Source organism: Agrococcus sp. AC640b, from assembly GCF_979255995.1.
This window is the reverse complement of record NZ_CEEDMM010000015.1, coordinates 1-56,606: the sequence shown is the minus strand read 5'-3', so window position 1 is coordinate 56,606 and position 56,606 is coordinate 1. Positions and strand designations below refer to the sequence as shown.

General features: G+C 73.2%; 44 protein-coding genes and 1 tRNA gene. 17 read left to right on the top strand and 28 right to left on the bottom strand.

The genetic code is table 11. The features are described from left to right. Positions 1-225: 225 nt before the first annotated feature. The 8 genes from ACZ6H8_RS07565 to ACZ6H8_RS07530 all read right to left on the bottom strand — a co-directional run bounded on the left by ACZ6H8_RS07565 (position 226) and on the right by ACZ6H8_RS07530 (position 12,744). Positions 226-1,713, bottom strand: coding sequence for a hypothetical protein (locus tag ACZ6H8_RS07565; protein WP_464146025.1), 1,488 nt, complete (start codon positions 1,711-1,713; stop codon positions 226-228). Positions 1,714-1,878: 165 nt separating this feature from the next. Next, positions 1,879-5,766: a DNA-directed RNA polymerase subunit beta' gene (locus ACZ6H8_RS07560; protein WP_464146023.1), complete on the bottom strand. Its 3,888-nt coding sequence runs from the start codon at positions 5,764-5,766 to the stop codon at positions 1,879-1,881. Between the two features lie 40 nt (positions 5,767-5,806). Further along, complete coding sequence (gene rpoB, locus ACZ6H8_RS07555) at positions 5,807-9,271, bottom strand: DNA-directed RNA polymerase subunit beta (protein ID WP_464146021.1); 3,465 nt, start codon at positions 9,269-9,271, stop codon at positions 5,807-5,809. A gap of 268 nt (positions 9,272-9,539) precedes the next feature. After that, entirely contained in the window at positions 9,540-10,091 is a 552-nt protein-coding gene (locus ACZ6H8_RS07550) for a hypothetical protein (RefSeq protein ID WP_464146019.1), read from the bottom strand. Then, positions 10,088-10,690: a hypothetical protein gene (locus tag ACZ6H8_RS07545; protein ID WP_464146017.1), complete on the bottom strand. Its 603-nt coding sequence runs from the start codon at positions 10,688-10,690 to the stop codon at positions 10,088-10,090. The genes ACZ6H8_RS07550 and ACZ6H8_RS07545 overlap by 4 nt, the downstream gene beginning before the upstream one ends. Then, on the bottom strand, positions 10,687-11,238 hold the full coding sequence (locus ACZ6H8_RS07540) for a hypothetical protein (RefSeq protein ID WP_464146016.1): 552 nt from the start codon (positions 11,236-11,238) through the stop codon (positions 10,687-10,689). The genes ACZ6H8_RS07545 and ACZ6H8_RS07540 overlap by 4 nt, the downstream gene beginning before the upstream one ends. A 64-nt stretch (positions 11,239-11,302) precedes the next feature. Further along, positions 11,303-12,448: a hypothetical protein gene (locus tag ACZ6H8_RS07535; RefSeq protein WP_464146014.1), complete on the bottom strand. Its 1,146-nt coding sequence runs from the start codon at positions 12,446-12,448 to the stop codon at positions 11,303-11,305. A gap of 2 nt (positions 12,449-12,450) precedes the next feature. Beyond that, the gene (locus ACZ6H8_RS07530) at positions 12,451-12,744 is read right to left on the bottom strand and encodes a hypothetical protein (RefSeq protein WP_464146012.1); all 294 of its coding nucleotides are present in this window, start codon (positions 12,742-12,744) and stop codon (positions 12,451-12,453) included. A gap of 65 nt (positions 12,745-12,809) precedes the next feature. On the opposite strand from ACZ6H8_RS07530, the gene ACZ6H8_RS07525 reads away from it, so the two are divergent. Together ACZ6H8_RS07525 and ACZ6H8_RS07520 are read left to right on the top strand one after the other, a co-directional pair. After that, entirely contained in the window at positions 12,810-13,682 is an 873-nt protein-coding gene (locus ACZ6H8_RS07525) for a spermidine synthase (protein WP_464146027.1), read from the top strand. 94 nt (positions 13,683-13,776) lie between these two features. Next, on the top strand, positions 13,777-14,379 hold the full coding sequence (locus ACZ6H8_RS07520) for a hypothetical protein (RefSeq protein WP_464146010.1): 603 nt from the start codon (positions 13,777-13,779) through the stop codon (positions 14,377-14,379). Between the two features lie 20 nt (positions 14,380-14,399). Here the strand turns inward: ACZ6H8_RS07520 and ACZ6H8_RS07515 are convergent, their stop codons facing one another. Next, entirely contained in the window at positions 14,400-15,152 is a 753-nt protein-coding gene (locus tag ACZ6H8_RS07515) for an SDR family NAD(P)-dependent oxidoreductase (protein ID WP_464146008.1), read from the bottom strand. A gap of 280 nt (positions 15,153-15,432) precedes the next feature. Here ACZ6H8_RS07515 and ACZ6H8_RS07510 point away from each other — a divergent pair, with 280 nt between their 5' ends. Continuing rightward, the gene (locus tag ACZ6H8_RS07510; RefSeq protein ID WP_464146006.1) at positions 15,433-15,882 is read left to right on the top strand and encodes a SprT-like domain-containing protein; all 450 of its coding nucleotides are present in this window, start codon (positions 15,433-15,435) and stop codon (positions 15,880-15,882) included. Beyond that, on the top strand, positions 15,879-16,805 hold the full coding sequence (locus ACZ6H8_RS07505; protein WP_464146004.1) for a spermidine synthase: 927 nt from the start codon (positions 15,879-15,881) through the stop codon (positions 16,803-16,805). Before ACZ6H8_RS07510 ends, ACZ6H8_RS07505 begins: the two co-directional genes overlap by 4 nt. Before the next feature lie 42 nt (positions 16,806-16,847). Here ACZ6H8_RS07505 and ACZ6H8_RS07500 read toward each other — a convergent pair whose 3' ends face one another. Beyond that, positions 16,848-17,294, bottom strand: coding sequence for a 2-phosphosulfolactate phosphatase (locus ACZ6H8_RS07500; protein WP_464146002.1), 447 nt, complete (start codon positions 17,292-17,294; stop codon positions 16,848-16,850). A gap of 95 nt (positions 17,295-17,389) precedes the next feature. Beyond that, complete coding sequence (locus ACZ6H8_RS07495; protein ID WP_464146000.1) at positions 17,390-17,929, bottom strand: NUDIX hydrolase family protein; 540 nt, start codon at positions 17,927-17,929, stop codon at positions 17,390-17,392. A gap of 239 nt (positions 17,930-18,168) precedes the next feature. Between ACZ6H8_RS07495 and ACZ6H8_RS07490 the strand changes: the two genes are divergently transcribed. Then, positions 18,169-18,600: a YdeI/OmpD-associated family protein gene (locus tag ACZ6H8_RS07490; RefSeq protein ID WP_464145998.1), complete on the top strand. Its 432-nt coding sequence runs from the start codon at positions 18,169-18,171 to the stop codon at positions 18,598-18,600. Then, complete coding sequence (locus ACZ6H8_RS07485) at positions 18,597-19,247, top strand: alpha/beta hydrolase (protein WP_464145996.1); 651 nt, start codon at positions 18,597-18,599, stop codon at positions 19,245-19,247. Before ACZ6H8_RS07490 ends, ACZ6H8_RS07485 begins: the two co-directional genes overlap by 4 nt. Before the next feature lie 8 nt (positions 19,248-19,255). Here the strand turns inward: ACZ6H8_RS07485 and ACZ6H8_RS07480 are convergent, their stop codons facing one another. The 3 genes from ACZ6H8_RS07480 to ACZ6H8_RS07470 are packed head-to-tail and all read right to left on the bottom strand — an operon-like array spanning position 19,256 to position 21,534. Then, entirely contained in the window at positions 19,256-19,930 is a 675-nt protein-coding gene (locus ACZ6H8_RS07480) for a LysR family transcriptional regulator substrate-binding protein (protein ID WP_464145994.1), read from the bottom strand. Beyond that, the gene (locus ACZ6H8_RS07475) at positions 19,924-20,940 is read right to left on the bottom strand and encodes a GNAT family N-acetyltransferase (RefSeq protein WP_464145991.1); all 1,017 of its coding nucleotides are present in this window, start codon (positions 20,938-20,940) and stop codon (positions 19,924-19,926) included. The genes ACZ6H8_RS07480 and ACZ6H8_RS07475 overlap by 7 nt, the downstream gene beginning before the upstream one ends. Positions 20,941-20,967: 27 nt before the next feature. Further along, entirely contained in the window at positions 20,968-21,534 is a 567-nt protein-coding gene (locus ACZ6H8_RS07470; RefSeq protein ID WP_464145989.1) for a TetR/AcrR family transcriptional regulator, read from the bottom strand. A gap of 22 nt (positions 21,535-21,556) precedes the next feature. On the opposite strand from ACZ6H8_RS07470, the gene ACZ6H8_RS07465 reads away from it, so the two are divergent. The 5 genes from ACZ6H8_RS07465 to ACZ6H8_RS07445 all read left to right on the top strand — a co-directional run bounded on the left by ACZ6H8_RS07465 (position 21,557) and on the right by ACZ6H8_RS07445 (position 24,877). Next, positions 21,557-22,939: an MFS transporter gene (locus ACZ6H8_RS07465; protein ID WP_464145987.1), complete on the top strand. Its 1,383-nt coding sequence runs from the start codon at positions 21,557-21,559 to the stop codon at positions 22,937-22,939. A 4-nt stretch (positions 22,940-22,943) separates the two neighbouring features. Next, the gene (locus tag ACZ6H8_RS07460) at positions 22,944-23,462 is read left to right on the top strand and encodes a metallophosphoesterase family protein (RefSeq protein ID WP_464145985.1); all 519 of its coding nucleotides are present in this window, start codon (positions 22,944-22,946) and stop codon (positions 23,460-23,462) included. 80 nt (positions 23,463-23,542) lie between these two features. Then, positions 23,543-23,965 carry a hypothetical protein gene (locus tag ACZ6H8_RS07455; protein ID WP_464145984.1) on the top strand — a complete coding sequence of 141 codons (423 nt, stop codon included), beginning with the start codon at positions 23,543-23,545 and terminating at the stop codon, positions 23,963-23,965. Between the two features lie 77 nt (positions 23,966-24,042). Further along, positions 24,043-24,426, top strand: coding sequence for a hypothetical protein (locus ACZ6H8_RS07450; RefSeq protein WP_464145982.1), 384 nt, complete (start codon positions 24,043-24,045; stop codon positions 24,424-24,426). Positions 24,427-24,535: 109 nt separating this feature from the next. Continuing rightward, positions 24,536-24,877 (top strand): hypothetical protein, encoded by a 342-nt coding sequence (locus ACZ6H8_RS07445; protein WP_464145980.1) that lies wholly within the window; start codon positions 24,536-24,538, stop codon positions 24,875-24,877. A gap of 137 nt (positions 24,878-25,014) precedes the next feature. On the opposite strand, the gene ACZ6H8_RS07440 is transcribed toward ACZ6H8_RS07445, so the two are convergent. From ACZ6H8_RS07440 to ACZ6H8_RS07425, 4 genes are all read right to left on the bottom strand, one after another. Continuing rightward, positions 25,015-25,105: transfer RNA gene (locus tag ACZ6H8_RS07440), tRNA-Ser, on the bottom strand. A 60-nt stretch (positions 25,106-25,165) separates the two neighbouring features. Continuing rightward, positions 25,166-25,720 carry an N-acetyltransferase family protein gene (locus ACZ6H8_RS07435; RefSeq protein ID WP_464145978.1) on the bottom strand — a complete coding sequence of 185 codons (555 nt, stop codon included), beginning with the start codon at positions 25,718-25,720 and terminating at the stop codon, positions 25,166-25,168. After that, complete coding sequence (locus ACZ6H8_RS07430) at positions 25,717-26,283, bottom strand: N-acetyltransferase family protein (protein ID WP_464145976.1); 567 nt, start codon at positions 26,281-26,283, stop codon at positions 25,717-25,719. The genes ACZ6H8_RS07435 and ACZ6H8_RS07430 overlap by 4 nt, the downstream gene beginning before the upstream one ends. Positions 26,284-26,341: 58 nt before the next feature. Then, a complete protein-coding gene (locus ACZ6H8_RS07425) occupies positions 26,342-26,743 on the bottom strand; it encodes a VOC family protein (RefSeq protein WP_464145974.1) in 402 nt (133 codons plus the stop codon). A gap of 55 nt (positions 26,744-26,798) precedes the next feature. Here ACZ6H8_RS07425 and radA point away from each other — a divergent pair, with 55 nt between their 5' ends. Further along, the gene (gene radA, locus ACZ6H8_RS07420) at positions 26,799-28,154 is read left to right on the top strand and encodes a DNA repair protein RadA (RefSeq protein ID WP_464145972.1); all 1,356 of its coding nucleotides are present in this window, start codon (positions 26,799-26,801) and stop codon (positions 28,152-28,154) included. Positions 28,155-28,235: 81 nt separating this feature from the next. Beyond that, positions 28,236-28,436 (top strand): hypothetical protein, encoded by a 201-nt coding sequence (locus ACZ6H8_RS07415; RefSeq protein WP_464145970.1) that lies wholly within the window; start codon positions 28,236-28,238, stop codon positions 28,434-28,436. A gap of 27 nt (positions 28,437-28,463) precedes the next feature. On the opposite strand, the gene ACZ6H8_RS07410 is transcribed toward ACZ6H8_RS07415, so the two are convergent. Next, complete coding sequence (locus ACZ6H8_RS07410) at positions 28,464-29,996, bottom strand: APC family permease (protein ID WP_464145968.1); 1,533 nt, start codon at positions 29,994-29,996, stop codon at positions 28,464-28,466. Between the two features lie 2 nt (positions 29,997-29,998). Continuing rightward, positions 29,999-31,375, bottom strand: coding sequence for a flavin monoamine oxidase family protein (locus ACZ6H8_RS07405; protein ID WP_464145966.1), 1,377 nt, complete (start codon positions 31,373-31,375; stop codon positions 29,999-30,001). A 154-nt stretch (positions 31,376-31,529) separates the two neighbouring features. Here ACZ6H8_RS07405 and ACZ6H8_RS07400 point away from each other — a divergent pair, with 154 nt between their 5' ends. Then, positions 31,530-31,847, top strand: coding sequence for a hypothetical protein (locus ACZ6H8_RS07400; RefSeq protein WP_464145964.1), 318 nt, complete (start codon positions 31,530-31,532; stop codon positions 31,845-31,847). On the opposite strand, the gene ACZ6H8_RS07395 is transcribed toward ACZ6H8_RS07400, so the two are convergent. Continuing rightward, a complete protein-coding gene (locus ACZ6H8_RS07395) occupies positions 31,834-32,499 on the bottom strand; it encodes a hypothetical protein (protein ID WP_464145962.1) in 666 nt (221 codons plus the stop codon). The genes ACZ6H8_RS07400 and ACZ6H8_RS07395 overlap by 14 nt on opposite strands. Before the next feature lie 27 nt (positions 32,500-32,526). Next, positions 32,527-33,027, bottom strand: a complete 501-nt coding sequence (locus ACZ6H8_RS07390) for an amino-acid N-acetyltransferase (RefSeq protein WP_464145960.1) — start codon at positions 33,025-33,027, stop codon at positions 32,527-32,529. A 211-nt stretch (positions 33,028-33,238) separates the two neighbouring features. Here ACZ6H8_RS07390 and ACZ6H8_RS07385 point away from each other — a divergent pair, with 211 nt between their 5' ends. After that, positions 33,239-34,186, top strand: coding sequence for a sensor histidine kinase (locus ACZ6H8_RS07385; protein ID WP_464145958.1), 948 nt, complete (start codon positions 33,239-33,241; stop codon positions 34,184-34,186). Positions 34,187-34,199: 13 nt separating this feature from the next. On the opposite strand, the gene ACZ6H8_RS07380 is transcribed toward ACZ6H8_RS07385, so the two are convergent. After that, positions 34,200-35,954: a sensor histidine kinase gene (locus ACZ6H8_RS07380; protein WP_464145956.1), complete on the bottom strand. Its 1,755-nt coding sequence runs from the start codon at positions 35,952-35,954 to the stop codon at positions 34,200-34,202. After that, a complete protein-coding gene (locus tag ACZ6H8_RS07375; RefSeq protein WP_464145954.1) occupies positions 35,951-36,622 on the bottom strand; it encodes a response regulator transcription factor in 672 nt (223 codons plus the stop codon). Before ACZ6H8_RS07375 ends, ACZ6H8_RS07380 begins: the two co-directional genes overlap by 4 nt. Positions 36,623-36,797: 175 nt before the next feature. Between ACZ6H8_RS07375 and ACZ6H8_RS07370 the strand changes: the two genes are divergently transcribed. Both ACZ6H8_RS07370 and ACZ6H8_RS07365 read left to right on the top strand, forming a co-directional pair. Then, the gene (locus tag ACZ6H8_RS07370; RefSeq protein ID WP_464145952.1) at positions 36,798-38,735 is read left to right on the top strand and encodes an Hsp70 family protein; all 1,938 of its coding nucleotides are present in this window, start codon (positions 36,798-36,800) and stop codon (positions 38,733-38,735) included. A 128-nt stretch (positions 38,736-38,863) separates the two neighbouring features. Beyond that, positions 38,864-39,400: a sigma-70 family RNA polymerase sigma factor gene (locus ACZ6H8_RS07365; protein WP_464145950.1), complete on the top strand. Its 537-nt coding sequence runs from the start codon at positions 38,864-38,866 to the stop codon at positions 39,398-39,400. A gap of 68 nt (positions 39,401-39,468) precedes the next feature. Here the strand turns inward: ACZ6H8_RS07365 and ACZ6H8_RS07360 are convergent, their stop codons facing one another. The 4 genes from ACZ6H8_RS07360 to ACZ6H8_RS07345 form a co-directional block, all read right to left on the bottom strand. After that, positions 39,469-42,474: an AAA family ATPase gene (locus ACZ6H8_RS07360; protein WP_464145948.1), complete on the bottom strand. Its 3,006-nt coding sequence runs from the start codon at positions 42,472-42,474 to the stop codon at positions 39,469-39,471. After that, positions 42,459-42,953: a hypothetical protein gene (locus ACZ6H8_RS07355; protein WP_464145946.1), complete on the bottom strand. Its 495-nt coding sequence runs from the start codon at positions 42,951-42,953 to the stop codon at positions 42,459-42,461. Before ACZ6H8_RS07355 ends, ACZ6H8_RS07360 begins: the two co-directional genes overlap by 16 nt. A gap of 10 nt (positions 42,954-42,963) precedes the next feature. Then, positions 42,964-45,792: a hypothetical protein gene (locus ACZ6H8_RS07350; protein WP_464145944.1), complete on the bottom strand. Its 2,829-nt coding sequence runs from the start codon at positions 45,790-45,792 to the stop codon at positions 42,964-42,966. A gap of 95 nt (positions 45,793-45,887) precedes the next feature. Next, positions 45,888-56,243, bottom strand: coding sequence for a hypothetical protein (locus ACZ6H8_RS07345; RefSeq protein WP_464145942.1), 10,356 nt, complete (start codon positions 56,241-56,243; stop codon positions 45,888-45,890). Positions 56,244-56,606 lie beyond the last annotated feature (363 nt).

Below are 56,606 nucleotides of genomic sequence, written 5' to 3'. Positions count from 1 at the left end.
CCGTCATGCAGCTCGACGTCGGTCTGCGTGAACCCCTCGTACGTGAACGCCAGCACACCCAACGAGATCGCCGCCGCGGCGACGACGGCGACCGAGGCGGTCGTCTTCCGACGCCGCTTCACCCACCGCAGCACGCCCACGTGACCCCCCGATGCCCGGACGCCCCGATCATGCCCTACCGGGGGCACCGGGCGCTGGACGCCGGCTGTGGCTCCTGCTGCGGAGTCAGGCGCGCGAGGTCTCGTACTCCTCGATGCGGCGCGCCTGCTCGGCCTCGTACTCCTCGAGCGCGACGCGGTTGCGCTCCTTCACGCGGCGACCGCGTCGCGAGACGATGCCACCGAACCAGATCGGCACCTCGCGAGCGATGAGGAACGTGACGATCGAGGCGGGTGCGAGCAGCAGCTGCGCGAGGTCCGAGGCGCCGATGCTCGTGAGCGCCCCGACGTTCCAGACGTTCGACTGCGTCTCGAGGAACGCGCCAGCGATGTGGGCTGCGTACGCCAGCGCCGCCACGATGAACCCGCCGAGCACGTGGGCCCACCAGCCTGCGCGGTTCACGATGAGCGTCGTCAGCCAGTACGCGACGAAGAACACCGCGACGGGCAGCAGCCACGCGGGCCGCAGCCACACGGTCTGCAGCTGCTCCTGCAGGTCGAACGTGCTCGTGAACAGGTACTCGACGCCGATGAGCGCCGCAGCGAGCAGCGCGCCGAAGATCACGGTCGACAGCAGCACGACGAGGAACCCGACGCCGCGGGCGCCCTTCCTCCGCGGCGGCGTGGGCGTCTCGACGAGCACGATGGGCGTGCCCGTCGCGGCGGCGCGGGCAGTCTCGTCGTCGACGGAGATCGACCCCAGTCGCTCGGTGCGCTGCTCGGCGGCGACGTCGCCGTCCGCGCGATCGGTGCGGCCGGTCGCGGGCTCGTCGACCTCGAACTGCGGCTCGCCCTGACGCTGCTCGGGCAGGAGCGCCGTCTGCGCGGGCATCGCCTCGGTCTGCGCAGGCTCGTCGGTGCGCGTCGGCGGCGCGGCCTCGGGCTCGTCGGTGGCGCCGAGGCCCGCGAACGGCGCGGTGTCGGCCAGGTCGGGGCGCTGCTCGCCGCGGAGGCTCAGGTTGGGGCGGCGGGGCTCGACGAGCTCCGGCGGCGTCGATGCCACGGACGCGCCGCCTGCGGCGATGCCCGCGCCCGCTGCCGCCGCACCCGCACCGGCGCCCGCGTCCGACGTCGGCTCGGTGCGCGCATCGTCGCGAGCCTCCGTCGCACGGGTCGAGGCGATCGCGTCGGCCGTCGCGGCGTCGCCCGGCGTCACCTCCGAGGAGTGCTCGACGGGCTCGTCCGGAGCCTGCTCGAGCGTGGAGCCCTCGGGCTCGGCATCGTGCGAGGGACCGCGCAGCGTCGACGGTGCGATGACGGTCGGCTCGATCGTGCCGCCGCCGGCGTCGTCCCACGTGCGCTGCCAGTCGTCGGCCTCGTCGACGGGTGGCTCGGCCGCGTTCGCGGGCGCGTCGCCCTGCGTCGGCATCTGCTGGGTCGGCGTCTCGCCTGCGGCATCCTGCTGCTCGGGCAGCTGCTGCGTGGGTGCGTCCTCGACGAGCGGCTGGTGCGCGTCGTGGTCGGCGACCGACGTCGACGCGTCCTCCGCCGACTCCCAGGGCTGCACGCCCTCGCCGTCGTCTGCACGGCCGTCGCGGTTCGTGGGGTCGCTCATCGTACGCTCCTTGCTCCATCGCGCAGCGGACTGCGCTGGGGCCCGAGTCTAGGCAGCGTGCACTGCCAGCACCGGGAGGCACGCCACGCTCGCCCGAGTCCCCTCGCGGAACGCCGAAGGGCCGCACCTGGCGGTGCGGCCCTCCTGCGTGGAACGGTCAGACGATCAGCGGTACACGCCCGGCTCGTCGCCGAACGAGTCGCCCGACGTGAACGAGTCGAAGTCGACGAAGTCCAGGTCGCCGTCGCCGAACGACGACGAGTCGCCGAACAGACGGTTCGGGTAGCGCTCCGCCTTCGCCTCCTCGGTCGCCTCCACCTCGACGTCGCGGTACCGGTGCAGACCGGTACCCGCCGGGATGAGCTTGCCGATGATGACGTTCTCCTTGAGGCCGACGAGGGAGTCGGTGCGGCCGTTGAGCGCCGCCTCCGTGAGCACCTTCGTCGTCTCCTGGAACGAGGCGGCCGACAGCCACGACTCCGTCGCGAGCGACGCCTTCGTGATGCCCATGACCTCCTGGCGGGCCGACGCGGTCTTCTTGCCAGACGTCAGCGCCGCGCGGTTGAGGTCGTTGTACCGCGCACGGTCGACGAGCTCACCCGGCAGCAGGTCGGTCTCGCCGTGGTCGACGACGGTGACCTTGCGGAGCATCTGACGGACGATGACCTCGATGTGCTTGTCGTGGATCGGCACGCCCTGCGACCGGTACACGTCCTGCACGCCCTGCACGAGGTGCTTCTGCACCTCGCGGATGCCGCGCACGCGCAGCACCTCCTTGGGGTCGACCGTGCCGATCTGCAGCTGCTCGCCCTGCTCCACGTGGTCGCCGTCGGCGACCATGAGGGTCGCACGACGCAGCACCGGGTACGCGATCTCCTCGCTGCCATCGTCGGGGACGATGACGATGCGCTTCGACTTCTCGTCCTCGTCGATGCGCACGCGGCCGGCGGCCTCGGCGATCGGCGAGGCGCCCTTGGGCGTCCGAGCCTCGAAGAGCTCCGTCACGCGGGGAAGACCCTGCGTGATGTCGCTCGCACCCACCGAGCCACCGGTGTGGAAGGTACGCATCGTGAGCTGCGTGCCGGGCTCGCCGATCGACTGCGCCGCGATGATGCCGACGGCCTCGCCGATGTCGACGAGCTTGCCCGTCGCGAGCGACCGGCCGTAGCAGGCAGCGCAGACGCCGGTGGCGGACTCGCAGGTCAGGACCGAACGGACCTTGACCTCCTCGACGCCGGCCGCGACGACCGCGTTGATCTGCACGTCGCCGAAGTCGGCGCCTGCAGCCGCGAGCACCGTGCCGTCGGGGGCGACGACGTCGGCAGCGAGCGTACGGGCGTAGACCGACGACTCGACGTTCTCGCCACGGACCAGCACGCCGTCGACGAGGTCGCCGATCGGCATGTCGAGACCCTTCTCGGTGCCGCAGTCCTCCTCGCGGATGATGACGTCCTGCGACACGTCGACGAGTCGACGCGTGAGGTAGCCCGAGTCGGCCGTACGCAGCGCCGTGTCCGCCGAGCCCTTGCGAGCACCGTGCGTCGCGATGAAGTACTCCGCGACGCTCAGCCCCTCGCGGTACGAGGAGATGATCGGACGGACGATGACCTCGCCCTTCGGGTTCGTCACCAGGCCGCGCATGCCGGTGATGTTGCGGACCTGGATCCAGTTGCCGTTCGCGCCTGCGGTGACCATGCGGTAGATGGAGTTGTTCTCGTCGAACGCCTCCTGCGTGGCCTTCTGCACGTCGTTCGTGGCGTTGGTCCACAGCTCGGTCAGGTCCTGACGACGCTCGGCATCGGAGATGAAGCCGTTGTCGTACTGGTCCTGGATCTTCTGCGCACCGACCTCGGCCTTGCCGACGATCGCCTTCTTCTCCTTCGGCGTGATGACGTCGGAGAGCGCGACGGAGATGCCCGAGCGCGTCGCCCAGTGGAAGCCGGCGTCCTTGATCTTGTCGAGCGTCTCCGCCACGACGACCTTCGGGTACCGCTCCGCGAGCGCGTTCACGATGAGCGAGATGACCGGCTTGGTGGTCGCCTCCTGCACGAACGGGAAGTCGTCGGGCAGCGTCTCGCTGAACAGCGCACGACCCAGCGACGTCTCGAGCAGGAACGGCTGTCCCTCCACGAAGCCCTCCGGCCGATCCTCGTCGCGGAAGTGGAGACCGTCCATGCGGATCTTCACGAGCGCGCCCAGGTCGAGCGAGTGCTGGTCCATCGCCATGATCGCCTCGGCGACCGACGAGAACGCACGGCCCTCGCCGATCGCGCCCGGCTTCACCGTCGTGAGGTGGTGCAGACCCGACACGATCTCGTGGGTCGGCAGCGTCACGGGGCGGCCGTCGGACGGCTTCAGGATGTTGTTCGACGCCAGCATGAGGATGCGGGCCTCGGCCTGCGCCTCCACCGAGAGGGGAAGGTGCACGGCCATCTGGTCGCCGTCGAAGTCGGCGTTGAACGCCGAGCACACGAGCGGGTGCAGCTGGATGGCCTTGCCCTCGACGAGCAGCGGCTCGAACGCCTGGATGCCGAGACGGTGCAGCGTGGGCGCACGGTTCAGCAGCACGGGGCGCTCGGAGATGATCTCCTCGAGCACGTCCCACACCTGCGGCTTCGCCCGCTCCACCATGCGCTTCGCGTGCTTGATGTTCTGCGAGTGCTGCAGGTCGATGAGGCGCTTGATGACGAACGGCTTGAACAGCTCGAGCGCCATCTGCTTCGGCAGGCCGCACTGGTGCAGCTTGAGCTGCGGGCCGACGACGATGACCGAACGGCCCGAGTAGTCGACGCGCTTGCCGAGCAGGTTCTGACGGAACCGGCCCTGCTTGCCCTTCAGCATGTCCGACAGCGACTTCAGCGCGCGGTTGCCGGTGCCCGTGACGGGACGGCCACGACGACCGTTGTCGAAGAGGGCGTCGACAGCCTCCTGCAGCATGCGCTTCTCGTTGTTCACGATGATCTCGGGAGCACCGAGGTCGAGCAGGCGACGCAGGCGGTTGTTGCGGTTGATGACGCGGCGGTACAGGTCGTTCAGGTCGGAGGTCGCGAAGCGACCACCGTCGAGCTGCACCATGGGGCGCAGCTCCGGCGGGATCACCGGCACGACGTCGAGCACCATCGCAGCCGGGCTCGTGCCCGTCTGCAGGAACGAGTTGACGACCTTGAGGCGCTTGATCGCACGGATCTTGCGCTGGCCCTTGCCCTCTGCGATCTCCCTGTGCAGGTTCTCGCCCTCGGTGACGAGGTCGAACGAGAGCAGGCGACGCTTGATCGCCTCGGCTCCCATGTAGCCCTCGAAGTAGTCGCCGAAGCGGTCGACGAGCTCGTGGAAGACGGCGTCCTCGGGCTTGAGGTCGCCGACCTTCAGCGAGCGGAAGTCGTCGAACACGCGCTCGAGGTGCGCGATCTGCTCGTCGGTGCCCTTGCGGATCTGCGCCATCTCGCGCTCGCCCGCGTCGCGGACCTTGCGCTTCTGGTCGGCCTTCGCGCCCTCCTCCTCGAGCTGGGCGACGTCGGTCTCCAGCTGCTGGAGGCGCTCCGCGATGCCAGCGTCGCGGCGCTTCTCGAGCTCGGCCATCTCGAGCCGGATCTCCTGCTCGATGCCGGGCAGGTCCTCGTGGCGACCGTCCTCGTCGATCTCGATGATCATGTACGCCGCGAAGTAGATGACCTTCTCGAGGTCCTTCGGCGCCATGTCGAGCAGGTAGCCGAGGCGGCTGGGCACACCCTTGAAGTACCAGATGTGCGTCACGGGGGCGGCGAGCTCGATGTGGCCCATGCGCTCACGGCGCACCGACGACTTCGTGACCTCGACCCCGCAGCGCTCGCAGACGATGCCCTTGAAGCGCACGCGCTTGTACTTGCCGCACGAGCACTCCCAGTCCCTGGAGGGACCGAAGATCTGCTCGCCGAACAGCCCATCCTTCTCGGGCTTGAGCGTGCGGTAGTTGATGGTCTCGGGCTTCTTCACCTCGCCGTGGGACCACTTGCGGATGTCATCCGCGGTCGCCAGGTTGATCCGGAGCTCATCGAACGTGGTTGCGTCGATCAATGCTTGCTTCCTGTCAGTTCTGAATCTTGGTGGCGGCCGGTCAGATCTCGTCGATCGACGAGAGCTCCGGACGCGAGATGTTGATGCCGAGCTCCTCGGCCGTGCGGAGTGCCTCGTCCTCGTCGTCACGCAGGGTGACGACCTCGCCGGCGGCGTTGAGCACCTCGACGTTCAGGCAGAGCGACTGCATCTCCTTCATGAGCACCTTGAAGGACTCGGGGATGCCGGGGTCGTGGATGTTCTCGCCCTTGACGATCGCCTCGTACACCTTCACGCGACCGACGATGTCGTCGGACTTGACGGTGAGGAGCTCCTGGAGCGTGTAGGCCGCACCGTATGCCTCGAGCGCCCACACCTCCATCTCGCCGAATCGCTGGCCACCGAACTGCGCCTTGCCGCCCAGCGGCTGCTGGGTGATCATCGAGTACGGGCCCGTCGAACGCGCGTGGATCTTGTCGTCGACGAGGTGGTGGAGCTTCAGGATGTACATGTAGCCGACCGAGATCGGGTACGGGTACGGCTCGCCAGAGCGACCATCGAACAGTCGAGCCTTGCCCGAGCCGTCGATGAGGCGGTCGCCGTCGCGCGTCGGGAGCGTCGAGTCGAGGAGACCGATGATCTCCTCCTCCGTCGCACCGTCGAACACGGGCGTGGCGACCTTCGTGCCGGGCTCCGCCTTCAGGATCTCCTTCGGCAGGTTCTTCGCCCAGTCCGCCTTCGTGTCGGCATCCCAACCCGTCGCCGCGATCCACCCGAGGTGGGTCTCGAGCACCTGACCGAAGTTCATGCGCTTCGGGATGCCCAGCGGGTTCAGGACGATGTCGACCGGCGTGCCGTCGGGGAGGAACGGCATGTCCTCCTCGGGCAGGATCTTCGCGATGACGCCCTTGTTGCCGTGACGGCCGGCGAGCTTGTCGCCCTCGGTGATCTTGCGCTTCTGCGCGATGTAGACCACGACCTTCTCGTGGACGCCCGAGCCGAGCTCGTCGTCGCCGTCCTCCGCGTTGAAGTGCTTCACCGCGATGACGGTGCCCTGCTCGCCGTGGGGCACCTTGAGCGACGTGTCGCGGACCTCGCGGCTCTTCTCGTTGAAGATCGCGCGCAGCAGGCGCTCCTCCGCGCTCAGCTCGGTCTCGCCCTTCGGCGTGACCTTGCCGACGAGGATGTCGCCGGGACGCACCTCGGCGCCGATGCGGATGATGCCGCGCTCGTCGAGGTCTGCCATGAGGTCGAGGCTCACGTTGGGGAGGTCACGGGTGATCTCCTCCTTGCCGAGCTTCGTGTCGCGCGCGTCGACCTCGTACTCCTCGATGTGGATGGACGAGAGGACGTCCTCCTTCACGAGGTTCTGGCTGAGGATCATCGCGTCCTCGTAGTTGTGGCCCTCCCACGGCATGAACGCCACGAGGAGGTTCTTGCCGAGCGCGAGCTCGCCGTTCTCGGTCGCGGGACCGTCGGCGATGACCTGGCCGACCTCGACGCGGTCGCCTGCGGAGACGATCACGCGGGTGTTGTACGACGTGCCCTGGTTCGAGCGGTCGAACTTGCGCAGGTAGTAGTCCTGCGTGCCACCCTCGTCGAGCTGCACGGTGACGACGTCGGCCGAGACCTCGGCGACCACGCCTGCCTGCAGCGCCGTGACGACGTCGCCGGCGTCGATGGCTGCGAAGCCCTCCATGCCGGTGCCCACGAGCGGCGAGTGGCTGCGCAGCAGCGGCACGGCCTGACGCTGCATGTTGGCGCCCATGAGGGCGCGGTTCGCATCGTCGTGCTCGAGGAACGGGATGAGGCTCGTCGCGACCGACGCCATCTGGCGGGGCGAGACGTCCATGTAGTCGACGTCCTCGGGGGCGATGAGCTCGACCTCGCCGCCCTTCTTGCGGATGAGCACGCGCTCGGAGGTGAGCTTGCCCTTCGCGTCGAACGGCGAGTTCGCCTGCGCGATGACGTGCTCGTCCTCCTCGGAGGCGGTGAGGTAGTCGATCGTCTCGGTGACGACGCCGTTCACGACGCGACGGTACGGCGTCTCGATGAAGCCGAACGCGTTGATGCGGCCGAACGTCGCGAGACGACCGATGAGGCCGATGTTCGGGCCTTCCGGGGTCTCGATCGGGCACATGCGGCCGTAGTGCGAGGGGTGCACGTCTCGCACCTCGACGCCTGCGCGCTCGCGGCTGAGGCCACCGGGGCCGAGCGCCGAGAGGGTGCGCTTGTGGGTCAGGCCCGCGAGCGGGTTGTTCTGATCCATGAACTGCGACAGCTGCGACGTGCCGAAGAACTCCTTGATCGCGGCCGACACGGGTCGGACGTTGATCAGGGTCTGCGGCGTGATCGCCTCGATGTCCTGCGTGGACATGCGCTCGCGCACGACGCGCTCCATGCGAGCCAGGCCCGTGCGGACCTGGTTCTGGATGAGCTCGCCGACCGCGCGGATGCGACGGTTGCCGAAGTGGTCGATGTCGTCGGTGTCGAGGCGGATGTCGACGACCTCGCCCTTGCGGGTGCCCGGCAGCGTCGTCTCCTCTGCGTGGAGGGCGACGAGGTACTTGATCGTCGCGACGATGTCGGCGACGGACAGCACGGAGTCGCTCATGGGCACGTCGATGCCGAGCTTCCGGTTCACCTTGTAGCGGCCGACCTTCGCGAGGTCGTAGCGCTTCGGGTTGAAGTAGAAGTTGTCGAGCAGCGCACGCGCAGCCTCGGCGGCGACCTGCTCGCCCGGACGGAGCTTGCGGTAGATGTCGCGGAGGGCGTCCTCCTTCGACATCACCGGGTCCTTCTCGAGGGTGGCGAGGATCGACTCGTAGCCTGCGAACTCGCGGGCGATGTCCTCGGTCTCGAGACCGAGGGCCTTGAGGAAGATCGTGACCGACTGCTTGCGCTTGCGATCGATGCGCACGCCGACGGCGTCGCGCTTGTCGACCTCGAACTCGAGCCACGCACCGCGGCTCGGGATGACGCGAGCCGAGTAGACGTCCTTGTCGGAGGTCTTGTCGGCGGTGCGCTCGAAGTAGACGCCCGGCGAGCGGACGAGCTGGGACACGACGACACGCTCGGTGCCGTTGATGATGAACGTGCCCTTCTCCGTCATCAGCGGGAAGTCGCCCATGAAGACCGTCTGCGACTTGATCTCGCCGGTCTCGTGGTTCATGAACTCGGCGGCCACGTAGAGGGGCGCCGCATACGTCTTCGAGCGCTCCTTGCACTCGTCGATCGTGTACTTCGGCTCCTCGAGGCTCGGCTCGGAGAAGGAGAGTTGCATCTTCTCGCCGAGGTCCTCGATGGGCGAGATCTCCTCGAAGATCTCCTCGAGACCCGACTGGCGGGAGACGTCGTCGCGTCCCTCCGCGTCGGCGAGGGCGAGCCGATCCTGCCAGCCCTTCGATCCGATGAGCCACTCGAAGCTCTCGGTCTGGAGAGCGAGAAGGTCGGGGACCGTCAGGGTCTCGGGGATCTTCGCGAAGCTCAGACGGGCGGCGCTGCGCCCGGTGATGGCATCTGCCAAGGTGACTACCTCCGTGCCGCATGCGGGTTGCAGCCGCTGCGGGTCGACGTCGTAAGGTGAGGTGCTCGCTGTCTCCGACTGCGCTGTGGGCGCACGCCGACCGCAATATGAGGGCATGGGGAGTCCAGGAGCAAAGTCCTACGATACGCCCGGGCGATTCGCCTGTCCACTCCCCGGCGTGTCTCGCGATCCGCATCGTGTGCGCTGCGGGCGAACGCACGACGCATCGGGCACCGGCTCCCGGCCGGCGACGGCGTCGGCTGCCGCGTCAGGCAGCGACGTCGAGCGCCGAGAAGAGCGTCGCGAGATCGTCGTCGACGATCGCGAGCCACGTCGGTTCCGTCACGACGACCTCGAGCAGCACCCGCTGCCCGTCGCGCACGCCCCATCGCCGATCGACGACGACGGGCGCCCCCGACGCCAGCGTGCCGACGGCGAGCGCATGCCGCGCCTCGTCGAGCCGCGGATGCTCCACGGCGTCGAGTCGCTGCAGCCCGCCGGACGCGAGCCCGGACATCGCGACGTCGCCCTCCTGCTCGTCCGCGACCGGCGAGGCGAGCAGGTGCGCCACGACGAGCGACGCGCCCTGCTGCGAGACGTGCAGCACGCGACCGACGACGTCGGGGCTCGGCGGCGCCATCCGCGCCGCCTGCGCCATGAGCGACGTCCACTGCTCGCGCGTCTCGGCCGTCGCATCCGCGCCCGCGAGCGCCGAGCCGAGCTCGGAGCTCCACGCCTCCACGGCATCCCACCGCTCGACGGGGAACGCGAGCGGCACCCACAGCCACATCCCGAGCTCGACGCCCGGGTCGACGCTCACGGCCGCCATCGGAACGTCTCCGCGATCGCGTGGACGAGGCCGGTGAGCGCGACGAGCGCAGGCCCGCCCTGCTCGACGCCGGGGTGCACGATGGCGCCGCGCAGCATCGCGCCGCGCCGCGTGCCCGCCGTCGGGAACGGGTAGACGTACGTCACGTGGCGCGTCTGCACGTCGCCGACGCCCGGGCCGCCCTGCACCTCCGACTGCCACCGGAACACCGGCCCCATGATCGTGTCGAGGCGCTCGACCTCGTCGTCGACCCGATCGCGCAGATCCGCCTCGAGGTCGTCGCCGCGCGCCGCCCACGGCGTCACGACGATCGTCGCAGGCGTGCCGCCCTCGATCGTGGGCTGCACGGGCATGTAGATGGCGAGCGCCCGCTGCTCCCGCAGCCGCTCCCACTGCTGACGCACCATCGACCGCAGCTGGCCGTCGAGATCGGGCCTGCCGACCTCCCGCATCCGCGAGCGCAGCACCTCCTCGAGCTCGGCGCGCCCCTCGTCGGTCGGCGCGAAGCGCCCCCACGACGGTGGCGTGACGACCGTGAAGCCGCTCGGCTCCCGCCCCTCCTGCTGCAGCAGCTCGTCTCGCAGGCTCATCCGATCCTCCCCTGCCGCGCCCGCAGCGCGGACCTCCTCAGCTGCTCGTGCCGCACGAGCAGTGCGACGAACGCGGCGAACGCGAGCGGCGCACCCAGCCAGTGCCAGCCGAGCACGATCCCGGAGTCGTTCCACGTCACCGCGACGCCCGTCGGGTCGACGTGCCACGCTGCGAACGCGAACGGCACGATCGCGAACGCGCCGCCGCCGACCGCCGCGAGCCACGCGACGTCGCCAGCGGCGCGCTCGTCGGCCGTGACGAGGCAGATCGTCGCGAGCACCACCGAGACGAGCGTCGCCGCCACCATCGCCCACGCGGGCACGACGAAGATGGGCCAGTCGAGCACCGCCCAGTCGGCTGCCTCGTCCGTCGCACCGAGCCGAAGCCCCGCGAGCGTCGCGTGCAGCACGAGGTGCGCGACGAGCAGGGCATACGACGCGATCGCGAGCGCGACGTACGCGATCCGCGCACGACCGTACGCGCGCCCGTACCGCTCGGCCGAGCCCGCGAGCGGCGTCGAGCCTGGCACCATGCGCGCCGCTGCCACGGATCCCCCTCGTGTCGGAACGTCCCGTCGAGCGTACGTGGCCGCCCGGGGTGCTCGCTGGACGCTACGGACGCCCGAACGACGGCGTCAGGCCGACCGTGCTGCCGACGCCGACGCCGAAGCTCGTGAACCAGTTCACGATGCCCGGCGCCAGGCTGCCGAAGGTGCCCGCGTGCTGCGTGATGATCGAGCTCAGCGTGCCCAGCATGGGATTGCCCATCCTCGCGATGTCGTCGCCGTACTGCACGAGCTGCGCCGCCCTCGAGCCGTGGCCCATGTTCGTGAACAGCGCCAACGGGGTGCGCGCGATGCTCGGGATGCTCCCCGCAGCGCCGGGAGCGCCAGGCACGAGCCTGCCGATCGTCGCGAAGTCGTCGATCGAGCCGACGGCCTGCGCGCCCTTGCTGAGGTAGGCGCCGAACCCGAGCGTCGCGACGCCGACGGCGCTCCACACGATGTCCGACACCGACGCCTTGCCGTTCGCGTACAGGTAGACCGTGCCCGCGAGGTGCGCGGTGGCGAGCACCGCCGACGTCGCGAGGATGATGGTCGACCACGGCGACGACACGACGAACAGCGCGACGACGGCGAGCACGATGAGCGCGACGCTGATGGCGGTCAGCACGCCTGCGACGGCATCCCACCAGCCGTCGTCGTTGTCGGCGAGGTCCATCGCCTCCGCGACGCCGTCGGCCGCGAGGTCGTACGCCGTGCGCCAGTCGTCGACGACGGTCTCGTACTGCGACCACAGCGCGTCGCGATCCTCCTGCGTCGCCGTCACCGCCTGCGCCGCGTCCTGCACGTCCTGCTGGTGCTGCTCGACGTCGCCGACCGGCATCCCCGTGCTCAGGGCGCTCTGCTCGCTGACGGCCGACTGGTACGCGATCTCGGCATCGCGCACCGACTGCTCGTGCTGCACCATCCACAGGCGCGCGTCGCGCAGGGCAGACGCGTACGGCAGCAGCGCGTCGCCGGTGCCCTCGTAGCGCACGCCTGCGGCGAGCAGATCGGCGTGCACGCCCTCGGCATCCTCTGCGAGGGCGTCGGTGCCCATGCTCTTGTGCACGGCCGAGCTGCCGATCTCGTCGAGCGCCGCAGCGGTCGTGCGCATCTGCTCGCCGAGGGCGCTGAGGTGCGTCGCGGTGCGCTCGATGACGCCCGGCGAGCCCGCGAACTGCTCGAGCGGGTAGGACTTCGTGGGAGAGAGCATCCTCAGCCGACCTCGAGCGCGGCCGAGGCCTCCGCCTCCCACTCGTCCCAGCCGTCGATGATGCCGACGAGGTGCTCGTGGATGCCCTCGAGCCGACCCATGAGGTCCTCGCGGTTCGACGCCCAGTTCGCCTCGAACCAGCCGACGCGGTCGCGGAGCCTGCCCTCGCCGTGCGGGTTCGACACCGCCTCCTCGAGGTCGTCGTTCGACGAGGATGCGTCCTCGAACGCCTCGACGGAGGCGGCGAGTCCGTCGCGCGCGTCACGCAGTCGGGCGAGATCGATCATGATGTCCACGGCGTGGGCTCCAGGGTCGTCGGGCGGGGATGCTCCGACCGTACGTGCCCTGGCTGGACGTCGCCATGGGGAGGACTGCCCACGGCGCCTGGGATGCTGGAGCCGTGACGGCACTCCCCTCGACGACGCTCTCGAACGGCATGCACGCCGAGGTGCGCTTCGCAGGCGAGGGCGGCTACCAGCTCGTCGTCGACGGCACGCCCCAGTCGCACGTCGACCCCGAGCGCCCCGAGCTGCTCGTCTACGAGTACGTGCAGCGCATCGGCCACGTGCTCGACGCCATGGCTCCCGGCCCCCTCACGGCCGTGCATCTGGGTGCCGGGGCGCTCACGCTCCCGCGCTACGTCGCCGCGACGCGGCCGGGCTCGCGGCAGCAGGTCATCGAGCTCGAGCCCGGCATCGTCGAGATCGTGCGCGAGGTCGCTCCGCTGCCTCGCGGCGAGAGCATCCGCATCCGCTACGGCGATGCGCGAGCCGTGCTCGAGCGTCTGCCTGCAGGGCTGCTGGGCGTGTGCGACCTCGTCGTCGTCGACGTCTTCGCGGGCTCGCAGACGCCGGCGCACGTCACGTCGATGGAGTTCCACGAGCGCGTGCGCGCGCTGCTGGCGCCAGAGGGCGTGCTGTGCGTGAACCTCGCCGACGGCAAGGAGCTGCGATTCGTGCGCTCGCAGCTCGCGACGCTCTCGGCGGTGCATCCGCACGTCGCCGCCATCGCCGACACGGGCTTCCTCAAGGGCCGTCGCTACGGCAACCTCGTCGCGGTCGCATCGCCAGCGCCGCTGCGGCTCGACGGCGTGCCCGCTGCGCTGCAGCGCGACCCGTGGCCTGCGAAGGTCGTCGTGGGCGACGAGCTGCGCAGGTTCGCGGCGAGCGGCGCGATCGTGACGGATGCGACGGCGCTGCCCTCGCCACCCCCGAGCCGCTCGGTCTTCGGATAGCGGGCGCACAGCCTCGAGGACGCGGATCGGCGTGTCTTCGACGCGCCAGGCGATGCGTCCCGCAGACGTCGGAGGTCGGGTGCAGGATGTGCGCATGCATGCGGTGCTCGGCTTCGACGTGACGACGTTGCGCCCCACGGTCGACGTCGCCGCCGCGACGGCCCGCATCGACGCCATCGGCGTCTCGCGGGCGATGGCCGACCTCGCCGAGCGGGCGTGGCTGCTGCTCGCCGTCGGCCGTGTCGACGAGGCGGCCGGCAGCGCCGCGCGGGCGCTCATGGTCGCTCGCGCGACGGGCGACCGCCGCGAGAGCGCGCGCATGCGGCTGCTGCGCTCGGCGATCGCCGTCGGCGGCGGGCGCATCGCCGCCGCGCTGCGCGACTGCGACTCGGTCGTCGACGAGGCCCGCGCCTCCGGGTGGGCTGCCGTGCTCGCCGAGGCCCTGCACGAGCGCGGCGTGGCACGCTTCGCCGCGCAGCGCTGGCGCGAGGCCGCCGACGACCTCGGCGAGTCCCTCGCGCTGCTGCGATCCGCGGCGCGCGGCGACGAGGCGAGCGGATGGGACGAAGCGGTGCCGACGCCCGAGGCGATCGACGCCGCCGAGGTGTCGGTGCTCGTCGCCCTCGACCGTGCGGATCGCGCGGAGGGCGCGAGCGGACGCGCTCGGCCCACGCATCCGCTCTTCGGCGCACGCTGACGGCCGAGCGCGCCGCCGCGTCAGTGCGCCGAGTAGCCGCCGTCGACGAGGTGGTAGCTGCCGGTGATGAACGACGCGTCGTCGCTCAGCAGGAACAGCGTGAGCGCCGCGACCTCCGCGTCGGTGCCGAGTCGCTTCGAGGCGTGCTCGGCCTCGAGCGCCTCGATCGCCTCGGCCGAGAGCGACGAGCGCAGCAGCGGCGTGTCGATGAAGCCTGGCCCGACGGCGTTCGTGCGCACGCCGTCGGCCGAGTACTCGAGCGCCGCGACCTTCGTGAGCCCCGCGAGGGCGTGCTTCGTCGTGACGTACGCGGCGTTCTCGGCGATGCCGACGGTGCCGAGCACCGACGCCATGTTCACGATCGCGCCGCCGCCGGCTGCGACGATCGCGGGCAGCTGGGCATGCAGGCCGTAGAAGACGCCGTCGAGGTTGATGGCGCGCACCCGATCCCACGCGTCGACGTCGTAGTCGCCGATGCGCTGCGGCGCAGCACCGATGCCCGCGTTGTTCACGGCGAGGTGCAGGCCGCCGAACGTCTCCTGCGCGAACGCGACCGCCGCCTGCGCCTCGTCGGCCTTCGCGGTGTCCTGCGCGAACGCGGCGGCCGAGCCGCCCGCGGCGACGATCTCGTCGGCGATGCCCTGCGCCGCCTCCAGGCGGATGTCGGTCACGACGACCGCCGCCCCCTCCGCTGCGAGCCTGCGCGAGATCTCCGCGCCGATGCCGCTGCCACCGCCGGTGACGATCGCGACCTTGCCTGCGAACCTGACCATGCCGGTCCCTCTTCCCTGCCTCGTGCGCTCGGACGCCGGTCGGCGCCCGGGGAGGGTCGCGGCGCGGGACCGGTGCTGCGCGTGCGGCGTCGAGCGGTGCCGGCGGCGCGTCGACGAGACCTCCACCTCGATGCAACCGGCGCGCGACGATCGTGTTCCCGCGGCGGGCTCGCCGCACCCGCGGGCGCGCACGTGGGCGGTCGGTGCGACGATGGACGGGTGAGGATGCACGAGCCGCCCGTGGCGGGTGCGCGCAGCATGCGCGGCACGGCTGGCGACCGTGGCTGACCTCGCTCGCGTGCGCGTGTGGGCCGAGTCGCTCATCCGCATCCACCTCGACGACTCGTGGTCGTTCAGGTTCGACCACGCGCGTCGCCGCGCAGGGCTCACCGACCACGGTGCCAAGCGCATCTCGGTCTCCAGGCACCTCGCGGCCCGCTACGACGACGACGAGGTGCACCAGGTGCTGCTGCACGAGGTCGCGCACGCGCTGGCAGGCTTCGACGCCGCCCACGGGCCGCGGTGGAAGCGCGTCGCGCGCGAGATCGGCTACGAGGGCGGCCGCCTGCACCACGGTGAGATCGCGACCGAGCTCGCGCCGTGGGTGGGCAGGTGCCCTGCCGGCCACGAGCACCACCGGTTCCGCCGCCCGACGCGCGCCGCGAGCTGCGCGCGATGCTCGAAGCGGTTCGACGCCGCGCATCGCATCGCATGGGAGCGGGTGCGATGAGCGACCTCGACGACCGCCAACCGGCCGACCGCGCAGGCGCTCGCGGCGCGCGCATCGATCTGCAGCCCGGACATCCCGCGGCGGCGCACGGCACCCTCGCGACGACGGCTGGATCCGCGCGGCTGTCGAGCGGGCAGGAGGCGAGCGTCGTGCCTCTCGACGACGGCTGGGCGCTCGAGGTCGACGGCCTCAGGCAGTCGCACGTCGGCCGCGACGACCTGCCATCGCCGCATGCGACGGTGCGGTGGATGCTCGCGGGGCTCGCCGCACCGCTCGCAGCCGACGCCGCGCCGCGCGTCGCGCATCTGGGCGGCGCGGCCATGAGCCTCCCGCGGCAGGTGGCGTCTGCGAGGCCCGACGCGCGACAGGTGGTCGTCGAGCTCGAGCGGGCGATCGCCGAGCTCGTCGTCGAGCACGCCCCACCACCCGCCGGCGTCGACGTCGTCGTCGACGACGGCCGCGCGTGGCTCGAGGCGGCGACGCCCGCGTCGTTCGACGCGATCACGATCGACGTCTACGCGGGCGGTCGCATCCCGCCGGCGTTCACGTCCCTCGAGTGCGCACGCGCTGCCAGTGCTGCGCTCGCCGAGCACGGCGTGCTCGTGGTGAACGGCGTCGCAGGGCCCGAGCTGGGCTTCACCGCCGCGCACCTCGCGAGCCTCGAGGCGGCGTTCGGCCACGTCGCCCTCATCGTGCAGGGCTCGGTGCTCGCCGGTGCCCGGTTCGGCAACGCCGTGCTGCTCGCGAGCGGCCGCCCGCTCGCCGTCGACGCGATCCGCGCTGCGCTGTCTGGCGACGCGTCGCGCGGAGCGCTCGTGGCCGACGTGTCCGCGATCGTCGCGGATGCCGCGCCGCTGCGCGACGCCGACGATCGCTGGTCGCCCGAGCCCATCCGCTCGGCGTTCATCCCGCCGCGGGGCTGATCCGCTGCACCCGCTCGCAGCGGTCGCCCGGGCGTCGGCGCGTCAGGCGCGCGCGCTCACCTCGCGAGTCGCGGCCTCGGCGCGCACGAGGTGCGCGGTGGCTCCGCGGAGGGCGACCGCTGCGGCGCAGGCCACGGCCGCCTGCGGGGAGTGGAAGTCGATGCCGCGCTCGGCGAGCGCGTCGACGACGCGACCGGCCACGAGCGTGTCGGCGACGCTGACGCGCACCGAGCCGTCCGGCCAGACGTCGCCAGCGGCGGCGATCGTCACGGATGCCCGACGACCCAGTCGCGCCTGCTCGGCGAGCACGGCGTCGGCGATCTCGTCGGCGGTGTCGATCGCCGCCGCGAGCACGAGGCCCGCGGGCGCTGCACGCAGCGCGTCGCCCGTCGCGCCGGCATCGGCGTCGGCGACGATCACGACGTCGGCGGGGTGGGCGCGCAGCGCCTGCGCGCCCCACTCGAGCTGCACCTGGTAGTCGGCGGACATGGCGCGAGCGTACGCACGGTCACGCGGACGCGGCACGTCCGGCCGTCATGGAGCGTCATGCGGGCCGCGGGAGCGGCTCGGCGACGCCGAGGGCGTCAGCGCAGGGCGCCGAGGTGGGCGAGGGCCGTGCGCACGAGCGCGCCGCGGCCGCCCTCCATCTCGGAGGTCACCGTCTCGGACGCTGCCTGGTCGGGCGTGAGCCACGTCATCTCGAGCGCGTCCTGCCTGGGCTCGCACGTGCCGGTCACGGGCACGATGAACACGAGCGACACCGCGTGCTGGCGATCGTCGTGGAACATGCCGTCGGCCGGCAGCGGCATGTACTCGGCGACGTGGAACGGCGTCGGGCACGGCGGCAGCTGCGGGAAGGCCATGGGCCCGAGATCCTTCTCCAGGTGCCGGTCGAGGGCGTCGCGCAGCGTCTCGCCGTGCATGACGCGGCCGGAGACGATCGTGCGCGCGATGGTGCCGGAGGCGCCGACGCGCAGCAGCAGACCCACGTCGGTGACGCGGCCCTGCCCGTCGAGGCGCACGGGCACGGCCTCGACGTAGAGCATGGGCAGGCGGCGCCTCGCCTCGACGAGGTCGTCGTCGCTCAGCCATCCGGGATTGCGGTCGGGAGTGCGCACGGCCATGCCCCCATCGTGGCATCCCCGGGCCCATCCGCGTGCCACGCCGCGGTCGAGCCATCGCCGACTGGGCCTGCGTCGACCGGTCACTCCATGCGGTGATCGGTCGCTCGTCGCGACCACCCGTGACCAGTCCCCGACCACGAGCGACCAGTCGAGGCCACGAGCGCCCAGTCGATCGCGCGCACGTCGCGGGCTCGGCCTATGCTGACGCCGAGCGCCGCAGGCGCCCGAGAGGAGCGGCCATGGCCACCTTCACCACCACCCTCGTGCAGCAGGGCGACAACGTCGGCATCGACGTGCCAGAGGCGATCGTCCTCGGCTTCGGCACCGGCAGGCGCGTGCCCGTGCTTGTGACGCTGCACGGGCACGTCTACCCCTCGACGATCGCCGTCATGGGCGGCAGGTACCTCATCCCCGTCTCGGCGCAGATCCGCGCGGCTGCGGGCGTCGCGGGCGGCGAGACGCACGACGTGACCCTCGAGCTCGACGCCTCGAGCCGCGACACCCCCGTGCCCGACGACCTCGCCGCAGCGCTCGACGCCGCGGGCGTGCGCGCCGCGTTCGACGCGCAGTCGCCCTCGCGGCGCAAGGAGCACGTGCGCCAGGTCGAGTCGGCGAAGGCCGACGACACCCGAGCGCGTCGGGTCGCGAAGGTCGTGGAGTCGGTCGCATGAGCGACGCGCAGACGCACGCGATCGACGCCGACGTCGTGCTGTGGCGCGACGGCGTCGACGGCCGCGCCAGCAGCGACCTGCTCGTGGTCATGCACGGGCTCGGCAGCCACGAGGGCGACCTGTTCGCGCTCGCCCCGTTCCTGCCGGACCGGCTCACGATCGCCGCGCTGCGAGCACCCCTGCCGTACGGCGACGGCTTCGCCTGGTACGCCGCAGGCAGCCAGACGTCGACCGACTCGGCGCTCATCGACGCATCGAGCCGCGGCGTGCTCGCCTGGCTCGACGGCCTCGAGGACGAGTTCCGCTCCGTGAGCCTCCTGGGCTTCTCGCAGGGCGGCGCGATGACGCTGCAGCTGCTGCGGCACGCGCCGAGCCGCTTCGCAGCCGCGGTGCAGCTGTCGGGGTTCGTCTTCGCGGGAGATGCCGTCGGCGATGCGGCGCTCGCCGCCGCCGACCCGCGCGTGCCCGCGTTCCAGGCGTGGGGCTCGGCCGACGACGTCATCGAGCCCGAGGCGACGACGCGCACCATCGCATGGATGCGCGACCACACCGACGTCGAGCAGCACGAGTACACGATGCCGCACTCGATCGTCGCCGACGAGCTGCGCGACGTCGTCGCGTTCCTCGACCGGGTGCTGCCGGGCTGAGCCGGCGGTCAGCGCGACGAGCGCGGCGACCTGCCGCGCACGATGCCGACGAGCGCCTGCACGTCGTCGCCGTCGCGATCCTGCAGCCACGCGAGCGCCACGGTCGTGGCGGGGAGGTCGTCGACGGGCAGCGAGGCGACGTCGCGGCGATGGTGCAGCCTCGCGATCGACTGCGGCATCGTCGCGATCCCCGCACCCGAGGCGACGACCTCGACGAGCTCCGACCACGTCATCGCGCCGCGGTCGACGACCGACTCGCCCTCGAGGTCGGCACGCGCGACCGACGCGAGATCGGCCGCGACGTGGTCGCCCGGCACGACGACGAAGGCGCGCTCGTCGTACAGCCGCACGAGGTGCAGGCCCTGCTCGTCGACCGGCAGGCGCACGATGGCGGCGTCCGCCTCCCCTGCGCGCAGCGCGTCGAGCTGCGCAGCCTCGTCGACCATCTCGTGCTCAAGCCGCTGCGGCATCCGCTCGATCCAGGCGCGGATCCACTTCGCAGGCGTCGCGCCCTCGACGTAGGTGAGCCTGAAGGGCTCGGCCGGTGCCGCCGGCGCCTCCGGCTGGGCGGGCTGCGTCGCACGCGCCGCGCGCTGCGGCCGCTTCGGCGCGGCCGCGCGTCGCTGCGACGCGGGCCTGGCGGGCCTCCCCGGCCGCGGCGAACGTCCGCCGCCCTTCACCATGCGCGCTCCAGCACGACCGACTGCTTCGCGAGCGTGAACCCGAGCCGCTCGTACAGGCCGACGGCGCCGGTGGGCGACTCGGAGTCGACGTCGAGCACCGCTCGCTCGAGCCCCGCATCCCGTGCGGCCTCGAGCGTGCGGGTGAGCACGCGCGGTGCGATGCCGAGGCCGCGACGATCGCGGACGACGCCCACGAGCGCGACGTACACCGATGAGTAGCCGGCGACGGCGGTGTCGTCCGGGTCGTGCTCGGCGAGGCTGAAGCCCACGATGCGCTCGCCCTCGACGGCGACGGCCGAGAGGTCGGGTCGCAGCACGGGGCTGCCTGCGAAGCGTCCCCACCGCTCGGGCGTCGTCGGCTGCGAGCCCCAGTGGTCGCGGAAGGCGTCGTTGCGGGCGATGCGTCCCGCCTCGAACAGGTCGGGCGTGAACGGCACGATCGTGAGGCCGCCATCGTCGAGCGGCACGATCGGCTGCGACAGGTCGCGATGCAGGTCGGTGAAGTAGCGCGCGACGCGGTACCCCGCACCCGTGAGGAACGGCACTGCCGACGTCTCGGATCCCGCCCACGAGTGGATCTGCGCGGGCAGCGCGTCGTCGCCGTGCTCTCGCAGCCGCTCGACCGCGCGCCGCTCCTGCCACGCGAGCAGCGAGGCGCCGATGCCCTCGCGACGCGCGCTCGGCACGACGGTGCCGCCCGCGAACACCCGCCGCACGTCGACCTGCCCGTCTGGCATGACCGTCGACCCGAAGGCCACGACGGCTCCGTCGCGCTCGCCCACGACGAGGTCGCGGTCGACGTCGACGTGGCTCGCCTCGAAGTCGTCGACGACCTCTTGGAGCGGGATCTGGAACTCGGGGTGGTCGACGCGGCCGGCGAGGTTCAGCGCGGCGTGGATCGCGGGTGCGTCCGCGACGGTCGGTCGCCGCCACGCGACGCCCGCGACGGCGTCGGGCAGGCCGGGCTCGCCGAGGTCGGGGACGCGCGCGGAGATGGGGGCGATGCTCATGCCTGAGAGCCTACGGTCGCCGCGCCCTCACGTTCGAGCAGCCTCCACCAGCAGCGTGGCGACGCCACGGGCCGCGTCGGTCGTGTGGCGCGCATCGCGCAGCCGCATGGCGAGATCGCCCGTCACGACGAGCAGCAGGCGCTCGGCGAGCGCATCGGCATCTGCGACGCCCGCCTCGACCGCGAGCGCGCGCAGCCGGTCGCGCAGCGCGTCGCCGTCGAGCCGCACGGCCTCGGCGACCTCCGCGGGGGCGTCGGCGTACTCCGCGGCGGCACCGAGGAACGCGCACCACCGCGAGCCCAGCGGCCGCTCGCGGAAGTCGTCGAGCGCGTCGAAGACGGCGAGGATGCGCGCGGTGGCGTCGGGCGCCGCCTCGACGGCGTCGTCCCAGCAGGCGATCCAGGCGGCGTGCCTCCTGCGGAGCACGTCGGCGACGAGCGCCTCCTTGCTCGCGTAGCCCCGGTACAGGGTCGCGCTCGACACGCGAGCCCTCGCGAGCACCGCGTCGACGGGCGTCGCGACGATGCCGTGCGCCGCGAAGAGCTCGTCGGCAGCGTCGAGCAGCCGTGCTCGCGTGGAGGTGCGCATCGCCATGCCGCCACCCTAGACTCCAAACATGAAACGCACGTTTTTGTTTTGGCGCGGCGCATCGCCCGTGCCGCTCGTCGCCAGCAGCCTCGCGCTCATCGCCGCGACGTACGGGCTCGTGCGACTCGCGTTCGGGCTGCTGCTGCCCGACGTGCAGCGCGAGCTCGGACTCGACGTCGTCGCAGCCGGCGCCGTGTCGGCAGGGGCATCGGCGACGTACTGCGCCTGCGCGGTCGTCGGCTTCCTCCTCGCCGCACGACGCCCTCGCACCCTCGTGGTCGCGGCCACCATCGGCGGCGCCGTCGGCGCGATCGGCATGGCGAGCGCCCAGGATGCCGGCGTCTTCGCGGTCGCGGCGATCCTCGCGTCGTCGGGCGCGGGCCTCGCCTCGCCCGCGCTCGTCGCGCTGCTCACCCGCGACGCCTCGACGCGGTCGCACCCGCAGCTGCAGGGCGTCGTCAACGCCGGCACGGGCCCGGGCCTCGCGGTCGCCGCGATGCTCGCGATCGCGCTCGCCGACTGGCGGGCCGTGTGGATCGTCGCCGCCATCGCGACGACGGCCGCGGGCGTCGCGACGCTCGCAGCGTTCCGCGACGCCGAACCCGACGACGACGCCCCTCGGGCCCTGCGAGGACGCAGCACGCCCCAGGACCGCTCCAAGCCCCTGCTCCGGCGCAGCACGCCCCAGGACCGCTCCAAGCCCCTGCTCCGTCGCAGCACGCCGCCGGACCGCTCCGTGAGGTGCGAGCGGAGCGAGCCTCGAAGGGAGCACGCACACGATCGCGGAGCCGACGACGTCGGCGAGGCCCGCGGACCCGACAGCAGACCGGCCGCGCGCGCGTGGCTCGCAGCGCACGCGACGCCCACCGTCGCCGCGCTCCTCATGGGTGCGGGCTCGGCCGCCGTGTGGAGCTTCGGCCGCTCGATCCTCGTCGACTCGGGCGCGACCTCGACCCTCTCGATCGTCGCGTGGATCGGCATCGGCGTCGGCGGCGGCCTGGCCGTCGCGACGGCAGGGCGCCTCGAACGCCTCGGCGCGCGGAGGGCGTGGACGCTCACGAGCGCGGCGATCGCCGCGTCGACGGCGGCGATCGCGGCCGCGGCGACCGTCGCGCCCGCCGCCATCGCCGCCTGCATCGTCTTCGGCTGGGCGTACACGGCCGGCACGAGCGCGCTCATCGCGTGGACGGCATCCATCGACCGTGCCCGCGCGGCATCCGGCACCGCGATGCTCTTCGTCGTGCTCGTGCTGGGGCAGGCCGTCGGTGCGGCAGCGCTCGGTGCGGCAGCACCGCACGTGGGCCTCGCGGGCGCCTTCGCCATCGCCGCCGTCGTCGCCCTCGCGGCGGTCGCGGTGCCCGCCGCGCCGTTCGCTCGCCGGCGCGTGCCTACGAGGACGACGGCAGACTGATGTCATGCCGACCCGCATCCTGCTGCTGTCCGACACGCACCTGCCCGTGCGCGCGAAGGCGATGCAGCAGCAGGTGTGGGCGCTCGTCGACGACGCCGACCTCGTGATCCACGCGGGCGACTGGGTGCACGCCGACCTGCTCGACGCGCTCGAGGCGCGGGCGGCGCGCATCGTGGGCGTCGCCGGCAACAACGACGGCGACGAGCTGTGGTCGCGGCTCGGCGAGATCGCACGCGTCGAGGTCGAGGGCGTGCGGTTCGCCGTCATCCACGAGACGGGCGCCGCAGCCGGCCGCGAGCGCCGCTGCGACGCGCGCTTCGGCCCCACCTCGCCCGAGCCTGCCGACGTGCTCGTGTTCGGCCACTCCCACATCCCGTGGGACTCGACGACGCCAGGCGGGCTGCGGCTGCTGAACCCCGGCTCCCCCACCGACCGCAGGCGACAGCCCGTCGGCACCGTCATGACGCTGCTGGTCGACGGTGGCGAGCTGCGCGACGTCACGCTCGTCGAGACGCCGAGGTAGCCGGGGGGCCGCGACGTCGGATGCGTGTGCATCCGCTGGGAATCGACGCCTCGCTGGGCGACCCCGCCTAGCGTGGACGGATGGATCCCGCCTTCCCCAGCCCGACGCCTCCCGACCCGTCGCCGCTGGGCGGACTCGCCGACGTCTTCCCCATCGTCTTCGGCATCGCCGCGATCATCGTGCTCGCGGTCGCGGTGCTCGTCGTGGTGGGCATCGTGCGACGCAACGCTCGCCTGCGGTCGCTGGGCCACGACCCCATGACCATCGAGGCCGACATCGCCGATCGCATGGCGACCGGCAGGCTCACGACGCCCGATGAGGGCGGTGCGGCGGCGGCCGCTGGAGACGCCGAGCCGGCCGAGCCCGCCGAGCCCGCCGAGCCTGCCGAGCCGGCCAGGAGCGTCGCGGAGCGGCTCGCCGAGGTCGAGGAGCTGCACGCGCGAGGTGCGATCGACGACGCCGAGCGCGCCGCTGCGCGCGCTCGCATCCTCGGCGACGCCTGACCCGCCGGCCCGCGGCCGCCTCGTGCCATCGCGAGCGCCACGTCCCCGCCGCAGGAGCGAGCGCGTAGCGTGGGGGCATGGTCGCCGTCGCGCTCCTCCCCGCCATGCCCATCCCGATGTCGGGCATGCCGGAGTGGCTGCGCATCGCCGTCGGCGTCGTCGTGGTCGCTGCCACGCTCGTGGGCATCGCCGCGATGATCATGGCGATGCGTCGCAGCCGCGACCTGCAGGACGACGCACCTCCCCTGCCCCGCAGGCCGTGGTCGCAGCCGGACGAGCCGAGCGCCGGCTCCTGGTCGGAGCCCGGCCCGCCATCGCCCGTCGCGCCCGACGACGCGACGCTCGAGCGACGGCTCACCGAGCTCGACGACGCCCGCGCAGCCGGCCGCATCGACGCGAGCGAGCACGAGCGCGCTCGTCGGGCGCTGCTGGGCGACGACCCCGACGACACCCGGTCGTAGGCCGCCGCACGTGCCGCGAGGTGATGCCCAGCGGCGCACCGGGTGCGCTGGACACGCGCCGACCCGCCACGCATCGCCTCACGCGCCACGCGACCGGCAGACTGGTGGCATGACGGATCTGGATGAGGCATTCGTGGAGGCGGTCGCACAGACCGCCCTCCAGCTCGAGCACAACGGCACGCACGTGCTGCTGCGCGCCCCGGAGCAGGACGACGCCGCGATGCGTCCCGCCGCCTCCGGCGACGACGACGAGCCCGAGGACACGGGCGCCGTCGTGCTCGACGGCGGACGCTCGGACGCGGTGCTCGAGGTCGTCGTCGGCGGCGAGGTCGTCGGCGCGATCGTGCCGGTGGACGACGGCTTCGGCGTGCTCGTGCTGCCGGAGGACGGCGAGGACCCCTCCGGCGAGCAGGAGACGCTCGAGGACGCGCTCGACGAGCTCGGCGTCTGACCGCAGGATTCGCGTTTCGCAGGCGATCACGGGGGGCCGAGGGAAGATACCCCTCTGACCCCCGTGATCGCCTGCGAAACGCAACCCGCCCGGGGATGACGAAAGCCCCGACTCTTCGCAGAGTCGGGGCTTCTCGCTGGCGGTGACGGTGGGATTTGAACCCACGGTGGAGGGTTACTCCACACAACTTTTCGAGAGTTGCACCTTCGGCCGCTCGGACACGTCACCGTGGACGAGGATACACACCGAGCAGCCCCCGGCCCAAAACGGGGCGCGGGCGCATGGACGTCACGCCCCGCGCGGCAGCGCGCGCACACGGGCGCGGTCGACGAGCACCCGCGTCGGATCCGTGTCGCGGTCGTCGAGCGTCGCGCCGTCCTCGACCCAGCCGTAGCGCTCGTAGGCGGCCTCGGCGGGCGCGTTGCCCTCGAGCACCCACAGGTACGCGTGCGCGAAGCCGCCGGCGGCCAGTCGGCGCTCGACCTCGGCCACGAGCGCTCGCCCCACGCCTGCGCGCGCTGCCGAGGGGGCGACGTACACGCCTGCGAGCTCGCCCCATCCCTCGCGCTCCGGCAGCCGGGCGGGGCCGAACGTCGCCCATCCGACCACCTCGCCGTCGCGGTCGGCGACGACCATGTCGTGCCGCACGTCGCCGTCGGTACCCTCACCCGCGAGCGACCGGGTGAGCCACCGCGTCCAGCTCGCCGTGCGGTCAGCGACGTCGAGCGCGTCGAGCACCGCGTCGTCGATGAGGCCGCGATAGGCGTGCTGCCACGCCTCGACGTGGATGCGAGCGACGCCGGCCGCGTCGGCGACCGTGCCGTCGCGCACGACCAGGGTCACGCCTCGACCCGCTCGGCGAGGTCGCGCACCCGGCGATGCTCGAGCAGCGGCACGCGCACCCCGCCGTAGCCGAAGCGCTCGTCGATCCACGTGTGCCCGTCCGCGCGCCAGCCGTGCCGCTCGTAGAAGGTGGCCGCGCGGTCGTTGCCGTCGAGGACGAGGAGGCACGCGCGCGCGAACCCCGCGTCGCGCAGTCGCTCCTCGGCGGCGACGATGAGGGCGTGACCCACGCCCGAGGCCCACGTGGCGGCGAGCGCGTAGAGGGCGAAGAGCTGCCCGTGGCCAGGCAGGTCGTCCTGGTCGGTGGGGCCCGTGCTGGCCCAGCCCACGACGTGGCCGTCCCGCTCGGCGACGAGGTCGGCCGTGCGCGGGTCGACGTGGCGTCGATCCCAGTGCTCGGCACGGCGCTCGGCGTTGCCATCGACGTCCATGCGGCGCAGCAGCGCCTCCGGCATGAGGTGCTCGTATGCCGCGCGCCACGTCTCGACCTGCACCGTCGCGATCGCGCGGGCGTCGGCGACGGTCGCGGTGCGCACGGTCACGGGCGGAGGCTGCTCGGACATGCCTCGACGGTAGCCGGGTCGTGGGTGGGCTCCCTTCGAGGCTCGCTGCGCTCGCACCTCACGGAGCGGCTGGCGCGGCCGTGCGGTGGCGCTCGAAGCCGGCCCAGCCGGCGGCGTCGACGACGCAGAAGCGGTTGCCCTCCGGGTCCTGCATGATCACGTAGTCGGCGTCGTCCGGACGCCCATCCCACGGCACGACGACGGCGCCGAGCCCCTCGAGCCGGGCGACCTCCGCCGCCTGGTCGTCGGCGTACAGGTCGAGGTGGATGCGCGGCGGCAGCACCCGCTCGCTCGGGGCCGCGTCGAGCGAGACGTTCGGGCCCTCGCCCGATCGCGGGCGCAGCAGGGCGAAGTCGTCGTCGATCGGCTCGCGGGGCACGGAGTCCAGCGCAGCCGACCAGAATGCAAGCTGCGCGCGCAAGTCTCGCACGCGGATGACCACCGACCCGACGACGAGCATGGCGTCACCCTACGCGCGCGAGGCGGTGTGGGTGGCGGCGGGTAGCGTCGAGCGCATGGCCAAGACCGATGCACGCTTCCGCTGCTCCGAGTGCGGATGGCAGGCGGCCAAGTGGGTGGGTCGCTGCGGCGAGTGCCAGCAGTGGGGAACGGTCGAGGAGGTCGGCGCGGCCGCCGCCGACCGCGTGAAGGCCGCGAGCATCCCGGCGAGCAGGCGCGCACGACCCATCACCGAGATCGACGTCTCCGACGCCCCGCGCTGGGCGAGCGGCATCGGCGAGTTCGACCGCGTGCTCGGCGGCGGCATCGTGCCCGGCGCCGCCATCCTGTGCTCCGGCGAGCCCGGCGTCGGCAAGTCGACGCTGCTGCTCGAGGTCGCCAGCCGCGCCGCGCAGTCGGGCAAGCGCGTGCTGTACGCGAGCGCCGAGGAGTCGGTGGCGCAGGTGCGCATGCGCGCCGAGCGCACGGGCGCCATGCACGAGCGCCTCTACCTCATCGCCGAGACCGACCTGTCGCAGATCCTCGGGCAGATCCAGGCCGTCGAGCCCGAGCTCGTCATCATCGACTCCGTGCAGACCGTCGCGAACGCCGACAACGACTCGATCGCGGGCGGCCCCAGCCAGGTGCGCGACGTCGCCAACGCGCTCACGCGCCTCGCGAAGACGACGGGCATCCCCGTGCTGCTCGTCGGCCACGTGACGAAGGAGGGCACGATCGCCGGCCCGCGCGTGCTCGAGCACCTCGTCGACGTCGTCACGCACTTCGACGGCGACCGGCAGTCGGCGCTGCGCTTCGTGCGCGCGACGAAGAACCGCTTCGGCCCCACCGACGAGATCGGCTGCTTCGAGATGACGGGCGAGGGCATCGCCGAGGTGCCCGACCCCTCAGGGCTGTTCCTGTCGCGGCAGACGGCGCCCGACTCCGGCTCCTGCGTCACCGTCGCGCTCGAGGGGCGCCGCGCGATCCCCGTCGAGATCCAAGCGCTCGCCGTCACGTCGTCGACCCCCAACCCGCGTCGCGTCGTCAACGGCGTCGACTCGTCGCGCGTCGCGATGCTGCTCGCCGTGCTCGAGAAGCGGGTGGGGCTGCGGCTCGCCGACCGCGACGTGTACGTGTCGACCGTCGGCGGCATGCGCCTGCACGAGCCGGGCGCCGACCTCGCCATCGCCCTCGCGATCGTGTCGTCGGTGCGCGACGTGCCGCTGCCCGCGCGCCTGGTCGCGGTGGGCGAGCTGTCGCTCGCCGGCGAGATCCGCCCGGCGACCGCGGCGCGCAAGCGCGTCGCAGAGGCCCGCAGGCTCGGATACGAGCACGTGCTCGACGACAGCGCCGTGCACCTGCGCGGCGCCGTCGAGACCATCACGCTGCTCTCCGACGCGCTGCGGCAGCCCGCGGGCGTCGCCGAGTTCTAGCGGCGGGGGCGCGCCGCTGCCAGGCCCAGCGCATCCATGGGCGCACGTGACAGGGTGGGCGCGCACGCAGAGAGGAGCACGATGCACGAGTCCCGCAGGTTCCCGTGGCACGTCGTCGTCGCCGCGGTCGTCGCAGCCGTCGTCGCGGTGACGGTGCGCGCGCTGCTGTCGCCGCTGCAGCTCTTCACCGTCGTCGAGTGGGGCGTGTCGATCCTCATCGCCCTCGTCGTCGGCCTCGTCGCCGCCAACGTCGTGCTCGCACGCACGCGCAGCCGCCGCTGACGCATCCGGCGGCGGCCGCGCACGCCGTCAGTCCTGCACGCCCTTCGCCACCACCTCGGTGTCGATCATGCCCGTCGCGACGCTCGCATCGAGGGTCTCGCCGCGGAAGAAGCCCGGCTCGCGCACACGCTGCACGATCATGACGACGGCGCCCAGCACGAGCACCACGACGCCGAGCACGAACACGAGTCCGAGCCCACCGATCGAGGATCCAGACCCGTAGTCGGGATCCATCGAGTCGACGAGCGTCGTCACGAACAGCACGCCCAGCACGACGCCACCGACGAGCGGGAACACGAGCTGGAAGCACGCGTTGCGGAACGACTGGAACCAGGTGGTGCGGAAGTACCAGACGGTCGCGAACGCCGTGAGGCCGTAGTAGAAGCAGATCATCATGCCGAGGGCCGTGATCGTGTCCCACAGCACGTTCTCGCTCACGAAGCGCATGACGGCGTAGAACGCCGATGCGACGAGCGTCGCGTACCCGGGCGTCTTGAACCTCGTCACCGCCGCGAACCGCCTCGGCAGCGCCCGGTAGTGGCCCATGGCGAGCAGCGTGCGCGCCGGGGAGACGAACGTCGACTGCAGCGACGCCGCCGACGACGACAGCACCGCGAGCGACACGAACGCGGCGAGCGGCCCGAGGATGGGGCCGGCGAGCGCGAAGAACACGTTGTCCTGGATGTCGGGGTTGCCGAGGCCGAACTCGCCGTCGCCCGTGCCCGCGAACGCCAGCAGCGCCATGGTGAGCAGCAGGTACAGCGCGACGATGATGACCACGGTGATCGTCGCCGCCCGGCCCGGCGTCCGCTCGGGATCCTTCGTCTCCTCGTTCATCGTGAGGGTGACGTCCCACCCCCAGAAGATGAAGATCGACAACGACAGCCCTGCGACGAGCGCCGACACCGAGTCGACGGCGAACGGGTCGAACCACGACAGCGACACGGGCGTCGCATCGAACCCGGTGCCGTTCGCGACGTGCACGAACGCGGCGATCGCGAACACGACGAGCACGAGCACCTGGAAGCCGACGAGCACGTACTGCACCCGCTGCGTCGTCTGCATGTCGCGGTACGCGATGAACGTGGCACCCGCCATGAACGCGAGGCACGTGACCACGTTGATGAGCGGGTTCGTCGCGAGCTCGGCGATCGACGACTGCCCGGTGAGCTGCGCGATGAGCAGATAGAGGAAGTCGACCGCGATGCCCGCGAGGTTCGACAGCACGAGGATCGTCGCAGCGATGAGACCCCAGCCGGCCATCCACCCCACGTAGGGGCCGAACGCGCGCGTCGCCCACGTGAACGACGTGCCGGAGTCGGGGATGACGCTGTTGAGCTCGCGGTAGCCGAACGCGACGAGCAGCATCGGGATGAAGCCGAGCACGATGATCGCCGGCGCCTGCGAGCCGACGGCGCTGACCGTCGGACCGAGCGCTGCCGTGAGGGTGTAGGCGGGGGCGATGCAGGAGATGCCGATGACGACGGCGCCGATCAGCCCGACCGACCCCTTCGCGAGGCCCTTCTGCGCCACCTTGGCGACGGCGTGCTCGGTCGTCATGGTCACTCCTCGAGGGTCGTCGCGACGTCGGCCGCAGCCGCCCAGCCGGAGCGGATGCCCCCGTCGACGTGCTGGAATCCGAGGCCGGCGAAGTCGCTGCACGCCCAGTGGATGGGGCCGACGGGCGTGCGCTGGTCGGCGCCGTACCTGCTGAGCCCACCGAGGTCGTAGGAGGCGCCGTACGCGCCGCGCGTCCACTCCTCGGTGCCCCAGTCGCTCTCGTAGTAGACGACGGGGTTCGCAGCCTCGGGGCCGAAGTACTCGGCGAGGTCGGCGAGGATGCGCGCCTTGCGCTCCTCGGGCGACAGCGAGAAGGCGCCGTCGGCGTGCTCGTCGGAGACGAAGCCGACGAGGGTGCCCCGGGCGTCGTCGTGGTTCGTGTTGTCGTACGCCTCGTGCACGAGCCGGTAGGGGCTGAAGGCCGTGCCCGAGAGGCCGTCCTCGCGCCAGAACGGGCGGTCGTAGACGGCGTGCACCTTGATGACGAGGCCGAACGACAGGTGCTGGTGCAGCTGGTGCTGCCTGCGCGGCAGCGGCGGCTGGAAGTCGATGCGGGCGAAGAGCGTCGGCGGCATCGCGACGATGGCCCGGCGGGCGCGCACGACGACGCGGTCGGAGGTGACGACGACGCCGTCGGCCGTGTGCTCGAGCCTGCGCACGGGGGTGCCGGTGCGCACGCGGTCGCCGAGGTGCGCGGCGAGCGTGAGGGGCACGCGCTGCAGGCCGCCGACGACGCGCTTGTCGAGGATGAACTCCGAGTCGACGAGGTTCGAGAACGACCCTGCGGAGGCGGCCATGAGCACCGCCTGCAGCGCGCTGAACGCGTGCGCGGGCTTCGTGAGCATCGCCTCGCCGATGAACATCGCGATGTGCCTGCAGGCGACGGCGTCGCTCGACTGCTGCGCGAGCCAGTGCTCGAACGACACCGTGTCGAGCTCGCGTGCACGCGGATGCGCCCAGGGGGCGTCGGCGCCGATCTCGTCGACGAGCTCGTCGAGCAGCGTCGTGAGCCGCTCCATCTCGGCCACGGTGCCTGCTGCGACCGGCAGCTGCTCGCCCGTGAACCGGATGCGCTCCCCAGCCTCGGTCACGTAGACGCTGTCGCCATCGCGGTACCGCGAGAACGTGTCGAGGCCGAGGGCGTCGATCGTCTCGAGCAGCGCCGTCTGGTCGGGCGACACCCACTGGCCGCCGAGCTCGAGCATCGCGCCGTCGATGGTCTCGGTCCAGAGCCGGCCGCCGACGCGCTCGCGCGCCTCGAGCACGACCACGTCGTGCCCTGCCTCGACGAGTCGGGTCGCGGCGGAGAGCCCGGCGACGCCGGCTCCGATGACGACGACGTCGACGTCGACGTGCTCGATCTGCTGCGGATCGGTCATCCCAAAGGCTCCTTCACGGTGGATGTCGTCGCAGCATACGCCGATCCGCGACGGATTCGGTAGCGATGGGCGTCGACTCGTCACGCGTTCGCGTCCATGGGGTCCGCAACCGGGCGTCGTAGCCTCGCGGCATGCCGATCCCGAGCCGCACGCGATGAGCGTCGATCTCGGCATGCTGCTCGTCGCGCTGCTCATCGTCGGAGTGCTTGCCGGAGCGATCATCGGCTGGGTGCTGCTCGTCTCGAGCGACGGCCCGCGCATGCGCTTCCCCGGCGCTCGCGTGCTCTGGCTGGCCTTCTTCGTCACGGCGCCGGTGCTCGCGTGCATCCTGTGGGTCGTCGTGCCCAGGATCGAGGATGCGCGCGACCGTCGCGCTGCACCGGAGCGACCGCGGCGGTGGGCGCGGCCTCAGGAGCCCGCGAGCGGCGAGACCCCGGGCGACGACGAGCCGCGGGTGATCAGGAGAGGATGATCTGCTGCTCCGACGCGCTCGGGACGCCCGAGACCGTCACCGACAGGTGGTAGCTCGCGCCGCCCGCGACGACCTGGTCGCGAGGGGATGCGCACGTCTCGGGCGACGACGCCGTGCGGTCCCACGTGATGGGGAGCGTGCGCTGCGGCACTCCGGGGGCGAGCTCGACGATCTGGTCGACCTGGTCGACGGGGCAGTCGTTCGAGCGGTACACGACCTGGTCGCCCGTGCGCACCTCGTACGACTGCTGCGTCGTACCGACGTTGAGCCTGCACGGGTCGCCGGAGACGTTCTGGATCTGGAACGACATCTGCACCTGCTGGCCGGCCGCGTACGTGACCGCGTCGGTGATGGGCGTCACCATGATCTGCTCGGCGGTGCAGGCGGCGGAGCCGTCGCCATCCTCGGGGATGCCGCCGATGGGCGTGTAGCGATCGGTCGACGTCGGCGACGGCAGCGGGGACACGGAGGGGGTCGGCGTCGCCGTGGCGCTGGTCTCGGGATCGGCGGCAGGCTCGGCCGCACCCTCCCACGGCCGCCACATGAGCGCGACCGTCACGAGCGCTGCGACGATGAGCACCGCGAGCAGCGCCATCGTGCGTCGACGACGAGCGACGGCCTGCCGCCGCCTTCGCTCCCTGTCCGTCGCCACCAGCCAAGGGTAGGCGGCGATGCCGCGTCAGAGCCGCTTCACCATGCGGGTGTTGCCGAGCGTGTTCTGCTTCACGTGCGCCAGGTCGAGGAACTCGGCGATGCCGTCGTCGTTCGAGCGCAGCAGCTGCTGGAACACGTCGGGCGGCACGACCTCGTCGGCGACGGCGTCGAAGCCGTGCCTGGTGAAGAACGCCGTCTCGAACGTGAGGCAGAACAGGCGCGTGAGGCCCAGGTCGAGCGCACGCTGCTGCAGCGCCTCGAGGATCGCGTGGCCCACGCCCGCGCCGTGCACGTCGTCGGTGACCGCGATCGTGCGGATCTCGCCGAGGTCCTCCCACATGACGTGCAAGGCGCCGCAGCCGACGACGCGGCCGTCGACCTCCGCCACCACGAACTCCTGCACCGCCTCGAAGAGCGTCACGAGCTCCTTGCCGAGCAGGATGCGTCGCTGCACGTACGGCTCGATGAGGTCGCGCATGGCGCGGACGTCGCTCGTGCGGGCCTGTCGGACGCTGACGGATGCCATGCATCCACGCTAGCCCCGGCGGGATGCGGTGGCCGACACGAGGGCACGAGTGCGGGTGGGGGCTCCCTTCGAGGCTCGCACCTCACGGAGCGGTTCGAGGGAGCGGACGACGAACGGAAGTGGCGACCCCCCTTCGAGGCTCGCACCTCACGGAGCGGTGGAGGGGGTCGGCAGGGGCTGGCGCAGGCGGGGCGAGTGCTAGCGTCGCGGCATGCGTGGCGGGGACAGGATCGGCGCAGCGCTCACGGCCGCGCTCACCGCCTCGGAGACGCCGCCTCCGCCCTCGACGCTCCTCCACATCGCCGCGGTGGCGATCGGTGCGGAACGGTGCGAGCTGCGACTGGGCACGAAGACGCTGAGCTGGAGCGCGCGCGACGCGCAGAGCCACGGCGACGACGCCACGCTCGTGCTCGGGTCGAGCCCCGACGTCGTCGCGACCGTCGCACCCGCGCACGCGATGCCGTCGCCAGCCGCATGGCAGCCGCTGCTGCTGCTGCTCACGCCGTACGCGGCCGAGGACGCGACCTGGCACGCCAGACGCAGGCAGCAGGAGGCCACCGAGCGCATCGACGACGGCCGGTGGCGCGCGTCGGCCGACATGGAGCACGAGCGTCGCCGCCTCGAGCGCGACCTCCACGACGGCGCGCAGCACCATCTGGTGGCGCTGCGCATGGCGATCGCGCTCGCCGACCACCTGCAGCACGAGCCCGGCGGCGACGCACGGCTCGCCGCGCTCCGCGAGCAGCTCGACGCCGCGGAGGCGCTGCTCATCGCGACCGCGAGGGGCGTGCTGCCCAAGGTGCTCGCGAGCACGGGCCTGCAGGGGGCGCTGCGCGCGCTCGACGGCGCCGACGTCGTGGTGCGCGCGGAGATCCCTCGGCTCATGCCCGCCGTCGAGTCGGCGCTCTACTACCTCGCGCTCGAGGCCGTCAGCAACACGCACAAGCACGCCCGCGGCGCGGGCATCGTCGTCGAGGCACGACTCGCCGACGGGCGAGCGATCGTCGAGATCACCGACGATGGGCCCGGCTTCGTCGTCGGCGAGGACGTCGGCGGCCTCGCCTCCCTCGCCGATCGCATCGAGGCCATCGGCGGCACGCTGCAGGTGCGCTCGGCTCCCGGTGCGGGCACGAGCGTGATCGCCTCCGTGCCCTGCTGAGGACACGACCCGATCAGCGCGCGAGCAGCCCCTCGGCGCTGCGCTGCAGCACCTCGGTGGCCCTGCGGCCCGCGCTGCCGAGCCCCGGCCTCCCCGCCACCTGCTGCCAGTGCGCGAGCGCGGCGAGCGCGGCGGCCCGGACGTCCGCCTGCGCCGCATCGGCAGGCAGCCCGAGCCTCGTGTGCGCCTCGCCGCCCTCGGCGCCCGCGAGTCGCGCTGCCGCGGCGTCGACGAACGCGGGCGCCGTGCCGCGCGCGACGTCGTCGAGCAGCGCGTCCTCCGCGAGCTCGTGCGCGTCGGCGCGCAGCGCGTCGATCTGCCAGCGCAGCGCTGCGGCATCCTCGCCGGCAGCGCGCTCGGCGAGCCGCTCGAGCACGCGGCGCGCGGCGACCACGGGCGCCCTGGCCGCGAGCGCCGCGACGGCCTCGGCCGGCGCGACGCCGTCGCGGAACAGCAGCTGGCCGCGCCCGAGCCCCTCCGCGAAGTCGGCGCGTGGCGCGAGCGCGCACACGACGGCGTCGACGACACCCCAGCGACCCTCGGGCGAGCCGATCTCCGCCGCGAGGGCCGAATCCGGCGCCGCGTCGCACAGCAGCGTCTGCACGCCGGGCATCGGCGCCGGCAGCGGCCCCTGCACCACGAGCAGCGCGACCGGGGCCTCGAGCGCGTCGCGGCAGGCCTCGAGCTCGTCGTCTGGCAGACCAGCCGTCTCGACGAGCGACGCGACCCTGCCGTGCACGGGCCGTGTCGCGATTTGCCGGTTGCCGATGGGCAACGACGTCACCTCGCTGCGATCGGGCATCGTCACCGTCACCTCGACGCGGCCCCCCTCCCCGTGCGCCTGCACGACGAGCGCCCCGCCGAGCGAGGCGATGCGCTCGGCGCTCGCGACGAGCGCGCGGTCGATCGTCGCAGCGTCGAGCGACCCGACGCCGACGACGGTGGCGACGAGTGCCGCGTCGCGCCGCAGCGTGACGGCCGCGGGAGCACCCGAGCGCGCCATGGCTCCCAGCGCGGCGGCGACGGCGTGGTAGAAGCCCGACTCGATGTCCCACCCCGCCCTGCGCCCGAGGTCCCCGGCGACCTCGACGCGGACGGGCAGCGCCGCCGCGAGCTCGCGCAGGGTCTCCTCGACGCCCCGCTCGGGCAGCATGGCGGGGAACACGCCGCGCACGGCGTCGCGCAGGTCGTCGATGAGCTGCTCCGCGAGCGCGTGGACCGCTGGCCACTCGAGGGCGTTCGCCGGCTGCGCGAGCATGCCGCGCAGCGCGGCGAGATCGTGCACCGTGGCCGTCGTGATCGTCTCGACGAGCCGGATGCGCTCGCTCTCGCGCACGCGAGCCGCCCGCACCTGCGCCCGCTCGGCCTCGGTCTCGCGCTGCACGGCGTCGCGCCGCGCGCGCTCGAGCGCCCGCATGCTGCGCGCGGCGCGCACCGTGGCACCGAGCCACACGCACGTCTCGTCGAGCAGGCGCCTGCGACGCGCGGTGCCGAGATCCGGGCGGGGCCGGATCTCGAGCACGCCGACGCCGGGCACGGGATGCCGCTCGGCATCGGCGTGCTCGGCGGCGACCCCCTCCCCGTCCCAGGCTGCGATCTGCTGATGGTGGCCGTCGTCGAAGCGTCGCAGCAGCCGCAGCCGCGGCGCCGGCCGCCCACGCACCGCGACTCCGCGGGCGAGGTTCTCGAGCAGCGCGGGCACGAGCGCCTCCTGCGGCGTGGAGGCGACGAGCTCGGCGACCTCCCGTGGCGCTGCCCGCGCCGTCATCGGCCCGTACCGTCTGCCTTCTGCGCCTGCAGGTAGCTCAGCACGGCGAGCACCCTGCGGTGATGCATCGTGGCGTCCTCCGGGATGCCGAGCTTCACGAACATCGAGGCCACGTGCTTCTCGACGGCCTTGACCGAGACGAAGAGCTCCTCGGCGATCGAGCGGTTCGCGCGCCCCTCGGCCATGAGCCGCAGCACGTCGAGCTCGCGTGCGCCGAGGCCGCCGATCGCGCCGTCGCGATGCTCGCCGATCTCGACGAGCCTGCTGGCGAGCACAGGCTCGATGACGATCTCCCTCGCCAGGATGCGATCCAGCGTGTCATTGAGCATCTGCACGCCCGCGATGCGCTCCTTGAGGCGATAGCCGATGCCCTCGGTGCCGATCGAGAGCATCGTGCGCAGGTAGTGCGACTCGGCGTAGTGCGACAGCAGCAGCAGCCCGACGTGCGGATGCCGCGACCGGATGCGCGCTGCGGTCGCGAGCCCGCCCTCCTCGCCGGGGGGCATCCTGATGTCGAGCACCGCGATGTCGACGTCCTGCTCCTCGAGCGTCGCCAGCAGCCGATCGCCGTCGTCGTGCGCGGCGACGACGTCGTGGCCAGCCGCACCCAGCAGCATCACGAGACCCTCGCGGAACAGCGTGCCGTCGTCGGCGATCGCCACCCGCATCGATGCCTCGCCTCTCGAGCCGACCTCGCCCCCGCTGCGACGGGTGCCTCGCGCCATGCTACAGCGGCCGTAGCGACAGCGTGACTCGAGTCGTCGCCATGATCGCGTCACATGGGTCGTCTATCGTCTGCTCCGTCCGAGTGCCATCCTCGAACCAGGAACTGGGAAGGGACCCATGCGATACTCCATCGGCGTCGACCTTGGTGCGACCTCGGTCGCCGTCGCGATCGGCGACGATCTCGGCACTCGGGCCGCACCGCTCTCGCCGCTGCTCGTGGAGCCCTCGGTCGCGTTCTGCGCCGCCGACGGCACGATCCTCACCGGTCAGGCTGCGCTCGATGCGGCCCAGGACGACCCGACGCGACTCGTGCGAGGGTTCAAGCGACGGCTCGGCGACCCGACCCCGATCGTCGTCGGCGGCGTCGGCATCGCACCGGAGGCGCTCATGGCCGCGCAGCTGCGCGACGTCGTCGCGCAGCTCACCGAGCAGCAGGGCGAGGCGCCGCAGCGCGTCGTGCTCACGTGCCCAGCCGCATGGGGGCCGTACCGCCGCGAGCACCTCGCGCGGGTCGCTGAGCTCTCCGGCGTCGCGATCGACGAGATCGTCACCGACCCCGTCGCGATCGCGACATCCGTCTCTCGCGAGCGGCGTCACGCGGAGGGCACGATCCTCGCCGTCTTCGACCTCGGCGGCCGCACGTTCGACGCCACGGTGCTGCGCGTGGGCGCCGACGGCCTCGAGGTGCTCGGCAGCCCCGAGGGCGTCGAGCACCTGGGCGGCGACGACTTCGACGACGCCGTTCGCGGCCTCGTCGACCAGCGCGTCGGGGGCCGCATCTCCGCGCTCGACGCCGCAGACCCCGACGACGCCGCGACGCTCGCGGCGATCGAGGTCGCGTGCACGAACGCGAAGGAGGCGCTCTCGGTGCGCGACGAGACCGTCGTGCGCCTGCCGCTCGAGGGCGCCGACGATCCGCTCACGATCACGCGCGCCGACCTCGAGCGCAGCATCCGTCCCACGGTCGGCCTCGCGGTCGCCGCGCTGCTGCGCACGATCGACTCGGCGGGCATCGACGCCGACGCGGTGTCGACCGTGATCCTCGCGGGCGGCTCGTCGCGCATCCCGCTCGTCGCCGACGAGGTCGCGAGCGCCGGCATGCCCGTCACGGCGACGCACCACCCGAAGTTCACCGTCGCGCTCGGAGCTGCCGAGCGCGCACGAGCGCTCGACACGTCGGCGAGCACGGCTGCGACGGGCGCCGGGCTCGCCGACGACGAGCGGTCGCCGATGGCACCGGCGCTCGCGACCACCGGACGCACGTCGCGGCGTCCAAGGCTCCGCCGCGGCACGGCGATGATCGCGGGCGTCGCCCTCGCGGCGATCGTGGTCGCGGTGATCGTCGTGACCACCGTGCTCGGCCGCGCAGGCGGCGTCGACGCCGCGAGCCCCGGCACGCAGGCGCAGACGGGATCGAGCGCCGAGGCGAGCACGCCTGCGAGCGCACCGCCCACCATCACGGCGTCTCCTGGCTCGCCCGAGTCGCCGGATGCGCTGGAGGCGACCGTCGCCTCCCCCATCCTCACGAGCGGCAGCTCGACGGCGGGCCTCGGCTGGTTCGTGCAGTCGAACGACTCCGGCACGTTCGGCGTGACGCCGATGGAGGAGGGCGAGGCGTCGCGGCCGCAGCTCACCGTGACGCAGTCGGAGGCCGGGCTCAGGGCGCAGTGGCTGCGCGGAGGGCCCGCGCAGCTCTACGCGCAGACCGTCGAGGGCCCCATCGACCTCACCGAGATCGCCGCGGAGGACGGCGCGCTCGTCTTCGACGTCACGCACAACGCCGGCACCGCAGAGCAGCTCGCGATCGCCGTGCACTGCGGCTACCCGTGCGGCGGCGCGGTCGACATCACGGAGGCGATCAACGGCATCGCCCAGGGCGGCACGCAGCACGTCATCATCCCCGCCGAGTGCTTCACGGTCTCGGGCCTCACGCCCGAGGCAGTCGACACGCCGTTCCTCGCCCTCGGCACCGGCGACGTCGATCTCACGTTCGCCGAGATCCGCTGGGAGAACCTCGCGGGCGCCGATGCGGCGGCCGTGCGGTGCGACGCATGACCAGCACGTAGGGGCACCCCTACCCGCGGCCTCGGGATGACAGCCCGAGCGGGGGGATGAGCCCAGAGACAGCGCTTCCGCGCGGTCGGACGATCGAAGCAGACGTCGACCGAGGGAAGGACTGGCTCATGGCCATCACCGAAGCACCGACCGCGACCACCGCGACGACCGCATTCGACGAGCTCGTCGCCACGCACCGGCACGGCCTCGTGCGCTACGCGACGACGCTCATGAACGGCGACGCCGGGGCGGCGGAGGACGTCGTGCAGGAGACCCTGCTGCGCGCGTGGCGCCACCTCGACCGCCTCACCGAGCAGCAGGGATCGGTGCGCGGCTGGCTCACGCGCGTCACCCACAACCTCGCCATGGACCAGCACCGGGCTCGCCGCGCGCGTCCCACCGAGATCGCGTGGACGGAGTTCGACGCGGAGCGCGCCGCCTCGCCTGCAGACACCGCACGCGAGGTCGAGGATCGCGCGCTCGTGACCGAGCTGCTCTCGCACGTCTCGCAGGCGCACCGCAGGACGCTCGCGGAGGTCTACCTCGCCGACCAGACCGCCGCGGCGGCCGCCGTGCGGCTCGGGGTGCCCGTCGGCACCGTGAAGAGCCGCGTGTTCCACGCGCTGCGCACGATGCGCTCGCAGACGACGGCGCTCGCCGCCTGACGCGCGAGCGCGCACGCCGATGCCCGCCAGGATGGCTCCTGGCGGGCATCGTCGTCTGCGCGGACGCGTCACGCGCCGATCGCCTCGGGCGTCGGCACGTCCTCGGGCAGCAGCAGCACGAGGTCGTCCATCGTGGGATCGTCGATCGCACGCGTGCGACGGGCGTGGTTGGCGATCGCGGCATCCATGACCTGCCTCGCGTAGCGGCCGTTGCCGAACGACGCGGTGCGATCGACGGCGGCGAAGTGGCCCCGCAGCGCCGCGACCGTCGAGCCTGTGCACTCGTAGCCCGAGCGCGTCGCATGCTGGTTGACGATCGTCACGAGCTCGTCCGGCGTGTAGTTCGCGAACCGCACCCGATGCGAGAACCGGGAGTCGAGCCCGGGGTTGGTCGCGAGGAAGCCGTCCATCTCGCGCTCGTAGCCGGCGGCGATCACGACGACCTCGTCGCGATGATCCTCCATGAGCTTCACGAGCGTGTCGACCGACTCCTTGCCGAAGTCGTTGCCGCCACCACCGCGGGAGGCGAGCGTGTACGCCTCGTCGATGAACAGCACGCCGCCGCGTGCCCTGTCGAACGCCTCGGTCGTCCTCCGCGCCGTGTGCCCGACGTACTCCCCGACGAGATCGGCACGCGACACCTCGGTGACCTGCCCCTGCGCGAGCACGCCGAGCGCGGTGAGGAGCGAGCCGTAGAGCCTCGCGACGGTCGTCTTGCCCGTGCCAGGGGGGCCGGCGAAGATGAGGTGCCTGCTGAGCGACGGCGCAGGCAGCCCTGCCGCCTGCCTGCGGCGCGCGGAGGTGAGGAGGTCGACCATGCCCTGCACCTCCTCCTTGACGCCGTCGAGCCCGACGAGCTCGCGCAGCGTGCCGAGCAGCTGCTCGACGCGCTCCTCGTCGACGCGGCCGACGCCCGCGCCGATCGACGAGCCCGGCAGGGGCCCGAGGTCGTCGGGCACGAGCCGCGTCAACGTGAGCGCGTCGACCTCGGCGACGGTGCCGAGGCGGTAGGCCTGCCTGCCGAGCATCTCCTCGAACACCTTGCGAGCCGTTCGGCCGTTGCCGAAGGTCTCGTCGCGCGGCAGCTCGGTGAAGTAGTTGTGCAGCGCGGCTCGCGTCTCGAACTCGAGGCTGTAGTGGTTCGCCCTGCACAGGCCCTCGACGATCGTCACCATCTCGGCAGACGAGTAGTCGGCGAACTCGATCGTGCGCGAGAAGCGCGACGAGAGGCCCGGGTTGGCGGCCATGAACGTGCGCATGTCGTTCGTGTAGCCGGCGACGATCACGACGACGTCGTCGCGGTGATCCTCCATGAGCTTCACGAGCGTGTCGATCGCCTCGCCGCCGAAGTCGTTGCTCGAGCCGCCGTCCTTCGACAGCGCGTACGCCTCGTCGATGAACAGCACGCCTCCGAGCGCCTTCGAGAACATCTCGCTCGTCTTGATGGCGGTGCCGCCGATCACCGCCGCGACGAGGTCGGGGCGTGCGACCTCCACGAGCTGTCCCGTGCGCACGACGCCGAGCGCTGCGAGGATGCGACCGTAGAGTCGCGCGACGGTGGTCTTGCCCGTGCCCGGCGAGCCTGCGAAGACGAGGTGCCGCGAGACGGGTGGCGACGGCAGCCCGGCCTCGGCACGACGCTCGGCCATCTGATGCATCCGCACGAGCGTCTCGACCTGCCGCTTGACGCTGTCGAGCCCGACGAGCGCATCGAGCTCGGCGAGCAGGCGATCGAGCTCGCTCTCGCCCGCCGGAGCGCGCGTCGGCTCGTCGACGCTCGCCTCCGCGGCCACGGGGCGCGAGGCGGGCGCGCCGTCCTGCACGTCGTCGTCGCGCTCGCCGTCCTGCAGCTGCTCGAGCTCGACGTCGGCCTCCGGCTCGACGCGCACGGGCGCCCCGGCGACGTCGACGATCCTCGTGCGACGCAGCGCGCCGCTCGTCGCGTCCTGCCAGACCACGCCGTGGCTGCAGCCGCGCACCGAGCCGCCGTCGACGACGAGCCGAGCCGTGTCGCGCGCCACCGCGCCCTCAGACCGCGCGTCGGCGATCCGCACGTTCGTGAGCGTGACGGATGCGTCGTCGGATGCCGTGACGCCGATGCCGCTGGGCCGTTCGATCGTCGAGTCGGCGAGCGTGAGGGACGACGAGCCCGCGACGACGATCGCGTCGTGGCCGGCGCCCAGCAGCTCGCATGCCTCGCCCGTGAGCCGCGCCTGCTCGATGAGGTGCAGCGCGTGCGTCGCACCGTCGACGATCCGCACGCCCGAGAGGTCGACGACGGCATCCGCCATGCCGACGACGCCCTGCGCGCCGAGTCGCTGCATCGTGACGCCGTCGAGCGACGCCGAGGCGCCGGTCGTGGCGAGCACCCCGATGCCCTCGCCGTCGGCGATGACCGTGCCCGTCGCGTCGAGGCTCGCGCCCCCCTCGACCGTGATCGCCGCGTTGGCGACGCGCGCGATCGTGCCGCGCGCGATCGTGAGCTGCGCGCCATCTGCGACGAGCAGCCCACCCTGGGCGGCGTCGACGACGGTGTCGGTGAGGTGCGCGGCGCTCGGCCCGCGCACGACGAGCGCCGTCGTGGCGATGTCGTGGAGCCTGCAGCCCGCGATCTCGGCGCTGCCGCCCTCGTAGACCAGCACGCCCGCCCCGGCGTCGTTCTCGACGCTCGAGTCGTGCATCGACAGCTGCGCCTCCGCCCGCACGACGAGCGCCACCTCCGTCGACGCCTCGATCGTGCAGTCGTCGAGCGCCAGCGCGCCCGCGGCGACGTCGACGGCGACGTCGCCGGCTGCGCTCGCGATCGTCACGCCCGAGATGCGCGCCTCGACTGCTGCGCTGCGCACAGCCGGCCCCGTGCTGCTCTCGATGCGCACCTCGCCGGCGTCGCCGACGCCGGAGAGCGCCACGGCCCGATCGATCGCGAGGGACTCCCGGTAGACGCCTGGGCGGATGGAGATGACGTCGCCGTCGTTCGCCGACGCGAGCGCCGACGCGATGGACTGGTGGCAGTCGGGGTTGTCGGCGGCGACCGTGAGCACGGCGCGCTCCTGCGCGATCAGTCGAGTGGCCATGTCGTGCCCTCCCAGGCGTCGGGGCGGATGGCGGCCGAGAGCCGTCGCCATGTCTCCGCGTCGATCGGCGCCGCAGGTCCCGCCGCGCGCAGGTGCGCGACGAGCTCGGGATCTGGCGCGATCCGGTGGTGATCGAGGTAGTAGGCCGCGGCGTCGCTCCAGATCCAGCGGCCGTCGGAGCGCAGGTCTGCGGGCACGACGGCGTCGAGGCCGCCGAGGTCGTCGCGCAGCGGCTGCGCGGCGTGCACGACGATCGAGCCCGAGCGCAGGAGCGCCAGCAGCGCGTCGCGCTCGCCCCGATCGACGATCACGGGGTGCTCGGGCGCGAACCAGGGCCTGCCGTCGCGGTGTCCGTCGAACACGCGAGCGACCCGCGGCGGCGCATGCCTGCGACGCGTCGAGAGGCGCTCCGCGACGCCGCGCAGCAGCGTGCGCAGGCGCTGCGAGCCGTGCTGGTCGGTCGGGCGCTCGTGCGTCATGCGATCCACCTCACGCCGCCAGCGGCAGGTCGCCGAACCACCGGTCGTCGGCATGCGCACCGAGCTCGCCGCGCGCCTCCGCCGCCGCCTGCAGCCTGGCCATCGCCTGCTCGGCGTCGGCGCCCTCCTCCGCGAGCAGCAGCCGCGGCACGGCACCCTCGGTGGTGCCGAGCACCTGCAGCCTCGCGCCAGCTGGCAGCACGATGTCGGCCGCCCCGGCCGAGCCGTCGAGCACGCGGTCGAGGCGACGCCCGCTCGTCGTCCAGATGAGGGCCTCCGAGGGCCCCGTCGCCGGGCCGTCGGTCGCTGCGGCGACGATCGGCGTGCGCAGGCGCAGCATCGTGCCCGGCGCGGGGTCGAGCGCCGCGGGGATGCCTCGCACGACGACCGACCTGGCCGTCGGCAGCATCGCCAGCCCCTCGGCGAGGCACGTGTGGAAGTCGAGGTCGTAGTCGCCATGCGGCTCGGTCGCGAAGACCCGCACGAGCGACAGCCCCGTGAGCATGGCGGACCGGTCGCTCGTGGCGACCCGCATGCCCGGCTGCTGTGCGAGCAGCTGCGCGACCGTGCGGCTCGCGACGTCGTAGCGCGAGCCGAGCGCCGTGCGCACCCGATGCCGCTGCTCGGCGGTCGAGCGCGCGTCGGCGGGGACGTCGATCGCCTGGTTGACGGGTCGGGGCGCGTCGAGGTGCGCAGCCCCGGCGACCTCGGTCGCATGGGCGTCGCCCTCCTGCGCCGCGCCCTGCGGCTCGGGACTCGCCGCGGCGGGCTGCGCAGCCGCCTCGTCGGCGCGTCCTTCGGCGACGTCTGCCCGAGCATCGCCGCGCTGCGCGGCCGCCGGCTCGCCGAGCGCGCCGGCTCGCGTCGCGCTCGCCTGCGACGACGGTGCGCTCGCGCCGCCCGCCCCGCCTGCGAGCAGTCGCGTCGCCGTCGATCCGCGGAGGGCTCGCGCGAGCGCATCGCTCGCCGTGGCGGAGGACGCCGTGGCGGGCTCGGCCTGTCGGCCGACCTCCGCGGCCGCGCCGGCAGCGGCGCGCGGCCGCGTCGGCGGCACCGCCGCCGCTGCCGCGGGCGCCGCGATCGCGTCGGGTGCGGGTGTCGGCGTCGGGGTCCGGGTCGCCTGCGGCGTCGGGGTCGCGGCGGCCGGCGGCCGCTCGTCGGTGGCTGCCACGGCAGCCTGTCGGGGCAGGGCGGCCGCGTACCAGGCCGCAGCCGCGTCGTCGGCGCTCGGCACGTTCGTGATCTGGGCGTCGCGTGCGCGACGGCTGGCTGCCCCGGCGCTCTCCTGCAGCGCCGCGGGTACGGCGTCTGCCCCGATGACGGCGTCGACGGTCGCCGAGGCGTCGCGCTCCCGCGGCGTCTCGAGGGAGGGGCGCGGCCCCGATCGCGTCGCGGCGACCTGCACGACGCCGATCGAGCGCGATGCCACGACCTCCGCCTGCACCCCCTCGACCGACTCGCCGGCCTCGCCGTCGCTCCCGTCCGCGGCGGCCTCGGCGACCTCCTGGCCTGCGTGCGCCGCGGCGTCGAGCGCAGCGGCGTCGATGGCGCCGCCCTCGATGAGACCGGCGGTGTCGCCGCTGGCATCGTCCGTCGCGGCGACGAGCCGACCGTCCGCGGTGATCGCGAGGGTCTCGGTGGGTGCCCAGTGCCCGGGGTGGGCGTCTCGCACCACACGTCGAGCCGCCGCATCGAGGGGGTGGATGGTCACGGCGCCGCGCTGCGCGAGTCGCGATCGCAACGGCTCGAGCAGCGCAGGCAGCCCAGCCGGGCGACGCGCGCCGTCGCAGTGCACGAAGATGCCCATCGAGTCGGCGGGCGCCACGAGCTCGCCCGCGTCGACGAGCGGCTGGTCCTCTGGCCGCACGACGAGCCCCGCGGCGACGACGTGCACGATCCAGCGATCGCCGGGCCGCCTCCTCGACCCGCGCGTCTCGCCCAGCAGATACGTCGCGGCGTCGACGGCGACGAGCCCAGGAGGCGACGCCCACCGCTCGAGCGTGACGGTGCCGTCGGGTGCGCAGACGCTCTCGATGGCGAGCGCGGCGAGCGGCACGGCGTCATCGCCGTCGATGCGCACGGGCTCGCCGTCGATCTCGACGCCGTGGGCGAGGCGGAGCGGCTGCCCGAGCGCTGCCGCGAGCGACTGCACGGTCTCGAGCGGCAGGCTCGCGCTGCCGAAGCCCGCCAGCACGATCGCCGATCGCGTCTCGTCGGGGAGCGAGCGCAGGACCGCGAGCAGTCGCTCCTCGCTCGGCGCGGGCTCGGAGGGGCTGCCCGCCACCACGAGCAGCTGCCGGTGCCGCACGGCGATGCCTGCGAGCCGCACGGCGTGCCGCTGCTCGGTGCCCGCGGTGATCCAGAGACCCGCCGGGATGTGGGCCGCCCCGTGCACCGTGCTGGGCAGCTGCGACTGCCACGCCGGCGCGGGGTAGCGCCGGCCCATGGGCACGCGAGCGCCGCGAGGGCTCTGGGTCACCCAGCCGTCGCCGCCGACGGAGAACAGGGTGCCTTCGCACCGGATGAAGCGGCCCTGCGGCGCGATGACCGAGACGCCCAGCGCCTGCGCCAGTCGCGTGCTCTCGGCCTCGTGTCCTTCACCACCGTCGTCGGCGAGTCCCGGCTCCGGCACGACGACCGCACCGTCGAGGTGCGGCAGCACGGCACCGACCACCGCTGCGTCCGCCCCTCGCAGCGCGTCGCGCAACGCGGGCGTGGCCGTCAGGTAGCGTGCGGCGCGCAGCGCAGGCAGCCCGTCGAGGAGCGCGGTCGCCTCCGCGTCGCCATCCTCGGCGACGACGATGCCGAAGCCCGTCCGTTCCACGGCGATCGACGTCACGGCGTCCCCTTCCCTCAGCACGACCACGCACGGTGGGGTTCGGGCGGTTCATCTCGAGCCCGGTCGCACCCAGGCGGAGCAGCCCATGCCGGTCGTCAGCTGCTGCGGCTCAGCGCGTCGTCGAAGAACGACTGGGCGTCGAAGGTCGTCTCGCCGCCGGTCTCCGTGCCATCGGGCAGCAGGACGGCGTCCTCGAGCTCGTCCTCCTCCTCGGGCACGTAGCCCGCCGTGGGCGCCTTGGGGATCCATGTCGTGCTCGCCGACGGGCCGGGCGACGCGGCGGGCGTCTGCTCCGCCTGCGCCCCGCGCGCCATCTGCGCCTCGTGCTCCCCGAGCGCCCGCGTCGCATCTCGCGCCGACGTCGATCCCTCGCCCGCGTCGCGCTCCGCTGCGGCCTGCTCGGGCTCGACCAGCGCGACATGCTCGCCCGACGACTCCTGCACCGCCGCGAGTCCGCGCGCGGCACCGTCGCCCGAGCCGAGGGCCCCCTCTGCGGGCGGGAGGGTCGTCACCGGGCTCTGCGGCGCGACGGCGCGGGATCCGGATGCCTCCTGCGACGGCGCGGCCGTCGATCGTCGCTCGGCCGCTCGTCGTGCCGCGAGCTGCTCCACCTCGTCCCTGCGGGCCTTGCGCAGCGCGGCCTCCCGGCTCCTCGTCTGCTCCTGCTCCTCCTGCTGCTGCCGCTCGGCGGCCGCGCGCTTCGCCTCCTCGGCCCTCTCGCGCTCCCGCTGCTCCTGCCGCTCGAGCACCTCGCGTTCGCGCTGCTCCTCCTGCGCACGCTCCGTCTCGTCGCGCTCCGCCTGCGCACGATCCGCCGTGCGCTGCCGCTCGCGCCCGGTGCGCTCCTGCTCCGCCGTCTGCGCCAGCTGCTGCGCCGATGCGTCGCGCTGCTCCTCCCCCGCACGCTCCGTCTCGTCGCGCTCCGCCTGCGCACGATCGGCCGTGCGCTGCCGCTCGCGCTCGACGCGCCGCTGCTGGGCCGTCTGCGCCTGCGCTCGCGCCGACGCGTCGTCGCGCTGCTCCGCCTCGCGCGCTGCCTCGTCGGTACGCGCCTGCGCACGCTCCGACGTCCGCTGCCGCTCCCGACGGGCCCTGTCCTGCTCCTCGCGCTCCGCGCGCTCCCGTGCCGCACCATCGGCTCGCTCCTGCGCCGCACGCGCCGCCTCGTCGCTGCGCGCCTGCGCACGCTCCGTCGCCCGCTGCTCCTCGCGTGCGACCCGCAGCCGCTCCGCACCCTGCGCGCGCTCGCGCGCCGCCTCGTCGGCCAGCTGCTCCTCGGCACTCGCGACGTCGTCGGCGTGCGCCTGCGCACGCGCCGACGCCCGGCGCTGAGCGCCCACGCGATCCGTCTCGGCACGCTGCTGCGCCGCCGCCTCCTCCGATGCACGCTCCGCCTCGTCGCGCTGCGCCTGCGCACGATCCGTCGCGCGCTGCTGCTCCCGCGCGACCCGCTGCTGCTCCTCCTGCTGCGCCAGGTCCCTCGCCGCGGCGTCGTCGCGCTGCTGCTGCTCGCGCACCGCCTCGTCGCCCTGCACCCGCGCACGATCCAGCTCCCGCTGCTCCGCGCGCGCCGCACGTGCCTGCGCGATGGGATCCTCAGCCGCGACCGGCTCCCCGACCGCCGAGAGGTTGGCGTCACCGGTCTCCGCTCCCTCGGACGCGACCGTCTCGCCGACCTCGGCACCGGCGACGTCGCCCTCCGCCGATCCCTCGGACGTGACCGGCTCCCCCGTGTCGCGCTCCTGGCGCTCGCGCTCGTCACGATCGGCCCGCTCCTGCTCGAGTCGTGCCTCCTCGTCGGCCTGCGCCTGCGCACGCTCCGTCGCGCGCTGCTCCTCCCGCGCGACCCGCAGCCGCTCCGCACCCTGCGCGCGCTCGCGCGCCGCCTCGTCGACCCGCTGCTCCTCGCCACGCGCGACCTCGTCGGCGCGCGCCTGCGCACGCGCCGACGCCCGGCGCTCGGCGCCCACGCGATCCGTCTCGGCACGCTGCTGCGCCGCCGCCTCCTCCGATGCACGCTTCGCCTCGTCGCGCTGCGCCTGCGCACGATCCGTCGCGCGCTGCTGCTCCCGCGCGACCCGCTGCTGCTCCTCGCTCCTCGCCAGCGCTCCCGCCACGGCATCGGCCTCCCGCTGCTGCTCGCGCGCCGCCTGGTCGCTGCGCGCCTGCGCACGATCGAGCTCCCGCTGGTCATCCCGCGCGACGCGCTCCCGCTCCGCACGGTCCGCGTCGCGGCGCTGCTGGGCATCTGCTCGCTCGTGCTGCCCGCGCGCCGCCTCATCGCGCCTCGCCTGCGCACGATCCCTCTCGCGCTGCTCGGCCCGCTGCGCCCGCTCGTGCTGCTCGTCGCTCGCACGCTCCCGTGCCGACGCGTCGTCGCCCTCCTGCTGCTCGCGCGCCGCCTCGTCGCGCTCCGCCTGCGCGCGATCCGCATCCCGCAGACGCTCCCGCTCGGCGCGCTCCCGCTCCGCTCGGTCGGCGTCGCGGCGCTGCCTGCGGTCCTCGCCCTCCTCCGCCGCACGCGTCGTCTCGTCGCGCTGCGCCTGCCCGCGATCGTCCGCGCGCCGCTGCGCCCGCTCAACCCGCTCCCGCGCCTCGTCCCTCGCCAGCTCCCGCGCCGACGCATCGACCTGCTCCTGGCTCGCACGTGCCGCCTCGTCGCGCTGCGCCTGCGCACGCGCCGACGACCGCTCCGCGGCGGCGCGCTGCCGTTCGACCTCCGCGTCCGGCATCGACAGGCCCAGCGCAGCCAGCTGCTGCTCCCACACCTGCAGCACGATCGGCACGTCGACCTCGTTCGCCTGTCGCGGCCCTCCCCTGCTCACGATGGTGGTGGTGCCGGCCTGCACCCGCAGACGCAGCGTGGCATCGACGATCGCCGACCTCCCCGTGTGCGTGTACGTCTCGGAGGTCTTGACGTCGACACCCTGCGTAGCGCTCTGGTTCGAGGCGACCGAGTACGAGGGGACGAAGCCGCCCACCACCACGCCGGGCTCGGTCACGCCCACCGCCGTCATCGGCGTCGACAGGCCCTTCTCGTCGGCGCGCTTCTGCCCGGCGGTCACGCCGCTGGAGAGGTCGACGGTGTGCTTCAGCGTGACCTTGGGCGCGGGACTGCCCACGCGCACCCTCGGCTCGACGAGAGCGCCGGAGATCGACAGCTCGGCGAGCACGTCGCGCAGGACGCCCCCGCGCGCGATGAGGGAGTCGGGATCGAGCTGCGCACCGGAGACGATCGTCGGGATCGCGTTGAAGAGCATGCCATTCGACAGCAGGGTCTCGATCGCATCCGCGTACGCGTCGCCCTCGCGCGCGGCACCCATCGTGCCGAGCTGCAGCATCGCATGGTCTCGCACCGCCTGGATCGCCGCGGGATCCCAGGTCACCGGACGCCAGGCGCCCACGGCGGGCAGCTGGAACCTCGTCGCGTTCGCATCGGCGTCGGCATCGGCGTCCGGGCTCGGCGCGACCCGCGCGGGACGGACGGGCGCCAGCTCCGGCGAGTCCTGGGGTGCGATGAAGTCGAGGTACCCCTCGGACTCGAAGCGGCCGACGCTGCGGTGATCGCCTCCGCTGAGCGCGCGCGGGACGAACGGATCGACCACGGGGCCGAGCACGCCGTGCACCTGCACGTCCAGCGTGAACGTCGCGGGCACGCGATGCTGCTCGAGCTGAGAGAACTCCACGGTCGACGACACCTTGGACGGACCGGGCCGCGTCGTGCTCGACTCCGTGGTGCGGTCGAAGATCCCGCGATCGAACTGCCCGCCTGCCTCACCGCCGACGTCGTCGACGCCCTGCGCACGATGGAAGTACCCGGCCCTGGCGAAGGCCCCCAGCGTCCACTGCCGCGACCTCGACGTCTTGCCCGACGCGCCGCTGCTGCGCTCCGTCGACAGCGTCTCGCCCCGCAGCGTGGTCGTCGACGGCACGACGTGCGCCGCGCTCGCCCTGCCCTTGCCCTTGCCCTTGGCATCCGAGGCCTCTGGTGCGGGGGTGACCGTCAGATCGATCGTCACGCTGCGCTGCCGGAACGCGCCGGCGTGCAGCGGCACCGTGACCCGCTTCGGCCGAACGGCGGCCTCGCGCAGCGCCAGCGAGCCCTCGGTCGGCGTGGTCAGCGCACGAACCTCGCCCAGCACCGTCTCGCGGCTCTGCTCGTCGAGGCCCGCTGCCTCCAGGCGCTCCTCGATCGCGGCGAGGTCGACGGGCACGACGCCTCCCGACACGACCGCATCCGAGTCGCGCACGAACTGCGTACGGGCCGCCGCGGGTGCAGGCTTCGCACCGCTCGCATCCGCATCCGGCGTCGAGGCCGGGCGCGGTGCGACCTCCGAGATCTCGGAACGCTCGCCGAGGTCGCCCTGGTCGGTCGTCGCGAACGGTGCCAGCTCGGGCGGCAGCGGCACCTCGTGCTTCTGCAGCAGGGCCACAGCCTCGTGCACCGGCATCTCGACGTCGACGGACGCCGGCTCGTACCTGGCGAAGGTCGGGTTCGCGAACCCCGTCCTCCATCGCCAGCCTCGCAGCTCCATCGATGGCGTGTAGGTGCGCTCGGAGTCGAAGCGCAGCACTGCGGTCGTGCCCTTCCTGCCGCGTTCGTTCGTCGTGCCCGCCACGCGCTCCTGCTCCGCCGAGCCGCTCCACGTGCGGGCGCCCTTGACGCCTCCGTGGACGAGCGCGTTGTGCTCGGCGCCCGGCGGGGTCGCACGCAGCAGACCGTCGCCTCCCACGTTGATGCTCCAGTCCTTCGTCGTGCCGACGGAGCGATCGCCGCCGTCGCCCCGCGTGAGCCTCCGGTCGGCTCGGGTCGAGACGAAGGTGGGGTTGGCGAAGCGCTGCTCGACGGCCAACGAGCCTCGCAGGTCGCGGATCGTGCCCGGCAGCTGCATGGCACCGGTCTTCGTCGCGCGCCCGTGCAGCCCGGCGTGCGCGACGGAGCGCAGCCCCCCGTACGAGGCCAGCGTCTGCGTGGTGGCCCCGGGGACCGTGCCGGGCTTGGTGAGCGGCGAGAGCGTGAGGACGAGACCGTCGAGAGCCGTGAACGGCCGCTCCCCCCAGCTCGAGTGATTGCCGCTGCCCCTGAGCGACCGGTGCGGATGCGCGCTGCCCAGCGCAGCGTCGGCGTGCTTCGACAGCGAGGCCTCGATGAGCTCGCTGTGCGCCTGCTGCCCCGCGATGCGCTCGATCTTCGCGAAGGCGCCGAAGTCGGCAGGGTCGATCGCCGGGAAGCCCTCTCGGCGTCCTCCGATGACGGTGCTCGCGACCTGCCCGCCAGCTGGCTCGACGTCGATCTGCGGCCTGCGCACCATCACGCCGTCGATCTCCACGACCGTCGGGGCATCGTGGCGCTCGGGATCGGCGCCCGAGGTCTCGAGGCGCTGCCTGTCGGCCGCGGGTCCGCTGCCGAGCATCCGGCCCCCGAAGAGCACGACCTGCAGGACGTTCGCATCCTTCGTCGACTCGTGCATCAGCGTGAGCCGCGTCGTCGCTGCATGGAGGCTCACGTCGGACTTCCCCGCCGCCGAGCGGTCGTCCTGCGTCGAGCGCGCGCTGCTGAGCTTCGTGGAGCGCTTGTAGCCGGTGACGACCTGGAGCACGCCGGAGCCCAACGTGCGGTTGCCGGCCGCGATGATCAGCTGCCCACCGAGCGTCAGCCCCACCCCCGCCTTCGTGCTCTTCGACATCTCCCGCTTCCCCGCGAGCGACTCCTTCTGCGTGGTCTCGCCGCCCTTCGCCGTGGAGTCGGCCGATCCGAGATCGATGTCGGCCGTCATCGTGACGCGATGCGTGCGACCCCCCTCCTGCCACTCGGCCGTGAGGCTGCCTGCGGCCGCGTCCTCCATGCCCAGCGTGCCGCGCGCCTCGGCGAAGCGCGCAGCGACCGCCGCCGTGCCCGCGTCGGAGAGCCCCAGGCGCTCGGCGATCGTCAGATGGATGTCGGTGGGCACCGAGACGACGGCATCGCGCGACGGGTCGAAGGCGCCCTCCTCGCGCAGGGGGCCGAGCGGTGCCGCGGCCCGGCCGCTCGCCAGCACCTCCGCGGGCATCCAGAGGCCACGGTTCGCGGCGTCGACGATCGGCAGCGAGAACGTGGACTGCACCTCGACGCGCTGCGGTGCGCCGCGGCCATCCGCGATCTCGACGGTGCGGGTCAACGCGTACACCGCGACGAGGTCCTCGTCGCTGCGCGACGCCGATCGCTTCTGCTCGGTCGAGCCGCCGACCTGATCGGTCGTCGACAGCGTGAGGCCTCCACCGCCGCGCACGACGCTCGTCGTGCCGCCGCGCGAGCCGGCCGTGACGCTCGCGTCACCGCTCTCCGACCAACCCTCGGTGACGGCGAACTCCTGCGTGAGCTTCGACGAGCCCTGCACGGTGCCGAGGTACCTCGCCTTCGGCGCGTCGGTGCTCGCGGTGAAGGTCATGGAGTCGCCCTGCTCGCGCCGGTCCGCGGGCGCGAGCAGGGCCTTCGTGAGCGCGTCGACGTCGCGCTGCGTCCGCGGCCGCAGGTCGCCGTGCGTCAGCTGCGTGACGCGTCGCGGCTCGATGTGCCGGAGTCGGACCTGTCCCGGGGTGGCCGCCCTCGGCAGCGAGGTGCCGTCCTGCGCGTCCGCGGTCGCGATGCTCGTGACGTCGGGCATCGACAGCCGCACGTCGACATCGACGGGCGTGGTCACGTCGCCCGACGTCAGGACGAGCCGGAGGCTCGCGGCGGCGGGCTCCGTCTCGACCTTCGGAGCGATCGCCTCGCTCGACGACTCCTTGACCGCGAGGTCCCGCGTCGTCGAGCTGGCGACCGTGCCGCTGAGGGCGGGGAGCAGGGGCGGGCTGCCAGGCAGCGGGAGCGCGATCGCCATGCTGATCGCAGCCTGAGCCTCGACCTTCGTGGTGGCGCTCGTCGACGTCTTGCTCGACCTCGACACGGCCTCCGTGCGGCCGTACACGTCACGGGCGATCGCATCGGGGTCGGCCTTGGCGTCCGGATCGCCCTTCGACGTGCCAGCCGCCTCGGCGCCCTGCGCCTCCGTGCCGCGTTCGCGCGCGGGCGTCGCGCCGCCGAGGGTCGCCGGCGCCTGCCTCGGCGGCACGGTCAGACGATCCCAGGCGACGGACGCCGTCGCGTCGCCGACCGTGATGGACCCCGCGCCGAGCACGGCGCGCCACGCCCTGGCGACCTCCGCCGGCGTCGATGCGTCGTGCAGCTCGAGCGCGTCGTCGACCCGCCTCGGCTCGACCCCGAGGTGCGCGGCGACCTGCGCGCGCAGCGCGTCGTGGCGATCGATCCCGGTGATCGGCACGGGCTGGTGCTGCAGCAGCGTCTGCCAGGGGTGGGGATGCTGCGCTCGAGCGGCACGGTCGCCGAGCTCGATCGACGCGCGCGGCTCGGGCGCACGCGACTCGGACGGTCGTGCCGACCGCCGCATCGCCGAACGCGCCGCCTGCACCCACGACGCGGGTCCACGCGATGGGCGCGCGGGCGCCGGAGGCGTCGCGCGCTCGAAGAGGCGTCGCTCGGTGGGCAGCGGCCGGGGGGACGCCGTGCCTGCCGTCGCCGCCGCCTGCACGACGGCCTCGGGGCGCGAGCCGCCGGCGGGGCTGCCCGATGCCGAGGCGACCTGCGGCTGGGGCTGCGGCTGGGGCTGCGGCTTCGGTGCCTGGGCCGACGTCGTCGATGGCGGCAGCGCGCCGTGAGGAGTCGGGCTGAAGTCCGCGCGCTGCGGCGTGGCATCGCGCCAGGTCGCGTGGATGTGCGCGAGGTCGACCTCGGTCAGGTGAGGCGGGGCATCCGTCGTGTCGTCTCCGCGGCGCGGCAGGTCGCGCACGCCGTCGCCCATGACGCCCGCTCGCTGCTGCGTGCGGAGCAGGTGGTGGCCGGCGCGATAGCCCTCGCGTGCTCCGACGAAGTGCATGACCTCGTGCACGAGCAGCGGCGCATCCCTCGGGTCGGCCGACCACGTGCGCTGGTCGACGTCGCCCTCCGGTCGCACGGTCACGCGCACGCGGTCGCTCGGCGGCGCATCGCTCGACACGAACGTGGGGTCGATGCGGACGTGCATGGCGTGCCCGTCGCCGAGGACGAACCGCCCGTTGACGAAGGCGTCGAGGTGCGCCTGCACGTGATCGGTCACGTCGCGGAGCCCCGCAGGCGAGACGGCGTCGCCGTCGGTGGTGATCTCGACCGGCACCTCGAACAGGCGGATCTGCTCGCCGTCGACCGTGAGGTCGCGCGACACGTAGTCGACCACGGCGATCTCGCCGCGGATGTCGAGGCCGGGACCGTCGGAGCGCACGGGCGTGAACGACTCGGTGCGCAGCTGCTTGGGTGCGGCCTGATCGTAGGCGGCCTGCCACGCGGGCGTCGGCGTCGCAGCGGCCGCGTCGCGCGGCGAGACGTCGTCGGCGTCGACGGTCGTGATGCTCGACGCGTCCGTATCGGTGTCGGTGTCCGTGTCGCTGTCGGTGTCCGTGTCCGTGTCCGTGTCGCTGACGCTGTCCGTGTCCGTGTCCGTGTCGGTGTCCGTCTCGGTGTCGGTGTCGGTGTCCGTGTCGGTGTCGGCGTCCGTGTCCGTGTTCGTGTCGGTGTCCGTCTCGGTATCCGTCTCGGTGTCCGTGTCGGTATCCGTGTCCGTGTCCGTGTCGGTGTCGGTGTCGGTGTCGCTGACGCTGACGCTGTCCGTGTCGGCGTCGGCGTCGGCGTCCGTGCCCGTGTCGGTGTCGGTGTCGGTGTCGCTGACGCTGACGCTGACGCTGTCGGTGTCGGTGTCCGTGTCCGTGTCCGTGTCCGTGTCCGTGTCGGTGTCGCTGTCGATGTCCGTGTCGGTGTCCGTGTCGGTGTCGGTGTCGCTGTCGATGTCCGTGTCGGTGTCGCTGTCGATGTCCGTGTCGGTGTCCGTGTCGGTGACGCTGTCGATGTCCGTGTCGGTGTCGGTGTCCGTGTCCGTGTCGCTGACGCTGTCGAGGTCCGTGTCGGTGTCGGTGTCCGTGTCGGTCGAGCCGTCACCGTCGGCAGCGACGTCGGACGGCACCGCATCCGGCGCGGGCGACGTCGCCGTCCGATCTGCCAGCGCACTCGCGTCCTGCTGCGACGGGGCGTCGGCGACGCCCGGATCCGGCGTCGGCGAGGAGATGGCGTCGCCCTCGCTGGGCGCGGGCTGCTGCGATGGGTCGGCCTGCTGACCGGGAGTCGAGGTCGGGTTCGTCGTCGGCGTCGGCGTCGGGCTCGTCGTGGCTGCCTGGCTCGGCGGGGTGCTCGTGGGCGCGGGGCTCGGCTGCTGACCGTCCTGCTGCGACGCATCGGCGTCGGGGGTCGCCTGCGCATCGGGGTTCGCCTGCGCATCGGGGTTCGCCTGCGCATCGGGGTTCGCCTGCGCATCGGGGTTCGCCTGCGCATCGGGGTTCCTCGGCGCGTCGGAGGGCGTCTGGTCGGGGTCGGCTTGGCCGTCGACGGTGGTCGAGGCGTGGGGATCGGGCGTCGACCCCGAGTCGGCGATGGGACCCTGGTCGGCGGTCGCCCCTTGCTCGGCGGTCGACCGTTGCTCGGCGGTCGACCCTTGCTCGGCGGTCGGAGCCTGCTCGGCGGTCGCGCCCTGGTCGGTCGTCGTGTCCTGACCGGTCGTCGAGTCCTGCGGCGAGGTCGCGTCGGGGCCGGAGGTCGAGTCGACGGCGGGCGATCCCGGGTTCGTCGACGATGCGACGTTCGGCGAGCCGTCGACGTTCGGCGAGCCGCCGGTGCTCGACGCCGAGGCCGGGTTCGACGCGAGGTCCGCGTCGGACGATGCCCCCGGGTTCGCGACGGGGTTCGACGTCGAGGTCGACGCTGGCGAGTCCGGGGTCGAGGAGCTGCCGTTCGAGGGGCCCGGGGTGCTCGCGTCGGACGACGAGCCCGGTACGGCCTGCTGCCCCTGGGCCGACGCGCCGGCATCGCTGGGCGTCCCGTCGCTCGTCGAGGAGGCGGTGGCCGGCGACTCGGCGGCCGGCCGGCGGCCGAGCGGGTCGGGTGCGGTCGTCGCGCCGTCGACGAGCGACCCCGCGTCGCTCGTCGCACCCTCGCCACCGCCCTGCTCGCCACCAGCGCCCTGCTGCGAGCCACCTCGCGTGCCCTGCGACGCGCCCGTGCCGTTGCCGGATCCCGAACCGCTCGCCGATCCCGATGCGCTCCCCGCACCGACACCCGGGCCCGCGCCGAGGACCGGGTCGGCACCGAGTCCGGGTCCCGCACCGGCGTCCGCGCCGGGGGTCCGGCCCGCGCCCGGGTCCGAGGGCGTGCCCCCGTCGTCGTCGCCACCCTGACCGTTCGACGAGTCCGGGCGGTCGAACGCGCCGCCGATGTGGTGGCCGGCCGCGGTGCCGAGCCCCGTGCCGATGCTCGACGACGCCGCCGAGAGGATGCCGCCGACGCCCACCTGGAATCCCTCGCCCTGGATGGCGCTGTACGTGCCCTCGGTCATGACCTCGACGAACGCCTCGCCGGCGAAGTCCGTCGCGATGTCCTGCGCCGTCGCCTTCCAGCCGTGGGCGGCAGGCGGGGCGCCGCCGGAAGGCGTCGTGCTCGGCAGATCGGCGTCGCCGGAGCCCGGGCGAGCCGGGCCGGAGCCGTTCGTGCCATCGCCCGACGTGCGGCTCGGACCTGCCGGCCCATCGCCCCTGCTGGGCGGACCGCCCGGGCCGCCCGGCCCGTCTCCGCCTCCGCGGGGTGATCCGCCCGGCCCTGCAGGCCCCCCGCCATCCGCGGCACCCATGCCACCACCGGTCGCGCCATCGCCGGCAGGCTTGCCGCCACCGGTCGCCGCACCGTCGCCGATCCCCCCGCC

Excerpts from the sequence above, each read along its gene's own strand:
- ACZ6H8_RS07565 (WP_464146025.1), bottom strand. The coding sequence starts at position 1,713 with ATGAGCGACCCCACGAACCGCGACGGCCGTGCAGACGACGGCGAGGGC.
- ACZ6H8_RS07545 (WP_464146017.1), bottom strand. The coding sequence starts at position 10,690 with ATGAGCCTGCGAGACGAGCTGCTGCAGCAGGAGGGGCGGGAGCCGAGC.
- ACZ6H8_RS07535 (WP_464146014.1), bottom strand. The coding sequence starts at position 12,448 with ATGCTCTCTCCCACGAAGTCCTACCCGCTCGAGCAGTTCGCGGGCTCG.
- ACZ6H8_RS07525 (WP_464146027.1), top strand. The coding sequence starts at position 12,810 with ATGGGGAGGACTGCCCACGGCGCCTGGGATGCTGGAGCCGTGACGGCA.
- ACZ6H8_RS07520 (WP_464146010.1), top strand. The coding sequence starts at position 13,777 with ATGCATGCGGTGCTCGGCTTCGACGTGACGACGTTGCGCCCCACGGTC.
- ACZ6H8_RS07515 (WP_464146008.1), bottom strand. The coding sequence starts at position 15,152 with ATGGTCAGGTTCGCAGGCAAGGTCGCGATCGTCACCGGCGGTGGCAGC.
- ACZ6H8_RS07505 (WP_464146004.1), top strand. The coding sequence starts at position 15,879 with ATGAGCGACCTCGACGACCGCCAACCGGCCGACCGCGCAGGCGCTCGC.
- ACZ6H8_RS07500 (WP_464146002.1), bottom strand. The coding sequence starts at position 17,294 with ATGTCCGCCGACTACCAGGTGCAGCTCGAGTGGGGCGCGCAGGCGCTG.
- ACZ6H8_RS07495 (WP_464146000.1), bottom strand. The coding sequence starts at position 17,929 with ATGGCCGTGCGCACTCCCGACCGCAATCCCGGATGGCTGAGCGACGAC.
- ACZ6H8_RS07490 (WP_464145998.1), top strand. The coding sequence starts at position 18,169 with ATGGCCACCTTCACCACCACCCTCGTGCAGCAGGGCGACAACGTCGGC.
- ACZ6H8_RS07485 (WP_464145996.1), top strand. The coding sequence starts at position 18,597 with ATGAGCGACGCGCAGACGCACGCGATCGACGCCGACGTCGTGCTGTGG.
- ACZ6H8_RS07480 (WP_464145994.1), bottom strand. The coding sequence starts at position 19,930 with ATGGTGAAGGGCGGCGGACGTTCGCCGCGGCCGGGGAGGCCCGCCAGG.
- ACZ6H8_RS07475 (WP_464145991.1), bottom strand. The coding sequence starts at position 20,940 with ATGAGCATCGCCCCCATCTCCGCGCGCGTCCCCGACCTCGGCGAGCCC.
- ACZ6H8_RS07470 (WP_464145989.1), bottom strand. The coding sequence starts at position 21,534 with ATGGCGATGCGCACCTCCACGCGAGCACGGCTGCTCGACGCTGCCGAC.
- ACZ6H8_RS07465 (WP_464145987.1), top strand. The coding sequence starts at position 21,557 with ATGAAACGCACGTTTTTGTTTTGGCGCGGCGCATCGCCCGTGCCGCTC.
- ACZ6H8_RS07460 (WP_464145985.1), top strand. The coding sequence starts at position 22,944 with ATGCCGACCCGCATCCTGCTGCTGTCCGACACGCACCTGCCCGTGCGC.
- ACZ6H8_RS07455 (WP_464145984.1), top strand. The coding sequence starts at position 23,543 with ATGGATCCCGCCTTCCCCAGCCCGACGCCTCCCGACCCGTCGCCGCTG.
- ACZ6H8_RS07450 (WP_464145982.1), top strand. The coding sequence starts at position 24,043 with ATGGTCGCCGTCGCGCTCCTCCCCGCCATGCCCATCCCGATGTCGGGC.
- ACZ6H8_RS07445 (WP_464145980.1), top strand. The coding sequence starts at position 24,536 with ATGACGGATCTGGATGAGGCATTCGTGGAGGCGGTCGCACAGACCGCC.
- ACZ6H8_RS07430 (WP_464145976.1), bottom strand. The coding sequence starts at position 26,283 with ATGTCCGAGCAGCCTCCGCCCGTGACCGTGCGCACCGCGACCGTCGCC.
- ACZ6H8_RS07425 (WP_464145974.1), bottom strand. The coding sequence starts at position 26,743 with ATGCTCGTCGTCGGGTCGGTGGTCATCCGCGTGCGAGACTTGCGCGCG.
- radA (WP_464145972.1), top strand. The coding sequence starts at position 26,799 with ATGGCCAAGACCGATGCACGCTTCCGCTGCTCCGAGTGCGGATGGCAG.
- ACZ6H8_RS07415 (WP_464145970.1), top strand. The coding sequence starts at position 28,236 with ATGCACGAGTCCCGCAGGTTCCCGTGGCACGTCGTCGTCGCCGCGGTC.
- ACZ6H8_RS07410 (WP_464145968.1), bottom strand. The coding sequence starts at position 29,996 with ATGACGACCGAGCACGCCGTCGCCAAGGTGGCGCAGAAGGGCCTCGCG.
- ACZ6H8_RS07405 (WP_464145966.1), bottom strand. The coding sequence starts at position 31,375 with ATGACCGATCCGCAGCAGATCGAGCACGTCGACGTCGACGTCGTCGTC.
- ACZ6H8_RS07400 (WP_464145964.1), top strand. The coding sequence starts at position 31,530 with ATGAGCGTCGATCTCGGCATGCTGCTCGTCGCGCTGCTCATCGTCGGA.
- ACZ6H8_RS07390 (WP_464145960.1), bottom strand. The coding sequence starts at position 33,027 with ATGGCATCCGTCAGCGTCCGACAGGCCCGCACGAGCGACGTCCGCGCC.
- ACZ6H8_RS07385 (WP_464145958.1), top strand. The coding sequence starts at position 33,239 with ATGCGTGGCGGGGACAGGATCGGCGCAGCGCTCACGGCCGCGCTCACC.
- ACZ6H8_RS07380 (WP_464145956.1), bottom strand. The coding sequence starts at position 35,954 with ATGACGGCGCGGGCAGCGCCACGGGAGGTCGCCGAGCTCGTCGCCTCC.
- ACZ6H8_RS07375 (WP_464145954.1), bottom strand. The coding sequence starts at position 36,622 with ATGCGGGTGGCGATCGCCGACGACGGCACGCTGTTCCGCGAGGGTCTC.
- ACZ6H8_RS07370 (WP_464145952.1), top strand. The coding sequence starts at position 36,798 with ATGCGATACTCCATCGGCGTCGACCTTGGTGCGACCTCGGTCGCCGTC.
- ACZ6H8_RS07365 (WP_464145950.1), top strand. The coding sequence starts at position 38,864 with ATGGCCATCACCGAAGCACCGACCGCGACCACCGCGACGACCGCATTC.
- ACZ6H8_RS07360 (WP_464145948.1), bottom strand. The coding sequence starts at position 42,474 with ATGGCCACTCGACTGATCGCGCAGGAGCGCGCCGTGCTCACGGTCGCC.
- ACZ6H8_RS07355 (WP_464145946.1), bottom strand. The coding sequence starts at position 42,953 with ATGACGCACGAGCGCCCGACCGACCAGCACGGCTCGCAGCGCCTGCGC.
- ACZ6H8_RS07345 (WP_464145942.1), bottom strand. The coding sequence starts at position 56,243 with ATGACCGAGGGCACGTACAGCGCCATCCAGGGCGAGGGATTCCAGGTG.